49 protein-coding genes and 1 pseudogene (2 of these 50 running past the window's edge) are annotated in these 57107 nt (G+C 66.3%); 33 read left to right on the top strand and 17 right to left on the bottom strand.

What is annotated here, in order from left to right; translation table 11 throughout:
• From ACOHX0_RS12800 to ACOHX0_RS12810, 3 genes are all read left to right on the top strand, one after another.
• A protein-coding gene (locus ACOHX0_RS12800) for an aminotransferase class I/II-fold pyridoxal phosphate-dependent enzyme (RefSeq protein WP_420677224.1) crosses the window boundary here: on the top strand, positions 1-672 show its 3' portion. The gene continues 507 nt to the left of window position 1, outside the view; only the last 672 of its 1179 coding nucleotides appear in the window; its start codon lies beyond the left edge, outside the window; its stop codon occupies positions 670-672.
• A 122-nt stretch (positions 673-794) separates the two neighbouring features.
• The gene (locus ACOHX0_RS12805) at positions 795-3866 is read left to right on the top strand and encodes a DNA translocase FtsK (RefSeq protein ID WP_420677225.1); all 3072 of its coding nucleotides are present in this window, start codon (positions 795-797) and stop codon (positions 3864-3866) included.
• Positions 3867-3947: 81 nt separating this feature from the next.
• On the top strand, positions 3948-4526 hold the full coding sequence (locus tag ACOHX0_RS12810) for a LolA family protein (RefSeq protein ID WP_420677226.1): 579 nt from the start codon (positions 3948-3950) through the stop codon (positions 4524-4526).
• 212 nt (positions 4527-4738) lie between these two features.
• Here the strand turns inward: ACOHX0_RS12810 and ACOHX0_RS12815 are convergent, their stop codons facing one another.
• A complete protein-coding gene (locus ACOHX0_RS12815) occupies positions 4739-5326 on the bottom strand; it encodes a transglycosylase SLT domain-containing protein (protein WP_420677228.1) in 588 nt (195 codons plus the stop codon).
• Between the two features lie 265 nt (positions 5327-5591).
• On the opposite strand from ACOHX0_RS12815, the gene hspQ reads away from it, so the two are divergent.
• Positions 5592-5918 carry a heat shock protein HspQ gene (gene hspQ, locus ACOHX0_RS12820; protein ID WP_420677230.1) on the top strand — a complete coding sequence of 109 codons (327 nt, stop codon included), beginning with the start codon at positions 5592-5594 and terminating at the stop codon, positions 5916-5918.
• Positions 5919-6054: 136 nt separating this feature from the next.
• Here hspQ and ACOHX0_RS12825 read toward each other — a convergent pair whose 3' ends face one another.
• Complete coding sequence (locus ACOHX0_RS12825; protein WP_420677231.1) at positions 6055-7632, bottom strand: gamma-glutamyltransferase family protein; 1578 nt, start codon at positions 7630-7632, stop codon at positions 6055-6057.
• Between the two features lie 605 nt (positions 7633-8237).
• Between ACOHX0_RS12825 and ACOHX0_RS12830 the strand changes: the two genes are divergently transcribed.
• Entirely contained in the window at positions 8238-8393 is a 156-nt protein-coding gene (locus ACOHX0_RS12830) for a hypothetical protein (RefSeq protein WP_420677232.1), read from the top strand.
• A 226-nt stretch (positions 8394-8619) separates the two neighbouring features.
• On the opposite strand, the gene ACOHX0_RS12835 is transcribed toward ACOHX0_RS12830, so the two are convergent.
• Both ACOHX0_RS12835 and ACOHX0_RS12840 read right to left on the bottom strand, forming a co-directional pair.
• Complete coding sequence (locus tag ACOHX0_RS12835) at positions 8620-9075, bottom strand: ATP-binding protein (RefSeq protein WP_420677233.1); 456 nt, start codon at positions 9073-9075, stop codon at positions 8620-8622.
• 35 nt (positions 9076-9110) lie between these two features.
• Positions 9111-9455: an STAS domain-containing protein gene (locus ACOHX0_RS12840; protein ID WP_420677234.1), complete on the bottom strand. Its 345-nt coding sequence runs from the start codon at positions 9453-9455 to the stop codon at positions 9111-9113.
• A 95-nt stretch (positions 9456-9550) separates the two neighbouring features.
• Between ACOHX0_RS12840 and ACOHX0_RS12845 the strand changes: the two genes are divergently transcribed.
• The 6 genes from ACOHX0_RS12845 (at position 9551) to ACOHX0_RS12870 (ending at position 18237) form a co-directional block, all read left to right on the top strand.
• The gene (locus ACOHX0_RS12845; protein WP_420677235.1) at positions 9551-10723 is read left to right on the top strand and encodes a thiolase family protein; all 1173 of its coding nucleotides are present in this window, start codon (positions 9551-9553) and stop codon (positions 10721-10723) included.
• A gap of 105 nt (positions 10724-10828) precedes the next feature.
• Entirely contained in the window at positions 10829-11284 is a 456-nt protein-coding gene (locus tag ACOHX0_RS12850; protein ID WP_420677237.1) for a GAF domain-containing protein, read from the top strand.
• A gap of 216 nt (positions 11285-11500) precedes the next feature.
• Positions 11501-12070 carry a helix-turn-helix domain-containing protein gene (locus tag ACOHX0_RS12855; protein ID WP_420677238.1) on the top strand — a complete coding sequence of 190 codons (570 nt, stop codon included), beginning with the start codon at positions 11501-11503 and terminating at the stop codon, positions 12068-12070.
• Positions 12071-12134: 64 nt separating this feature from the next.
• Complete coding sequence (locus ACOHX0_RS12860) at positions 12135-14585, top strand: GcvT family protein (RefSeq protein WP_420677240.1); 2451 nt, start codon at positions 12135-12137, stop codon at positions 14583-14585.
• Positions 14586-14681: 96 nt separating this feature from the next.
• Positions 14682-15704 carry a GlxA family transcriptional regulator gene (locus ACOHX0_RS12865; protein WP_420677241.1) on the top strand — a complete coding sequence of 341 codons (1023 nt, stop codon included), beginning with the start codon at positions 14682-14684 and terminating at the stop codon, positions 15702-15704.
• Positions 15705-15786: 82 nt separating this feature from the next.
• Positions 15787-18237, top strand: a complete 2451-nt coding sequence (locus ACOHX0_RS12870) for a GcvT family protein (RefSeq protein WP_420677243.1) — start codon at positions 15787-15789, stop codon at positions 18235-18237.
• A gap of 65 nt (positions 18238-18302) precedes the next feature.
• On the opposite strand, the gene ACOHX0_RS12875 is transcribed toward ACOHX0_RS12870, so the two are convergent.
• Together ACOHX0_RS12875 and rbfA are read right to left on the bottom strand one after the other, a co-directional pair.
• Positions 18303-19058, bottom strand: a complete 756-nt coding sequence (locus ACOHX0_RS12875; RefSeq protein ID WP_420677245.1) for a phosphodiester glycosidase family protein — start codon at positions 19056-19058, stop codon at positions 18303-18305.
• A complete protein-coding gene (gene rbfA, locus ACOHX0_RS12880; RefSeq protein ID WP_420677247.1) occupies positions 19055-19450 on the bottom strand; it encodes a 30S ribosome-binding factor RbfA in 396 nt (131 codons plus the stop codon). The genes ACOHX0_RS12875 and rbfA overlap by 4 nt, the downstream gene beginning before the upstream one ends.
• An 88-nt stretch (positions 19451-19538) precedes the next feature.
• On the opposite strand from rbfA, the gene dapB reads away from it, so the two are divergent.
• A complete protein-coding gene (dapB, locus tag ACOHX0_RS12885) occupies positions 19539-20348 on the top strand; it encodes a 4-hydroxy-tetrahydrodipicolinate reductase (RefSeq protein ID WP_420677249.1) in 810 nt (269 codons plus the stop codon).
• Between the two features lie 151 nt (positions 20349-20499).
• On the opposite strand, the gene ACOHX0_RS12890 is transcribed toward dapB, so the two are convergent.
• Positions 20500-20691 (bottom strand): DUF1674 domain-containing protein, encoded by a 192-nt coding sequence (locus ACOHX0_RS12890; protein ID WP_420677250.1) that lies wholly within the window; start codon positions 20689-20691, stop codon positions 20500-20502.
• An 86-nt stretch (positions 20692-20777) separates the two neighbouring features.
• Here ACOHX0_RS12890 and ACOHX0_RS12895 point away from each other — a divergent pair, with 86 nt between their 5' ends.
• From ACOHX0_RS12895 to ACOHX0_RS12940, 10 genes are all read left to right on the top strand, one after another.
• Complete coding sequence (locus tag ACOHX0_RS12895) at positions 20778-22034, top strand: RsmB/NOP family class I SAM-dependent RNA methyltransferase (RefSeq protein ID WP_420677251.1); 1257 nt, start codon at positions 20778-20780, stop codon at positions 22032-22034.
• A gap of 111 nt (positions 22035-22145) precedes the next feature.
• A complete protein-coding gene (locus tag ACOHX0_RS12900) occupies positions 22146-23888 on the top strand; it encodes a heparinase II/III family protein (protein ID WP_420677252.1) in 1743 nt (580 codons plus the stop codon).
• A 22-nt stretch (positions 23889-23910) separates the two neighbouring features.
• Positions 23911-25500 carry a bifunctional phosphoribosylaminoimidazolecarboxamide formyltransferase/IMP cyclohydrolase gene (gene purH, locus ACOHX0_RS12905; protein ID WP_420677254.1) on the top strand — a complete coding sequence of 530 codons (1590 nt, stop codon included), beginning with the start codon at positions 23911-23913 and terminating at the stop codon, positions 25498-25500.
• 16 nt (positions 25501-25516) lie between these two features.
• A complete protein-coding gene (lspA, locus tag ACOHX0_RS12910; RefSeq protein ID WP_420677255.1) occupies positions 25517-25999 on the top strand; it encodes a signal peptidase II in 483 nt (160 codons plus the stop codon).
• An 81-nt stretch (positions 26000-26080) separates the two neighbouring features.
• Positions 26081-26602: a DUF3035 domain-containing protein gene (locus ACOHX0_RS12915; RefSeq protein WP_420677257.1), complete on the top strand. Its 522-nt coding sequence runs from the start codon at positions 26081-26083 to the stop codon at positions 26600-26602.
• Positions 26603-26759: 157 nt separating this feature from the next.
• The gene (locus ACOHX0_RS12920; RefSeq protein ID WP_420677259.1) at positions 26760-28148 is read left to right on the top strand and encodes a M16 family metallopeptidase; all 1389 of its coding nucleotides are present in this window, start codon (positions 26760-26762) and stop codon (positions 28146-28148) included.
• Between the two features lie 5 nt (positions 28149-28153).
• The gene (locus ACOHX0_RS12925) at positions 28154-29473 is read left to right on the top strand and encodes a M16 family metallopeptidase (RefSeq protein WP_420677318.1); all 1320 of its coding nucleotides are present in this window, start codon (positions 28154-28156) and stop codon (positions 29471-29473) included.
• 236 nt (positions 29474-29709) lie between these two features.
• The gene (gene pnp, locus ACOHX0_RS12930) at positions 29710-31851 is read left to right on the top strand and encodes a polyribonucleotide nucleotidyltransferase (protein WP_420677260.1); all 2142 of its coding nucleotides are present in this window, start codon (positions 29710-29712) and stop codon (positions 31849-31851) included.
• Between the two features lie 91 nt (positions 31852-31942).
• Positions 31943-32809: a glycosyltransferase family 2 protein gene (locus ACOHX0_RS12935; RefSeq protein ID WP_420677261.1), complete on the top strand. Its 867-nt coding sequence runs from the start codon at positions 31943-31945 to the stop codon at positions 32807-32809.
• Between the two features lie 65 nt (positions 32810-32874).
• Positions 32875-34032 (top strand): rhamnan synthesis F family protein, encoded by a 1158-nt coding sequence (locus tag ACOHX0_RS12940; protein ID WP_420677262.1) that lies wholly within the window; start codon positions 32875-32877, stop codon positions 34030-34032.
• A gap of 92 nt (positions 34033-34124) precedes the next feature.
• On the opposite strand, the gene ACOHX0_RS12945 is transcribed toward ACOHX0_RS12940, so the two are convergent.
• Positions 34125-34775, bottom strand: a complete 651-nt coding sequence (locus tag ACOHX0_RS12945; protein ID WP_420677263.1) for a peroxiredoxin — start codon at positions 34773-34775, stop codon at positions 34125-34127.
• A 279-nt stretch (positions 34776-35054) separates the two neighbouring features.
• Between ACOHX0_RS12945 and ACOHX0_RS12950 the strand changes: the two genes are divergently transcribed.
• Positions 35055-36494, top strand: a complete 1440-nt coding sequence (locus ACOHX0_RS12950; RefSeq protein ID WP_420677264.1) for an aldehyde dehydrogenase family protein — start codon at positions 35055-35057, stop codon at positions 36492-36494.
• A gap of 573 nt (positions 36495-37067) precedes the next feature.
• Here the strand turns inward: ACOHX0_RS12950 and ACOHX0_RS12955 are convergent.
• Positions 37068-37721: an RluA family pseudouridine synthase gene (locus tag ACOHX0_RS12955; protein WP_420677265.1), complete on the bottom strand. Its 654-nt coding sequence runs from the start codon at positions 37719-37721 to the stop codon at positions 37068-37070.
• Positions 37722-37867: 146 nt separating this feature from the next.
• Between ACOHX0_RS12955 and truB the strand changes: the two genes are divergently transcribed.
• A complete protein-coding gene (truB, locus tag ACOHX0_RS12960; protein ID WP_420677266.1) occupies positions 37868-38782 on the top strand; it encodes a tRNA pseudouridine(55) synthase TruB in 915 nt (304 codons plus the stop codon).
• Between the two features lie 98 nt (positions 38783-38880).
• On the opposite strand, the gene ACOHX0_RS12965 is transcribed toward truB, so the two are convergent.
• Complete coding sequence (locus tag ACOHX0_RS12965) at positions 38881-40053, bottom strand: hypothetical protein (protein ID WP_420677267.1); 1173 nt, start codon at positions 40051-40053, stop codon at positions 38881-38883.
• A 344-nt stretch (positions 40054-40397) separates the two neighbouring features.
• On the opposite strand from ACOHX0_RS12965, the gene ACOHX0_RS12970 reads away from it, so the two are divergent.
• Positions 40398-41390 (top strand): calcium-binding protein, encoded by a 993-nt coding sequence (locus ACOHX0_RS12970; RefSeq protein WP_420677268.1) that lies wholly within the window; start codon positions 40398-40400, stop codon positions 41388-41390.
• Positions 41391-41905: 515 nt separating this feature from the next.
• Positions 41906-42175, top strand: a complete 270-nt coding sequence (gene rpsO, locus ACOHX0_RS12975) for a 30S ribosomal protein S15 (RefSeq protein WP_420677269.1) — start codon at positions 41906-41908, stop codon at positions 42173-42175.
• A 176-nt stretch (positions 42176-42351) separates the two neighbouring features.
• Here the strand turns inward: rpsO and ACOHX0_RS12980 are convergent, their stop codons facing one another.
• From ACOHX0_RS12980 to deoC, 3 genes are all read right to left on the bottom strand, one after another.
• Positions 42352-42837, bottom strand: a complete 486-nt coding sequence (locus tag ACOHX0_RS12980) for a flavodoxin family protein (RefSeq protein ID WP_420677270.1) — start codon at positions 42835-42837, stop codon at positions 42352-42354.
• Between the two features lie 133 nt (positions 42838-42970).
• Positions 42971-45310, bottom strand: coding sequence for an aldehyde dehydrogenase family protein (locus ACOHX0_RS12985; RefSeq protein ID WP_420677271.1), 2340 nt, complete (start codon positions 45308-45310; stop codon positions 42971-42973).
• Between the two features lie 85 nt (positions 45311-45395).
• Positions 45396-46385 carry a deoxyribose-phosphate aldolase gene (deoC, locus tag ACOHX0_RS12990; RefSeq protein ID WP_420677272.1) on the bottom strand — a complete coding sequence of 330 codons (990 nt, stop codon included), beginning with the start codon at positions 46383-46385 and terminating at the stop codon, positions 45396-45398.
• Between the two features lie 247 nt (positions 46386-46632).
• Between deoC and mutL the strand changes: the two genes are divergently transcribed.
• The 4 genes from mutL to ACOHX0_RS13010 are packed head-to-tail and all read left to right on the top strand — an operon-like array spanning position 46633 to position 51800.
• Positions 46633-48645, top strand: coding sequence for a DNA mismatch repair endonuclease MutL (gene mutL / locus ACOHX0_RS12995; protein ID WP_420677273.1), 2013 nt, complete (start codon positions 46633-46635; stop codon positions 48643-48645).
• A complete protein-coding gene (locus tag ACOHX0_RS13000) occupies positions 48645-50066 on the top strand; it encodes a DNA recombination protein RmuC (protein ID WP_420677275.1) in 1422 nt (473 codons plus the stop codon). Before mutL ends, ACOHX0_RS13000 begins: the two co-directional genes overlap by 1 nt.
• Positions 50067-50069: 3 nt before the next feature.
• Complete coding sequence (locus tag ACOHX0_RS13005; protein ID WP_420677276.1) at positions 50070-51443, top strand: adenylate/guanylate cyclase domain-containing protein; 1374 nt, start codon at positions 50070-50072, stop codon at positions 51441-51443.
• Positions 51444-51476: 33 nt separating this feature from the next.
• The gene (locus tag ACOHX0_RS13010; RefSeq protein WP_420677277.1) at positions 51477-51800 is read left to right on the top strand and encodes a DUF3775 domain-containing protein; all 324 of its coding nucleotides are present in this window, start codon (positions 51477-51479) and stop codon (positions 51798-51800) included.
• Between the two features lie 788 nt (positions 51801-52588).
• Here the strand turns inward: ACOHX0_RS13010 and ACOHX0_RS13015 are convergent.
• Entirely contained in the window at positions 52589-52822 is a 234-nt protein-coding gene (locus ACOHX0_RS13015) for an integrase core domain-containing protein (RefSeq protein WP_420677279.1), read from the bottom strand.
• On the opposite strand from ACOHX0_RS13015, the gene ACOHX0_RS13020 reads away from it, so the two are divergent.
• The 3 genes and pseudogenes from ACOHX0_RS13020 (at position 52821) to ACOHX0_RS13030 (ending at position 54308) form a co-directional block, all read left to right on the top strand.
• A complete protein-coding gene (locus ACOHX0_RS13020) occupies positions 52821-52958 on the top strand; it encodes a hypothetical protein (RefSeq protein ID WP_420677280.1) in 138 nt (45 codons plus the stop codon). The two genes, ACOHX0_RS13015 and ACOHX0_RS13020, sit on opposite strands and share 2 nt — an antisense overlap.
• 56 nt (positions 52959-53014) lie before the next feature.
• Positions 53015-53818, top strand: a pseudogene (locus ACOHX0_RS13025) (IS5 family transposase).
• 316 nt (positions 53819-54134) lie between these two features.
• On the top strand, positions 54135-54308 hold the full coding sequence (locus ACOHX0_RS13030) for a hypothetical protein (protein WP_420677282.1): 174 nt from the start codon (positions 54135-54137) through the stop codon (positions 54306-54308).
• Positions 54309-54557: 249 nt separating this feature from the next.
• On the opposite strand, the gene ACOHX0_RS13035 is transcribed toward ACOHX0_RS13030, so the two are convergent.
• The 3 genes from ACOHX0_RS13035 to ACOHX0_RS13045 form a co-directional block, all read right to left on the bottom strand.
• Complete coding sequence (locus tag ACOHX0_RS13035) at positions 54558-55700, bottom strand: saccharopine dehydrogenase family protein (protein WP_420677283.1); 1143 nt, start codon at positions 55698-55700, stop codon at positions 54558-54560.
• 13 nt (positions 55701-55713) lie between these two features.
• A complete protein-coding gene (locus ACOHX0_RS13040; RefSeq protein WP_420677285.1) occupies positions 55714-55965 on the bottom strand; it encodes a SemiSWEET family sugar transporter in 252 nt (83 codons plus the stop codon).
• A 167-nt stretch (positions 55966-56132) separates the two neighbouring features.
• Positions 56133-57107, bottom strand: partial view of a saccharopine dehydrogenase gene (locus ACOHX0_RS13045; protein WP_420677286.1) — the 3' portion only. 75 nt of this gene lie beyond the right edge of the window; only the last 975 of its 1050 coding nucleotides appear in the window; the start codon falls outside the window, past its right edge; the stop codon is at positions 56133-56135.

Genomic DNA, 57107 nt, shown 5'->3' on the forward strand with positions numbered 1-57107 from the left:
GTCGCCTATATCTGTTCGCCTGCCAATCCGCAGGGCGCGGTTGCGTCGCGCGGCTATTGGGAGCGGCTGATCCGGCTGGCTGAAAAGCACGACTTCCGCATCTTCGCCGACGAATGCTACTCCGAGATTTACCGGGATGCGGCGCCCGTCGGCGCGCTGACCGTGGCGCAGGAACTGGGCGCGGACCCTGAGCGGGTGGTGCTGTTCAATTCGCTCTCGAAGCGCTCGAACCTGCCGGGGCTGCGCTCCGGGCTGGTGGCGGGCGGGCCGGAAAGCCTGAAGCGGATCAAGCAGCTGCGCGCCTATTCCGGCGCGCCCCTGCCCGGGCCTTTGCAGGCCGCCGCCGCGAAAGTCTGGGCGGACGAGGCGCATGTGCAGGAAAACCGCGCGCTCTACCGGGAGAAATACGCCATCGCGGATAAGGTTTTTGCCGGGCTCGACGGCTACATGGCGCCGGAGGCGGGCTTCTTCCTCTGGCTGCCGGTCGAGGACGGCGAGCGCGCGGCGCTGAAGCTCTGGCAGGAGACCGGCGTGCGGGTGCTGCCCGGCGCCTATCTGGCGCAAGGCGAACCGGGCCGGAACCCCGGCGAGAAATACATCCGGGTGGCGCTGGTCGCCCCCGCGGAACAGACCCGCGCAGCACTCACGACGCTGCGCGGCTGCCTGTACTGACCGCTGCCCGGCGGCCCGCGTGTCCGCAGGCCGTCGCGCCAAGAGCAAGAAACGGACCGGCCGCTTGAACCCCGCGGCAAACAGCGGGGCAGGGCCGGCAAGGAAACGGAACCGAGGTAGGCATGGCATTTCAATCCCGCAGCCGCGATCCGCTGCTTGACAGCAACATGCAGGCAGCCATCGAAAAGCGCGGCAAGGAGCTGATCGGGGTCGTCCTGATCGGGCTCGGCCTCGCCCTGGCGGCAATGATCGGCAGCTACACGCCGGACGATCCGAACTGGATGGTCTCCACCGATGCGCCGGTGCAGAACTGGATGGGCCGCCCCGGCGCCTCGATCTCCTTCATCCTTATCACGCTCTTCGGTCTCGCCAGCTGGGCGTTGCCGCTGTTCTTCGCGGTCTGGGGCGCGCGTTTCGTGCTGCACCGGGGCGAGGACCGCGTAATCTGGCCGCTTCTGCTGTCGGTGCCGTGGCTGCTGGTGGTTGCGCTGCACATGGAGACGCTGAACACCAGCCCCGCCTGGCAGGCGGCGCATCATTCGGGCCTTGGCGGCATGGTCGGCTATACCTTCCTCGGCGCGCTGCTGTCGCTGTTGCCGGTCAGCCTGCAGTTCATGGTGAAGCTGATGTCGCTGCTGACCGCGGCGGGGATGCTGGCGCTGGGCAGCACAGTGCTGGGCTTCACCTGGCCCGAGGTGAAATCGGGCCTGCGCCGGGTGATGGTCGGGCTGATCCTGGCCTATGACGCCGCCGCCGGTCTTCTGGGCCGCGGCGCCTCCAGCGGGCTGCAGGCCGCGATGACCTACCGGCGCACGAAGGCAGAGCGGGCGGCAGAGTTCGATGCCGGGAACGACGCCTATGACTATGACGATCCGGATTCCGACATCTTCGAGGACTACCCCGAAGAAAGCTGCGCCCCCGCCGCCCCGCCGGTCGCGGCCCCCGCGCCGGCCTCTGTGCCCGAAGCGCCCGCCAAAACCGGCCTGTTCGCCCGTGTGCCTGGCCTGATCCGCCGCGCTCCGCCCGAACCGGAGCCTGCCGGGACAGCTTATCACGCCTATGGCGAGGACATGGCGGAAGACGCCCAGCCCGGCGAGACGCGCATTTCCGAGAAGATTGCCAATGCGGTGCGCATCCGCCGCGCCGCCGAGCGCGCCCCGGCGCACGACCCGGAGCTGCCGCTGACCAAGGGGCGCGGCCGACGTCCGGCACCGCTGATCTTCAACCCCAATCCTGCGGCAGCTGGCCTCCCGCCGGAGCCGCCGCTGACCGGTGCGCCGGTGCCGCCGCTCTCCGCCGCGCGCGCGCCCGACTGGCAGCCCCCGGCGGAAGAGATCCCGTCCGAGGTTGCCTATGCCGCGGCAGAGGAGGACAGCGGGATGGACTGGCCCGAGGTGGAGCCGGACCACGTGCCGTCTGAGGCCCTGCCCAGCAGCCTGCCGGGCGGCATATCCGCTGTGCCGGAAGTAAGCCGCGTCCTGCGCCAAACGCCTGCCACCCCGGCCCCCGACGATGCTCCCGCCGCGGCCGGAGCACCCGGCCCCCGCCTGACCGTCGACCTGCCCAAGGCCGAGCCGCGCAAGGCGGTGGTCAGCAAGCCGGCGCCGAAACCGGCCCAGCCCTCGGCCCGCGCCAAGGCCGAAGCGCAGCCCAATCTCGCCTTCACCGAGGCGGAGAGCGACTTCGAGCTTCCGCCTCTCAGCCTGCTCACCAACCCGCAGGGCATCGAACGCCATCACCTCAGCGACGAGGCTCTGGAAGAAAACGCCCGGATGCTGGAATCGGTGCTCGATGACTATGGTGTGAAGGGAGAGATCGTCTCGGTCCGCCCCGGCCCCGTCGTTACCATGTACGAGCTGGAGCCGGCCCCGGGCCTCAAGGCTTCGCGCGTGATCGGCCTCTCCGACGACATCGCGCGCTCGATGTCGGCGCTGTCGGCGCGGGTCTCCACGGTGCCGGGGCGCACCGTGATCGGCATCGAACTGCCGAACGAGAACCGCGAGAAGGTGGTCCTGCGCGAAATCCTCGCCAGCCGCGACTTCGGCGACGGCAACCAGGCGCTGCCGCTCGCGCTTGGCAAGGACATCGGCGGCGACAGCATGGTCGCCAACCTCGCCAAGATGCCGCACCTCTTGATTGCGGGCACCACCGGCTCCGGTAAGTCGGTTGCAATCAACACCATGATCCTTTCGCTGCTTTACAAGCTCACGCCCGAGGAATGCCGCCTGATCATGATCGATCCCAAGATGCTGGAGCTTTCGGTCTATGACGGCATCCCGCATCTGCTTTCTCCCGTGGTCACCGACCCCAAGAAGGCCGTGGTGGCGTTGAAATGGGTGGTGGGCGAAATGGAAGACCGCTACCGCAAGATGTCCAAGATGGGCGTGCGCAACATCGCAGGCTTCAATGGCCGCGTGAAGGAAGCGCTCGCGAAGGGCGAGATGTTCTCGCGCACGGTGCAGACCGGTTTTGACGACGACACTGGCGAACCGGTGTTCGAGACCGAAGAATTCCAGCCCGTCGCGCTGCCCTATATCGTCGTCATCGTCGACGAGATGGCCGACCTGATGATGGTGGCGGGCAAGGAGATCGAGGCCTGCATCCAGCGTCTGGCGCAGATGGCGCGGGCCTCCGGCATCCACCTGATCATGGCCACCCAGCGCCCCTCGGTCGACGTGATCACCGGCACCATCAAGGCCAACTTCCCGACCCGGATCTCGTTCCAGGTGACCTCCAAGGTCGACAGCCGCACCATCCTGGGCGAGATGGGCGCCGAGCAGCTCCTCGGCATGGGCGACATGCTCTACATGGCGGGCGGTGCCAAGATCACCCGTTGCCACGGTCCCTTCGTGTCGGACGAGGAAGTCGAGGAGGTGGTCAATCACCTCAAGCAGTTCGGCCCGCCGGATTACGTTGGAAGTGTGCTGGACGGTCCCGACGAGGAAAAGGCCGACAACATCGACGCGGTGCTCGGGCTCTCCACCGGCGGCAACACCGATACCGAAGATGCGCTCTACGACACCGCGGTGGCGATTGTGGTCAAGGACCGCAAGTGCTCCACCTCCTACATCCAGCGCAAGCTGGCGATCGGTTACAACAAGGCCGCCCGCCTGGTCGAGCAGATGGAGGAGGAAGGTGTGGTCTCGCCGGCGAACCACGTGGGCAAGCGCGAAATTCTGGTGCCCGAACAGTAACCTGCACAATAATCTGCCGATGCCGGCCCCGTTGCGGGGCCGGCATCTTCACATTTGCGGACCCGCTCCTATGTTGATCCCATGAAACGGATTGCACTCACCCTTGCGCTGATCCTCGCGGCCCCCGCTTCCTGGGCCGCCGAGAAGCTCAGCCTGAACGAGATCTCGCGCTATCTGAACGGGATCTCGACCGCGTCTTCGCCGTTCACCCAGATCAACGGCGATGGCAGCCTGTCCACCGGCAAACTCTACATGCACCGGCCGGGCCGGATGCGCTTCGAGTATGACAAAAAGGGCGGCACGGTGATCGCCGGCGGCGGCGCCGTGGTGATCGAGGACCCGAAGTCGAACCAGCCGCCCGAAACCTACCCGCTCAGCCGCACGCCGCTGTCGATCATCCTGGCGCGCAACGTCGACCTCGGCCGCGCCAACATGGTGGTGGGCCACAGCTTCGACGGCACCTCCACCGTGGTGCGGGCGCAGGATCCGGCGCATCCCGAGTATGGCAGCATTGAGATGATGTTCACCGGCAATCCGGTCGAGCTGCGCAAATGGGTGGTGCATGACAGCGCGGGCAGCAGCACCACGGTGGTACTGGGCGCGCTGGAGACCGGCGGCGGCCTGCCCGGCTCGCTGTTCCGCCCCGGCCGCAACCGCTGAGCCTTATGGCCCGCCAGCGGCAGCCTGTACGCTGATCTGAACCGTCACTTGCAGGAAAGCGCCCGCAGCGCGCGCAAGCGCGCTGCCCGGCTTAACTGGCGGTGCGCGCTTTCCTTGGAAAGCGCCTGACGCCGGGCGGGAGCGCCCCGGCCTCAGAGCACGGCGGAGGCCGGTTGTGTCGCGGCCAAGCCGGGGCGCGGGCGAAGTCCGGCTCAGCGGTAGTGGCGGCAGGTTGCCAGCTGCGCCTGGTAGGTGCGCGACCGCGACTCCACGCGCGATGCCACCCGCATCAGCCAGGCTTTGTGCCGGTAGCTGCCGCGGGCATAGCCAGAGTGGCCCTCGTGATAGGCCAGATACTGGTTGCGCGCGTCATAAAGTGGAATGCCGTTCTTGGCCCGGCTGCGGGCCATGTACCAGCCCATGAAGTCGGTGGCATCCTTGATCCGGTCCCGCTTGGCCCGCCGCCGCCCGGTGTCGCGGCGGTAGTCGTCCCAAGTGCCGTCCAGCGCCTGGCTGTAGCCGTAGGCGCTCGACTGCCGCCCGACCGGGATCACCCCGAGGAGATACTGGTGCGGCGTGCGCGCATCGCCGCGGAACCGGCTCTCGTGGTAGATCGTCGCCATCTGCACATGCACAGGCACCCCCCAGCGGCGCTGGGTGGCGCGGAAGGCCTTCAGGTATTCCGGACGTTGCTTGATAATGCTGCACGCGTTGTCCAGGTTGCGCGGCGGCTCGTTGTACCCGCCCCCGCAGGACGCAAGCCCCAGCAGGAGAACCAGGGCGCTGATGATTCTGCTCATTGCCTCTGCCACTTTTTTGTTTTGCCGCGAGTCTACCGGATTGCTGCCCGTGTGAAAATCAATTTCCAAGCGCAAGGGACGCTTAGCGAGGCTGCCGCAGCGCAGCAGCCCGCGCGCGCGAACGCTGCTGTTAGTGCCCGCCCAGCGGCGGGAAACCGCCACTGTAACGGGTGTCCTCACAGACTGTTTCCCGGGAATTCTCCGTCAACGGTTGGACTTTTCCCGGCAGGAAGCGCTATTTAAAAAGAATGGGAGCTGGAGAACCATGTTGAGAACGCGCGCGAAATACAATCTGGGGCAAGTCGTCCGGCACCGCAAACACCCGTTCCGCGGAGTGGTCTTTGATGTCGATCCCGAATTTGCCAATTCCGAGGAATGGTATCAGGCGATCCCCGAGGACAGCCGCCCGCACAAGGCGCAGCCCTTCTATCACCTGCTGGCAGAGAACGAGCAGTCCTACTACGTCGCCTATGTTTCGGAGCAGAACCTTGTGGCCGATTACTCGGGCGAGCCGGTGGGCCACCCCGACGTGCCCGAGATGTTCGGCCAGTTCGACGGCGGCGCCTATTCCCTGGAGTTCCAGCTGAACTGACGCGGCCTTCGCGCGCGCGGTCCGGGCTGGCTGGGAAGAGCAGGGCAGAGCAGAGCAGGCCGGCCCCTTTCCGGACCGTGTTCAGTACCCCAGCCTTATTTGCCAGCGCCAAAAGCCCTGACGCAGAACCCCTGATTCAATACCCCAGCGCGCAGCCGTCCTTGCGCGGGTCGCTGCCGCCTTCCAGCACGCCGGAGTCATGCATGAGAATCGCCTGCGCCCCGCCGAGAGGTGTTTCCGGCATCTCGATCTTGTGGCCCATCCCGGCCAGCTCCTCCAGCACCGCCGCGCTGTAGCCGCGCTCTGCCTTCAGCACGCCGCCAACGGCAAAGCAGCGCGGTGCGTCGATCGCCGCCTGCAGGTCCATGCCGAAATCCGTCATGTTGGTCAGCAGCCGGGCATGGCCGGTGGGCTGATAGGCGCCGCCCATCACCCCGAAAGGCATCAGAACCCGCCCGTCGCGGCGCAGCATCGCGGGGATGATCGTGTGCATCGGCCGCTTGCCCCCTGCCATCTCGTTTGCATGGCCCGGCTCCAGCGTGAAGCCCGCGCCGCGGTTCTGCATCAGGATACCGAATTTCTCCGAGGCGATGCCCGAGCCGAAGCTGTGGAAGATCGAATAGATCAATGAGACCGCCATGCCGTCCTTGTCGGCCACGGTGATATAGACCGTATCCTTGTGCACCGCCTCGCTCAGCGGCGCGGCGTCAGCCATGGCGCGGCGCGGGTCGATCAGCGCGGCAAGCTGGGCCGCGGTCTCCGGTGCCAGCATGTGCTGAAGCCGCGTGGTGTGGTCCGGATCGGCGAGGAAGCGGTTGCGCGCATCATAGGCCAGCTTGCTGGCCTCGGCCTCGATATGGGCGCGTCCGGCGCCGAAGGGGTCCATACCCGCGATGTCGAAATGCTTCAGGATGTTCAGCAGCAGGATCGCCGTCGCCCCCTGGCCGTTGGGCGGATGCTCGCCCAGCTCGATGCCCTTGTAGGTGCCAAAGACCGGCTCCGCGGTGTCTGCGCGGACCGCTGCGAAATCTTCCATCGTCTGCACCCCGCCCAGGGCGGTGAGGGCGGCGGCCATGTCCTCTGCCACCTCGCCGGTATAGAAGGCATCGCGCCCGTCCCGGGCGATACGGCGCAGCACCTCGGCCTGGCCCGGCGCGCGGAACAGAACCCCTGCCGAGGGCGCCTTGCCGCCGTGCAGATAAGCCTTGCGGGCAGCGCGCTGCAGCGTCCCCGCGCTGTTCTGCCAGTCAAAGGCGGTACGCGGCGCCACCGGAACGCCTTCCTCGGCATAACGGATTGCGGGCTCCAGAAGCGCCGCCAGCCCCAGCTTGCCCTCGGTCTCAGCCAGGCGGCAGAAGGCGTCAATGGCGCCCGGCAGCGTCACCGCATGCGGGCTGCCCAGCGGCACTGCGCTCAAGCCTTCTGCGCGCAGATCCGCCGCGCTGGCCGCAGCCGCCGCCCGGCCCGAGCCATTCAGCGCTTGGATCTCCGATGAGCCTGGACGGGAAAAGAGCACAAAGCAGTCACCGCCGATGCCGGTCATCTGCGGCTCGCAGATCCCCAGCAGCACCGCGCCCGCAATGGCTGCATCCATCGCATTGCCGCCGCTCTTCAGGATGTCGACAGCAGTTGCCGCCGCCAAAGGGTGCGAGGTGGCGCATATGCCGTTCCCGGCAAAGACCGCAGACCGGCCGTTCTGATGGAAATCCCGCATGGCTCACCTCCTGTTGCTGCCGGGCATGACCCTAAGGCAAGGGGAGCCATTGGCAATCCGCAAAGCGGCCTGACGCAGCGGCGCCATCAGAGGGCTGATTGGAAGGGGCATTGGCGCGGGAGAAAATCCCCGGCACCGCCCGATGGTGGGGGCTATCTGCGCGGTGCCGGGGCAGAGCTTATTTCAGCTATGAATTTATCTTTTGCAGATATTTCGGGCGGGGCTTGGTCCGCAATGGGGCGCGATTGCGGCGGGGCGTCAAATCTGCGCAAGGGGGGCACCCCTGTTCCCGCGGCGCGGAATCCGTCGGCGGCAGCAGGCGTCTCCAGGGGTGGCCGGACACCGCGGCGGGGAGGCACGGGGAGTGCGCCGCGTGCAGGCATAGCGGGTCTCATCCAACTCGCGCGTGGCGCCGAATTGAACTGGAGGGGCTGTGCCGGCGCCGCTTGCAACCGCCAAGACCCTCCCCGCAGGCATGATCCGCGAGCAGGTGGCCAGCTGGGCATCCTGCGCGTCCAGTTTATTGAGGACGAGTAGGCGGCAGAGTGAGCTTCGCGTGCGGGGTTGGTTGAACCGCGAGCGAACTAACAGCGCGGAGTGGCAGCATGAACTTCCTGCGCATCGAGGCAACCGTGACCGAGCATTGGCCAAAACATCACCGCCAGACGGTGAGCAAGCGGCCGCCGGGTGAGGCCCAGGCCGCGGCTCAGTTGGCGGTCGCGGACCGGAAAGCGCTGGAGTTGATCGGGGTGGACCGGTGAATGGCGTGGCCGGTTGCGCGGAACGCGATGGTTCCCAAGGCCCCGCCCGGGATCACGGCCGGAAGTTCACTGCCCGGCCGGGCAATGCGCGCGCCAGTTGCCACATCCCTGCCAGCGCCGAGCCGGGCACCGCAAGCGGGAAACAGAAGTTACAGGCATATCCCGCCGCAATCCGCCTGATGCATTCCGCAGGCTTCATTGTGGCTGCAGCGTCAGCTGCCGGATATCAGTTGCGGGCGCTTGCGGGCTGGCCGCTGACTTTAATTTCGAAGCACAGCGACAGGTTGTTGCCGCCGCCGGTGCGCTCGTATTCGATCTGGCTGGCCAGCTCACGGATCAGGAACCAGCCGAAACCGCCTTCAGGCAAGTCGGTATGCGGCACATTGACGTCCGCGGCCTTGCCTTCGGGCAGCCGGCCGCCGGGGTAGGGGCCGCCGGCGTCCCGGATGCTGACGTAGAGCCGCTCGGCATGCAGCTTGCAATCGATCGTCACATCGCCCGGCGTGGTGCCGGCATAGGCATGTTCAACCACATTATTGACTGCCTCGGTCAGCGCAATCTGCACCTCGTCCGCGCGCTTCCCCGGCACACCGAGCGCGCGAAGCCGCGACACGATGCCAGCGATGCCCTCGCGGGCATCTATGTCGGTGGCCGTGAACGAGCAGGCGAAGGTCTTTACCATCAAATTCTCGCTTTGCGCCGCCAGCGCGCTTGGTGTCACGTGTTTGCCTGCGCCGGGGAGGTTGCCTCGCCGAGCGATGCATAGAGATTGAATACCGTGTCCATCCGGGTCAGCCGGAAAACCTTCTCGACCATCGGCGTAAGCCCGGCCAGGTCCAGCCTGCGTCCGCCGTCCAGCTGTTTCATCGCCGCCACAATGGCGCCGAGGCCGCTGGAATCGATGAACTGCACTTCCGACAGGTCAAGAATCACCCGCTCCGGCCCGCTTTCGGTCTCGCTGCGCATGTCTTCCTTGAACTGGATGGCCATGGCGGCATCAATGCGATCCGCGTTGACTTTGACGATCTGCGCATCGTCCGTCATTGTCGTTGTCAGGCTCATTTTTCTTCCCCGGAGTGATAGGTGGTCCCGCTGCACTCTAGACCTCAAAGCTTACCATTCTGTATGTGTAATTTTGATGATTGGAGGAAAAATCAATGAAAGATGTTGTCATCGCTGGTGCCGCGCGCACGCCGATGGGCGGCTTCCAGGGCATGTATGATGGCGTGAGCGCTGCCGACCTGGGCGGCGCGGCCATCAAGGCGGCGCTGGAAGGCGCGGGCGCCAAGTCCGTGGACGAGGTGCTGATGGGCTGCGTGCTGCCCGCAGGCCAGGGCCAGGCCCCGGCGCGCCAGGCAGGCTTTGCCGCAGGCCTCGGCGAGGAGGTCCCCGCCACCACGCTCAACAAGATGTGCGGCTCCGGCATGAAGGCGGCGATGATCGCCTTCGACCAGATCGCGCTCGGCCAGGCGGACACGATGATCGCCGGCGGCATGGAGAGCATGACCAACGCGCCCTATCTCCTGCCCAAGATGCGCGGCGGCGCCCGAATCGGCCATGGCCAGGTGGTTGACCACATGTTCCTCGACGGGCTGGAGGACGCCTACGACAAGGGCCGCCTGATGGGCACCTTCGCCGAGGACTGCGCGGAGAAGTACCAGTTCAGCCGGGAGGCCCAGGACGAATACGCCCTGAAGTCGCTGGCGAATGCTCTGGAGGCGCAGGAAAGCGGCGCCTTTGCGGATGAAATTGCCGCGGTCACCGTGAAGACCCGCAAGGGCGAACTGGTGACCGACGCCGACGAACAGCCGAAATCGGCACGCCCCGAAAAGATCCCCACCCTGAAACCGGCCTTCCGCAAGGACGGCACGGTGACGGCGGCCAACGCGTCGTCGATCTCGGACGGGGCCGCGGCGCTGGTGATGGCCTCGGCAGAAGCCGCAGAGGCGCAAGGCCTGACGGTGCGCGCCCGGGTGCTCGGCCATGCCAGCCACGCCCAGGCGCCCGGCTGGTTCACCACCGCGCCGGTGCCTGCTGCGCAGAAACTGATGGACCGGCTGGGCTGGACCGTCGCCGACGTCGACCTCTGGGAGGTGAACGAAGCCTTCGCCGTGGTGCCGATGGCCTTCATGCGCGAGATGGGCATCCCGCGCGAGAAGGTGAACGTGAACGGCGGCGCCTGCGCTTTGGGCCACCCGATCGGCGCTTCCGGCGCGCGGATCATGGTCACCCTGCTGAACGCGCTGGAAAAGCGCGGGCTGAAGCGCGGCATCGCCGCGATCTGCATCGGCGGCGGTGAAGGCACCGCGATTGCGATCGAGCGGGTCTGATCCGCCCCTTCTACTTTCTGGCCGAAAATACCCTCGGGGGTGAATTGACCGTCAGGTCAAGAGGGGGCAGACAGCCCCCTCCCCCCAGATGAAGGAGAGAGGCCCATGCGGGTAAACTACCAAACCCTGGCCAAGACCATCGCGGCGCTGTGCGAGGGCGAGACCGACGCGGTCGCGCTGATGGCAACGGTCGCCTGCGAGGTGCACCACGCCGACAACCGCTTCGACTGGACCGGCTTCTACCGCGTGACCGAGCCGGAACTGTTGAAGATCGGCCCCTACCAGGGCGGCCACGGCTGCCTGCAGATCCCCTTCTCCCGCGGCGTCTGCGGCGCGGCGGCGCGCACGGGCGAACTGCAGCTGGTGCCGGATGTGGAGGCCTTCCCGGGCCATATCGCCTGCGCCTCCTCGACCCGGTCGGAACTGGTGCTGCCGGTCCTGAACGGGGCTGGGGCGCTGATCGGGGTCTTCGACATCGACAGCGATTTGCCCGATGCCTTCACGGGCGAGGATGCAGAGCAGCTGGCGGCGATTCTCGCGAAGGTGTTTTCAGCGGTGTGAGCAGCCGGGGGAGGGGCTTTGCCCCTCGGCCTGCGGCCTCACCCCAGAGTATTTCGGGTCAGAAAGTACTGGAGCCAAAAGTACATGAGCCGGCGCAAGGGCTTGCGCCGGTTTTTTTGTGGCTGCGGTCTCCCGTGAAAAAATGCTTGGAAATTTCAGCGACTCGCTGCATCGTGAAATTTGAGAGCTGAATTTCACGAAGCTGGGAGCGCTGCTGTGAACGACCAGACCCTGCCCGCAGCAACCTTGGGTGCCGACATCCGCGCCCTGCGCAAGGCGCGCGGCCTGACGCTGGCGGAGACCGCGGCGCAGCTGAACCGCTCGGTCGGCTGGCTGAGCCAGGTGGAGCGCGACCTGTCGGAGCCCTCGATTTCGGACCTGCGCCAGATCGCACGGGCCATGGGGGTGCCGATGTCGATGCTGTTTGCCCATGCCGGCGCCCCGGCCGGGGAGCACGGCTATATCGTGCGCGCGGGCAGCCGCCGTCCGATGGGGTCTGGCGAGGAGGGGCTGATCGAGGAGCTTTTGTCCCCCGATCTGACCGATGATTTCGAGATGGTGCATTCCACCTTCCGGCCGCATTCACGGATGCAGGCGCCCGCGGACCGACCGACGCAGGAGGTGGGCTATGTGATCTCGGGGCGGCTGGATCTGGTGATCGGCGGCCGCGCCTTCACCGTCGGCCCCGGCGACAGTTTCCGCATCCGGCACGAGGCCTACCAATGGTCCAATCCCTATGAAGAACCCGCGGTGGCGGTCTGGGTGATTGCGCCGCCGGTCTACTGACGCGGGTGAGGACAACAAGCCGCGGCCGCAGCGCCGCAACTGGACTGAGAAACAGGGAGCGATCATGTCCGATTTTCCAAACAAGGCCCGTGTGGTCATCATCGGCGGCGGCGTCGTTGGCTGCTCGTCACTCTATCACCTGGCCAAGAAGGGCTGGAGCGACTGCGTGCTTCTGGAGAAGAACGAACTGACTGCAGGCTCCACCTGGCACGCGGCGGGCAATGTGCCGACCTTTTCGACCTCCTGGTCGATCATGAACATGCAGCGCTACTCCACCGGTCTTTACGAGCGGCTCGGGGAAGAGGTGGATTACCCGATGAACTACCACCAGTCCGGCTCAATCCGGCTGGCGCACACGAAGGAGCGGATGCAGGAGTTCGAGCGCGCCTGCGCCATGGGCCGCTACCAGGGCATTGAGATGGAGATCTGGAGCCCCGAGGAGGCCAAGGCGCGCTACCCCTTCCTGGAGACCCATGACCTGGAAGGCGTGCTGTTTGATCCGACCGACGGCGACATCGACCCCGCCCAGCTGACCCAGGCGCTGGCCAAGGGCGCGCGCGACATGGGTGCGCGGATTATCCGTTTCTGTCCCGCGACTGGTGTCACCCAGCAGCCGGACAAGACCTGGATCGTCCATACGGAGAAAGGCGACATCGCCTGCGACTACGTGGTGAACGCGGCCGGCTATTACGCCCAGCGTGTCGGCGAGTGGTTCAAACCCTACGGCGGGCGCAGCGTGCCGATGATGGTGATGAGCCATCAGTACCTGCTGACCGAGGAGATCCCCGAGGTCGAGGAATGGTCCAAGGCGAACGGCGGAAAGAAACTGCCGCTGCTGCGGGACGTCGATGTCTCCTACTACCTGCGGCAGGAGAAGCACGGCTACAACCTCGGCCCTTATGAGCCCAACTGCCGGGCGCATTGGGACACCGAGGCGGACCCGATGCCGGATGACTTCTCTTTCCAGCTCTGGTCCGACGATCTTGACCGGATCGAGGACATCGTGACCGACGCGATGGAGCGGGTGCCGCTGATGGCCACCTCGGGTGTTGCGCGCGTGATCAACGGGCCGATCCCCTATGCGCCCGACGGGCTGCCGCTGATCGGGCCGATGCCCGGCGTCGACAACGCGTATGAGGCCTGCGTCTTCACCTTCGGCATCGCCCAGGGCGGCGGTGCGGGCAAGGTGCTGGCGGAATGGATCGTCGATGGGCAGACCGAATGGGACATGTGGGCCGTCGATCCGCGCCGTTACACCGACTACACCGATCACGACTACTGCGTGAAAAAGGGGATGGAGGTCTACGGCAACGAATACGCCATGCATTTCCCGCATCACGAATGGCCCGCCGCGCGGGACAAGAAGATCAGCCAGGTGCATGACCGCGTGCAGGAGCTGGGCGGCCAGATGGGCGTCTACAACGGCTGGGAGCGGGCCAACTGGTTCGCCAAGCCCGGCGATGACACCTCGGAAGAAGCGACGCACACCTGGGGCCGCTCCGGCCCGTGGCAGAAGCGTATCCAGGAGGAATGCGAGGCGGTGCGCGACCATGTGGGCGTGCTCGACCTGCCGGGGTTCTCGCGCTTCAACCTCTCCGGCGAGGGCGCGGCGGAATGGCTGCGCGGCCGGGTAACCGGCGGGCTGCCCAAGGCCGGGCGGATGAACCTGATCTATTTCGCGGACCCCCGCGGCCGCATCCTGACCGAGATGTCCTGCCTCCGCCATGGCGAGGACCATTTCACCCTGATCACCGCAGGCGCCGCGCAATGGCACGATTTCGAGGTGCTGGAGAAGGCGCTGCCCAAGGGGCTGAGCCTTACCGATCACACCACTGAATTTGCCACCATGATCGTGACCGGGCCGGAATCGCGCGCGCTCCTGGCGGGGATTTCGGACGCTGACCTCAACCTCGGCTGGCTCACCCATCAGGAGGCCACGGTGGCGGGCAAGCCCGCGTTCCTCGCGCGGGTCTCCTTTGCCGGTGAGCTGGGCTGGGAAGTGCATTGCGCCAACACCCATCAGCCCGAAATCTACGAGGCGATCGTGGCGGGCGGGGCCAAGCCCTTTGGCATGTATGCGCTGAATTCTTTGCGCATCGAGAAAGGCTACCGCACCTGGAAGGGCGATCTCTCCAGCGACTATTCGCTGCTGGAGGCCGGGCTCGGCCGCTTCGTGAAGCTCGACAAGCAGCAGGACTTCCCCGGCAAGGCCGCGCTTCAGGCCGAGGCGGAGCAGGGGCCGACGAAGCGTTTTGTCGCCCTCATCGTCGAGGCCGGCGAAGCGGATGCGCCCTACATGTCGTGCATCTGGAAGGACGGGGAGATCGTGGGCGAGACCACCAGCGGCGACTGGGGTTACCGGGTCAATGCCTCCATCGCACTGGGCATGGTGCGGGCCGATCTGGCCAAGCCGGGCACCGAACTGGAAATCGACATCTACGGCGAGAAATGCCGCGCGGTGGTGCAGGAGGATGCGCCGATCTGGGATCCGGAGAACGCCCGGCTGCGCGCCTGACGCTATCCGGCGGTCCGGGGCAGGTGTTCCGGGCCGCTTTTCGAAACCGCCCGCCCGTATCGCACCGTGCGGGTCCGCGAGTGGGAGAGGCCTGCCATGACCCTGCCGGAACCGCGCAAGCCAAAGGATGCCAACGGCCCGGCCCGGGTCTGGTCCATCGACATCCTGATCTGCGAAGGCTTCGTGCTGACCGAAATCTCGGCGCTCCTGGAGGTGTTCCGGATCGCCAACCGGGTGCTGGCGCAGCCACCGTTCCGCTGGACTGTGCGTTCGGCCGCGGGCGGGCGGATAGGCTGCCGGGCGGGACTGAGCATTGAGAGCGAAACCTATGTCTCCCGGCCGGACGCAGATTTTGCCTTTGTACTCGGCAATTCCGACCCGGCGCACCCGGGGCTGTCCTGCGCCCGGGTGATCCAGAGCTACACCAGCCGCGGCGCCAAGGTGTTTCTGCTCGCCGAAGCCGCCGCGCGCTATATCAGCGAGCAGGGCAGCGGCGCCGGACGGCGCACCACTCATTGGGAGAACTCGGCGCTTCTGCGCGAGCGGCTGGGGCTGGCCGATGCGGCTCACGCACTGGCCTGCGAGGACGGCCCGATCGTGACCTGCGCGGGCATGGGGGCGACCACCGACATCGCGCTGGCCCTCGTCGGCCAGCTCACCTCCGCGGCGGCGCAGATGACCGTGGCCAACATCCTTCTGCACGAGCAGGTGCGCGATTACGGCTCCCTGCAGCCCTTTGCCGGCGCCAAGCCCACCATCACCGGCGACAGCGAGCTCGATCATTGCATCCGCATCATGCAGGCCAACATCGAGGAGCCGGTGCCGATCCGCGGGATCGTCGCCGCCCTTGGCATCTCCAACCGCTCGCTGGAGCGCAAGTTCAAGACCTACCTCGCCACCACGCCGAACGGGTTTTACCGCGAAATGCGCCTTTCGCGCGCCAACAACCTGCTTCTGAACACCACGATGAGCGTCCGTGAAATCGGTCTCGCCTGCGGTTTCCCAAATGGGTTCTCGAGCCTTTACAAGGGCTTCTTCGGCATCACCCCCTTCACGCTGCGCAAGCGGCGGCGGCTGGGCGGGCCGCTGCCGAACGAAATCCTGCAAGCCGGGGAATAGCGCCGGAAGGCTGACGTTTTTGATGCATTTTCTGCCGCCTCTCCGTGGCAGGCTGACCCCATCGAGATTCTGGAGAGATGAGATGAGCGATCTTCCCGAAAAGGCCCGCGCGGTCATCATCGGCGGCGGTGTGATCGGCTGTTCGGTGGCCTATCACCTGACCAAGCTGGGCTGGCAGGACGTGGTTCTGCTGGAACGCAAGCAGCTGACATCCGGCACCACATGGCATGCCGCCGGACTCATCGCGCAGCTGCGCGCCACCGCCAACATGACCAAGCTGGCGAAATACTCTCAGGAACTCTACGGCGCGCTGGAGGCGGAGACCGGCGTTGCCACCGGCTTCAAGCGCTGTGGGTCGATCACCGTGGCCCTCACCGAAGAGCGCAAGGAAGAGATCTTCCGCCAGGCAGCGATGGCGCGGGCCTTCGGCGTTGAGGTGGAGGAAATCTCACCTGCGGAGGTGAAGGAAAAATACGCCCATCTCAATATCGAGGACGTGACCGCCGGCGTCTGGCTGCCCAAGGACGGGCAGGGCGATCCGGCCAATATCGCGCTGGCCCTGGCCAAGGGCGCCCGCCAGCGCGGCGCGCTGGTGAAGGAGCGCATCAAGGTGACCGGCATCGCCAAGGAAGGCCGCCGCGTCACCGGTGTGGATTGGGTCAGTGACGACGGCCAGTCGCAGGGACATATCCAGGCAGACATGGTGGTGAACTGCGCCGGCATGTGGGGCCATGAAGTGGGACGTATGGCAGGCGTCAACGTGCCGCTGCACGCCTGCGAGCATTTCTACATTGTGACCGAGGGCATCAAGGGCCTCACCCAGATGCCGGTGCTGCGGGTGCCGGACGAATGCGCCTACTACAAGGAAGACGCAGGCAAAATCCTGCTCGGCGCATTCGAGCCAAACGCCAAGCCCTGGGCGACGGCCGGCATCCCGGACAGCTTCGAGTTCGACCAGCTGCCCGAGGATTTCGACCACTTCGAACCCATCCTTGAAGCCGCCTGTAACCGCATGCCGATGCTTGCGGAGGCGGGCATCCACACCTTCTTCAACGGCCCTGAGTCCTTCACCCCCGACGACGCCTACCACCTGGGCCTGGCGCCCGAGATGGACAACTTCTGGGTCGCTGCAGGCTTCAACTCGATCGGCATCCAGTCCGCGGGCGGCGCCGGCATGGCTTTGGCGCAGTGGATGGAAGACGGCCAGAAGCCCTTCGACCTCGGCGATGTCGACATCTCGCGCATGCAGCCGTTCCAGGGCAACCGTCATTACCTCTATGAGCGCTCCAAGGAGACGCTGGGCCTGCTCTACGCGGACCACTTCCCCTACCGCCAGAAAGCCACCGCCCGCGGCGTGCGCCGCACCCCGTTCCACCACCACCTGCTGGAGCAGGGCGCGGTCATGGGCGAGATCGGCGGCTGGGAACGCGCCAACTGGTTTGCAAACGAAGGCCAGGAACGCGAATACCAGTACAGCTGGAAACGCCAGAACTGGTTCGAGAACTCCGCCGCCGAACACCGCGCCGTGCGCGAAAACGTCGGCATGTACGACATGTCCTCCTTCGGCAAGATCCGCGTCGAAGGCCCGGATGCCGAAGCCTTTCTGAACCATATCTGCGGCGCGAATCTCTCGGTGCCCGCGGGCAAGATCGTCTACACCCAGTTCCTCAACCCCCGCGGCGGGATCGAGGCCGACGTGACAGTGACCCGGCTGTCTGAAACCGCCTATCTCGTGGTCACCCCCGCCGCCACCCGGCTTGCCGACCAGACCTGGATGCTGCGGCACAGGGGTGAATTCAACGTGGTGATCACCGACGTGACCGCGGGCGAAGGCGTGCTGGCGGTGATGGGGCCGAACGCGCGCAAGCTGCTGCAGATGGTCTCGCCCAATGATTTCTCCAACGAAGCCAACCCCTTCGGCACGGCGCAACAGATCGAGCTGGGCATGGGCCTCGCCCGCGTTCACCGGGTGACCTACGTGGGCGAGCTAGGCTGGGAAGTTTACGTGAGCGCGGACATGGCGGGCCATGCATTCGAGACCCTCTGGGAGGCGGGCCGGGACATGGGCCTGAAGCTCTGCGGCATGCACATGATGGACAGCTGCCGGATCGAAAAGGGCTTCCGCCACTTCGGCCACGACATCACTTGCGAGGATCATGTGATCGACGCCGGCCTCGGCTTTGCGGTGAAGACAGACAAGGACGACTTCATCGGCAAGGCGGCAGTGCTGGAACGCAAGGAAACCGGACCGAAAACCCGGATGCTGCAATTCAAGCTCACCGATCCGGAGCCGCTCCTGTTCCACAACGAGCCGATCCTGCGCGACGGCAAATACGTGGGCTACCTCAGCTCCGGCAACTATGGCCACACGCTGGGCGCCGCCATCGGCATGGGTTACGTTCCTTGCGAAGGTGAAAGCGCGGCGGATGTGCTCGGCTCAACCTACGAGATCGACGTCTGCGGCGTGAAGGTGCGGGCGGAAGCCTCGCTGAAGCCGATGTATGATCCGAAGTCGGAGCGGGTGAAGGCCTGAGGAAACACAGCAACCGGGCCGGGCCGCCAATTGGCCCCGCCCTGAATATACCCACGGAAATTACCTCAGTCGGCGTCAGGCGCGGCCTTTTTCACCACGGCCGCCACCGGCCCCATCGAGAACCCCGCATCGCTGCGCCCCAGCTGCGGCGCATGCAGGCGCGAGATGTTGCCGTCGAAATAGAGCGCGCTGGGCAGCTTGAGGTAGTCGCGGAACAGGCTGCCGAACTGGTGGAAGGTCACCGCATTGCGTGAGATCGCAAACACCACCCGGCGGCCATCGGCGCTGGTGCCGACGCCGTTGCGCACGTAGTAGCTGTCCGAATCCGGCAGGAAGCGCGGATGCAGCTCGCCGCCAATCACCAGCATCGGGCCGGACTGGGTGGCATATTTGCATTCTGGCGTGGCCTTCTCGAAAGCCAGCGTCTCGATCACGTCGGCGCGGTCCTCGCGGATGCAGAAGACGCCATTGGGCAGCAGGCCGAAGTTGCCGGGCCCCGCATTGGTTATGAGCCGCATCTCCTGCGCGCCTTCCTCAACATAAAGGCCGACGGGCGCGCGGTCGCTATGGTACATGCCGGCATTGGTCGCAAAGGCCAGTTCCTTGCCTTCAGCCGCAAGCGCCTCCTCCAGGGTGGAGAAATGGCCATACACATCGTTCTCGCCATTGCGCAGGAACAGGCGCAGCTCCTCGCGTGCAGCATCCACCTCGCAGACCGAGTAACGGTTGCCGTCATAGGAGATGTCGCTGCACTCCACCGCGCCGGCTGCCGAAGGCGCGGCCCAAAGTGCGGCCAGCAGGAGAGCCGCCCTGCGGATCACTCTTCGGTATCGCGGCGCACCGCGTCCTGGTTCAGCATCCGGCGGGTGTCGTCCATCTGGTCGAAGGTTTCGTCCAGGCGGAAGCGCAGATCGGGGGTGAACTTCAGCCCCAGTTTCTTGCCGACCATGCGGCGCAGCTCGCTCTTGTTGCGGGCCAGAAGCTTCAGCACATCCTCCTGTCCCTTGCCGCCGAGCGGCAGCACAAAGGCGGTGGCGATCTTCAGGTCGGGCGAAGTGCGCACCTCGCCCACGGTGATCGACATGCGGTTGAGGTCGGGGTCATGCACATCGCCGCGCGCCAGCACCTCGGAGAGGGTGCGGCGGATCAGTTCGCCGACGCGAAGCTGACGCTGGGAGGGGCCGGGGCCCTCGTGGAATTTGTTCTTTGCCATATCCCCGATCTAAGACGGATCGGGGGCTTTGCCAAGCGCCCGCCGGCAGGCTAGGACAAAATCAAGCTAGCGGAAAGGATCGGGGCCAATGACGGAGAAACCAGGGATCGTGATCACCGGCGCATCGGGGCGCATGGGGCAGATGCTGATGAAAACGGTGCTGGAGAGCGGTAAGGCCACGCTCGCGGGCGCGGTGGAGCGTCCGGGCCACGAATGGGTCGGCCGCGACGCGGGCGAGATGATGGGCGGCCAGCCGGTGGGCGTCACCGTGAGCGATGACGCCGCCGCGGCCTTTGCGGGCGCGCAGGCGGTGATCGACTTCACCGCGCCGGAAGCGACGCTCGCCTTCTCCAAGCTCGCGGCTAAGGCTGGCGCCGTGCATGTGATCGGCACCACCGGCATGAGCGCGGAACAGATCGCCGGGCTGGCGCCCGCCGCCAAGAAGACGGCGATCGTCCGCGCGGGCAACATGAGCCTCGGCGTGAACCTTCTGGTTCAGCTGACCAAGAAGGTCGCCGCCGCGCTGGACGAAGATTTCGACATCGAAGTGATCGAGGGGCATCACCGCCACAAGGTGGATGCCCCCTCCGGTACCGCGCTGATGCTGGGCGAAGCGGCCGCCGAGGGCCGCGGCGTCAGGCTGGAGGACGTGCGCGATTCGGGCCGCGACGGCATCACCGGCGCCCGCAAACGCGGCGATATCGGCTTCGCTGCCATCCGCGGCGGCGACATCGTGGGCGAGCATGACGTGCTGTTCGCCGCCGCGGGTGAGCGCATCGTTCTCCGCCACCTCGCCACCGACCGCGCGATCTTTGCCCGCGGCGCGCTGAAGGCCGCGCTCTGGGGCCAGGGCAAGACGCCGGGGGAATATGACATGGTGGACGTGCTGGGGCTCTGAACCCTCCCGGAAAGCGGCCCCTGGCCGCTGCCTCCGGCGGGAGTATTTTCCGGCAAGATGACAGGGAGGGTGTCCGCTCTGTCATCTTGCTTCAAGTACTCCGGGGGTGAGCAGGCGAAGCCTGCGAGGGGGCAGCGCCCCTCATCACCGTTCAAAAGTCTATGGCGATGCCCTTTTTTTCCCAGTCGCCATAACGCGCCGGGTCTGGCCCGTCGCGCCCGCCCAACTCCTTGGGCAAGGGCTGTTCCGCCTCGGCGGCCTTGCGGCGGGCCTCGGCTTCGGCCAGGGCGCGCCGCGCGGCGGGCGGCAGGTCTTTGCGGTCGGGGGCGGTCTCGTCGCTCATCACGGGTTCCTTTATGCTCGCGCCATGATATATGCGCTTGCCTGGCGGGAACAAGCCGCGCCTGCCGCGCTTGAAGGAGTAGCCCCATGACCGATCACGCCCGCCACACGGCGCTTTACCTCCTCGACCAGGTGCTGGGCGAGGGCCGGCTGCTGGCGGAATGCTACGCGGGCGGCGCGCTGGAGAAGCTGGCGCCGGAGGACCGGGCGCGGGCGCAGCGGCTGGCGGCGGACACGCTGCGCAGCCTTGAACGGGCTGACCGCGTCCTGAAGAAACACCTGAAGAAGACCCCGCCGCTACCGGTGCTGAACGCATTGCGCCTTGGCACGGTGGAGCTGTGCGCGGGCGGCGCCGCGCATGGGGTGGTGAATGCGCTGGTGGCGATTGTCTCCAGGCACCGCCATCACGGGCAGCTCAAAGGGCTGGTCAATGCGGTTCTGCGCAAGGTGGCGCAGGAGGGGCCCGCGGAATGGGCCAAGCTGCGCATCCCCCGCCTGCCGAACTGGCTGCGAAAGCCGCTGGTGCAGGCCTGGGGCGCGGAGGCGATGCTGGCGATGGAGGCCGCGCATTACGCTGGCGCGCCGCTGGATCTGACCGTGAAGCCGGGCGCGGATCTCTCCGCGCTGGGCGGGGAGGTGCTGCCGACCGGCTCCGTGCGGCTGACGGATGCCGGGCAGGTGTCGGCGCTGCCGGGCTATCACGCTGGTGACTGGTGGGTGCAGGACGCAGCGGCGGCGCTGCCCGCGGGGCTGTTAAACGCGCAGCCAAGCGAAACGGTGCTCGACCTCTGCGCCGCGCCCGGCGGCAAGACGCTGCAGATGGCGGCCGCGGGCGCCGATGTCACCGCGGTGGATATCTCGCAGGGGCGCCTCACACGGCTGGAGGAGAACCTTGCCCGCACCGGGCTGAAGGCCGCACTGGTGGCAGGGGATGCGCTGGAACAGCAGGGCCAGTATGACGCCGTGCTGCTGGACGCGCCCTGTTCCGCCACCGGCACCATCCGCCGCCACCCGGACCTGCCGCACTCCAAGGACGGCAGCGCCTTCGGTGCCCTGATCGAGCTGCAGGCGCAGATGCTCGCCCATGCCTGGAGCCTGGTGAAGCCCGGCGGGCGGCTGGTTTTCTGCACCTGCTCGCTCTTGCCGGACGAGGGCGAATGCCACATCGAGGACGCGCTGGAGATGTTTCCGGACATGCAGGCCGGCAAGGACGCGCTGCGCGTGGCCGGTATCGAAGAAACCTGGATCACGCCCGAGGGCGGCTTGCGCCTGCGTCCCGACTTCTGGCCGGAGCGCGGCGGCATGGACGGGTTCTACATGGCGCTTTTGCACAAGAACGGCTGACGCCGCGGCGGCCCCCCGCCGGAGCGCGGTCCGGTCGGCATAACCCGGTGACTTGCCGCGCGCGCCGGGCTATGCTTCCGCCAAAACGCCCCAAGGCGTGAGGCAGCGAGCATGGCCAGACCCGACAACAGGATGCCCCACGGCAGCCGGTTCTTGAACCGGCTCTATGCCTGGCGCGCGCGCCGCCGGCCGGCCGCGACCGGCTTTGTCTCCCAGCCCGAGCCGCGCACCATCGGCAGCTATGCCCGCGGCCGCCAGCTGGTGGCGGGCAACCTCCTGTTTGCGGGCTACCTTGTCGAATCCACCGACACCGGGCTTTGGGAAGTCGCCGCCCCCGACGCGGCCTTCGATGCCGAGCGGCACGGCTTTGCCTGGCTTGACGATCTGGCCGCGGTGGGGGATCCGGCAGCGCGCGCGAAGGCGCAGAAATGGGTCTGGGGCTGGATTGGCCAGCATGGCCGCGGGCCGGGGCCGGGCTGGCTGCCGGACCTGACCGGCCGCCGGCTGATCCGCTGGATCAACCACGCACTGTTCCTGCTCGGCGGCACGGAAAAGCCCGAAAGCGATACCTTCTTCCGCTCCCTCGCGCAGCAGGCCTGGTTCCTGTCGCGCCGCTGGCAGGGCGCGGCTCCCGGGCTGCCGCGGTTTGAGGCGCTGGCCGGTCTGGTCTATGCGGGCCTCTCACTGGAGGGCTGCGAGGATCTTGCCGATCCGGCGATCAAGGCGCTGGCGGCGGAATGCACAAGCCAGATCGGCAGCGAAGGCGGCCTGCCGACCCGCAATCCCGAGGAGCTGCTGGACGTCTTCATGCTGCTCACCTGGGTCTGCGCCGCCCTCCATGAGGCGGGGCGCAGCCTGCCCAAGGCGCAGGCCTCCGCCATTGCCCGTATCGCGCCCACCCTGCGCACCCTGCGCCACAGCGACGGCGGCCTCGCGCGGTTCCACGGCGGCGGCCGCGGGCTGGAGGGGCGGCTCGATCATGCGCTGGCGGCCAGCCACGTGGCCGAGCGGCAGGCGGACGGGCTGGCGATGGGCTTCGCGCGGCTCTCGGCGCGGCGCACTTCGGTGATCGTGGATGCGGCGCCGCCGCCTGCGGGCGCGGCCTCGGGCAACGGCCATGCCTCCACGCTTGCGTTCGAGCTCACCTCCGGGCGGCGGCCGCTGGTGGTGAATTGCGGCTCCGGCGCGGCATTCGGAGTCGAATGGCGCCGCGCAGGCCGTTCCACGCCGTCGCATTCGACACTGTGCCTTGAGGGACAGTCCAGCGCCCGGCTGGCGCCGCCTGCCCGCGGCACCGGCTTCGAGGCGCTGGTGGATCCCCCCCAAAACGTGCCGCTGGAGCTGAGTGACAGCCACGAGGGCTTGCGCCTGGAGGCCGCGCACGATGGCTATGCTGCGCAGTTCGGCCTGACCCATGCGCGCAAGCTGGACCTTTCCTTCGACGGGCGCAAGCTGGCGGCGGAGGACATGCTGGTGGCGCTGGACGGCGCCGCACGCCAGCGTTTTGCCAGGGTGCGGGGTGCCAATCCCGAGGGCGGTCCCGCCTTCGATATCCGCTTGCATCTGCACCCGGAGGTGGATGCAGCCCTTGACTTGGGCGGCGCGGCAGTATCCATGGCGCTCAAGAGCGGGGAGATCTGGGTGTTCCGCCACGACGGCAGCTGCGATATGCGGCTGGAGCCGGGCGTCTACCTGGAGCAGACCCGCTTGAAGCCGCGTGCGGCAAAGCAGATCGTTCTCTCCGGGCGCGCCATCGGTTATGCCACGCGCGTCCGCTGGACGCTCAGCAAAACGCAGGAGACTGCGATTGCCGTGCGAGACCTGAACCGGGACGACCCCGAGACCTATGATTGAGCCTGCAAAGGACCGCCCTGACATGACCGACCTCCACCCCGTACGCCGTGCGCTGCTTTCCGTTTCCGACAAGACCGGCCTCATAGAGCTGGGCAAGGCGCTGGCCGCGCGCGGTGTCGAACTCTTGTCGACCGGCGGTTCCGCCAAGGCGCTACGCAAGGCGGGGCTCGAGGTGAAGGACGTCGCCGAAGTGACCGGCTTCCCCGAGATGATGGACGGCCGGGTGAAGACGCTGCACCCGATGGTGCATGGCGGTCTGCTGGCGCTGCGCGATAACGAAACCCACGTGGCCGCGATGAATGAGCATGGCATCGGCGCCATCGACCTGCTTGTGGTGAACCTCTACCCGTTCGAGGCGGCGCTGGCGCGCGGGGCCGCCTATGACGAGATGATCGAGAACATCGACATCGGCGGTCCGGCGATGATCCGCGCCGCGGCCAAGAACCATGCCTTCGTGAACGTGGTGACCGACGTTCTGGACTACGAGGCGCTGCTGGCCGAGCTGGACCAGAACGAGGGCCAGACTTCCTATGGTTTCCGCCAGCGGCTGGCCCAGAACGCCTATGCCCGGACTGCCGCCTATGACGCTGCGGTCTCGAACTGGATGGCCTCGGCGCTGGAGGAGAAGACCCCGCGCCGCCGCGCCTTTGCGGGCGAGCTGAAGCAGAGCCTGCGCTATGGCGAGAACAGCCACCAGGAAGCGGCATTCTACACCGATGGCTCGGGCCGACCGGGGGTGGCCACCGCGCTGCAGCTGCAGGGCAAGGAGCTCAGCTACAACAACATCAACGACACCGACGCGGCCTATGAGCTGGTGGCGGAGTTCGATCCGGCTGAGTGCGCCGCCGTCGCCATCATCAAGCACGCCAACCCCTGCGGCGTGGCCAAGGGCGCAACCCTGGCCGAGGCCTACCAGAAGGCGTTCGACTGCGACCGCACCTCCGCCTTTGGCGGCATCGTGGCGCTGAACCAGCCGCTTGACGCGGAAACCGCCGCTAAGATCACCGAGATCTTCACCGAAGTCGTAATTGCACCTGGCGCGTCGGAAGAGGCCAAGGGCATTTTCGCCGCCAAGAAGAACCTGCGCCTGCTGTTAACCGATGGCCTGCCGGACCCGCGCCAGCCGATCACTGCCTACAAGCAAGTGGCCGGCGGCATGCTGGTGCAGGACAAGGACGTGGGTCATGCCGGCATTGATGATCTCAAGGTGGTGACCGAAAAGGCGCCATCTGACGCCCAGATGCAGGACCTTCTGTTCGCCTGGAAGGTCGCCAAGCACGTAAAATCCAACGCCATCGTCTATGTGAAGGACAGTGCCACCGTTGGCGTCGGCGCGGGCCAGATGAGCCGGCTCGACAGCGCCAATGTGGCCGCGGCCAAGGCCGGCCGCATGGCGGCCGAGCTGGGCCTCAAGGAGAGCCTTGCCAAAGGCTGTGCGGTGGCGTCGGATGCCTTCTTCCCCTTCGCGGACGGGCTGCTGGAAGCGGCCGCCGCGGGCGGCGCCTGCGTGATCCAGCCGGGCGGGTCGATGCGCGACGAGGAGGTGATCAAGGCGGCCAACGACGCAGGGCTGGCCATGGTTTTCACCGGCATGCGCCACTTCCGCCACTAGGCAGGGCAGTTAACTCATGGCAGCGCGTTTGATGGTCTGGAGTGCCCTGGCCGCCTTTGTGGCGGATCAGGCGAGCAAATATCTGGTGGTCCACGCGATGGGGCTGGACCGGCTCCATCGCATCGACGTGCTGCCGCCGCTTCTGAACTTCCGCTATGGCGAGAACACAGGCATCAACTTCGGCCTGTTCGGCGGCGGTGACGAGGCGGCACGCTGGATTCTGATCGTCCTGTCGATTGTGATCTGCGCGGTGCTTGCGGGCTGGATCATCCGCCGCCGCAAGTCCGCCCGCGGCTTGCAGATTGCCGCCGGTCTGGTGATCGGCGGCGCGCTCGGCAATGTGGCGGACCGGCTGCTTTACGGCTATGTGCTGGACTTCCTCAACATGTCCTGCTGCGGCATCGTGAATCCTTTTGTTTTCAACGTCGCCGACATCGCCATTTTTGCCGGCGCGGCGGGGCTGATCCTGTTTGACGGGCGCACTAAAAAGCCGGCGTGACCTTCTCCGGCAAATACGGTAGAAGCGGTGCCGGGACAGGCCCGGGCTGAACGCCCGGCAGCAGGCAGGAGTGATGGGGCAATGCGGATTCGGTTTGGTGTGATTGTTCTGGCCGGCGCCTTGGCGGCCTCGGGCTGCGCGCAAAAGGGGCTGCGCGACCTGCGCAAGCCGGGCACCGGGCCGGATGAGTTCCTGATCCTGCCCGCCAAGCCGCTGGACGCGCCCGCAAGCTACAACAGCCTGCCGCCGCCGACACCGGGCGGCAGCAACATCACCGACCGCAACCCGCAGGCCGATGCGGTGGCTGCGTTGGGCGGCAACCCGTCCGCGATGGTGCCCGCCAGCAGTGCTCCGGCGCGCGACGGCGCCCTGGTCACCGCGGCCAGCCGCTATGGCGTGCAGCCCGCCGTGCGCGAGACCCTCGCCAGCGAGGACGCGGAGTTCCGCAAGCGCAACCGCGTGCTCACCCGGCTGAAGCTGTTCCCGGTCGACCGTTACGAGCAGCTCTACCGCCGCCAGTCGCTGGACGCCCAGGCCGAGACCGAGCGCTTCCGCCGCGCCGGCATCGAGACCCCGGCCGCGCCGCCGCCCGGCAGCGACTGAGCTTCACATCTGCGCCAGCCCGGCTTGTGCAGCGTGATCCGCAGGTTAGGTTGACGCCAAACCGTTTCCGCCCTCCGGCCCGTCCCCGGCCCGCCGGACGGCGGGTTTTGTTTTCCGCCCCGGCCAGGCCGCGGGCAAAAAGACTGGAGGATGCCGCATGATCCGCAGGATCACCTTGGCTGCCGCGATGCTGGCCGCCGTCCTCGCCACCCCCTTCGCTGCCAGCCTGGCCACCGCGGCCCGGGCCGCGGAGGCTGCTGAGGCTTCGGCCGGGCCGGAGGTCACGGATTTCTTCCTGGACAATGGCATGCAGGTGGTGGTGATCGAGGATCACCGCGTACCGGTGGTGCAGCATATGGTCTGGTACCGCGCCGGTGCCGCCGATGAGCCGCCGGGCCAGTCCGGCGTTGCACATTATCTGGAGCATCTGCTGTTTAAGGGCACGGAAAAGCTCGCCCCGGGCGAACTGTCTGCAACGGTGCGTGCCAATGGCGGCCAGGACAACGCCTTCACCAGCTACGATTACACCGCCTATTTCCAGCGCGTCGCCGCCGACCGGCTGGAGCTGATGATGCAGATGGAAAGCGACCGCATGGTCAACCTCCAGCTGGGCGAGGAGGATATCGCGACCGAGCGCCAGGTGATCCTGGAGGAGCGCAACCAGCGCACCGACAACGACCCCGCCGCGCTGTTCCGCGAGCAGCTGAGGGCGGTGCAGTACCACAACCACCGCTACGGCCAGCCGGTGATCGGCTGGCGCCACGAAATGGAAGCGCTGGATATGGAGGACGCGCTGTCCTTCTACGGCACCTATTATGCGCCCAACAACGCGATCCTGGTGGTTGCGGGTGACGTGCAGCCGGAAGAGGTGCGCGCGCTGGCGGAAAATTACTACGGCAGCATCCCCGCCAACCCGGACCTGCCCGAACGCTTCCGCAGCCAGGAGCCGCCGCAGACTGCGGCGCGGCGGATGACCTTCAAGGACCCGCGCGTCGCACAGCCTTATGTGCAGCGCTCCTACCTTGCGCCCGAACGCGACAGCGGCGCGCAGGAGAAGGCGGCGGCGCTATACCTGCTGGCCGAGCTTCTGGGCGGCGGCAATACTTCTTACCTCGCCAATGCGCTGCAATTCGACCAGCAGACCGCGGTCTACACCGGCGCCTTCTATTCCAGCGTGTCGCTGGACGCCACCACCTTCACCTTCCTGGTGGTGCCCGCCGAAGGCGTGGAGATGGCGGAGGCCGAGGCGGCGCTGGATGCCGCCCTGGCCCGCTTCCTGGAGGGCGGCGTGGATTTGGCCCAGCTCGACCGGATCAAGCTGCAGCTGCGCGCTTCCGAGATCTACGACCGCGACAATGTGAACGGTATCGCCAACCGCTATGGCCAGGCGCTGACCTCCGGCCTCACGGTGGAGGATGTGCAGGCCTGGCCGCAGACCCTGCAATCCGTGACCGCGGACGAAATCATCGCCGCCGCCCGCGAGGTGCTGCGCCCCGAGGTTTCGGTCACGGGCTGGATGATGCGCAGCGAGGAGGTGACCCAATGACCCTGCTGAACCCGCTGAAATTTATCGCTGCGGCGCTGGCCGCCTGTTTCCTCGCGCTGCCCGCCTGGGCCGAGATCGAGATCGAGGAAGTGACCTCTCCCGGCGGCATCACCGCATGGCTGGTGGAGGATCACTCGATCCCCTTCACCGCGCTGGAAGTCCGTTTCCGCGGCGGCACGTCGCTCGATGCGCCGGACAAGCAGGGCGCAGTCTACCTGATGACCGCGCTGCTGGAAGAGGGTGCGGGCAGCCTGCGCGCGCAGGACTACGCCCGCGCGGTGGAATCGCTGGCGGCGGGTTTTGCCTTTGATGCCGACAAGGACATGGTCTCGGTCTCCGCCCGCTTTCTCAGCGAAAACCGGGACGAAGCGGTGCAGCTCCTGCGCCAGACCCTGTTCGAGCCGCGCTTTGACCAGGACGCGCTGGACCGGGTGCGGGCGCAGATCCTTGCGGGCCTGCGTTCGGACGCCAAGGATCCCAACCACATCGCCGGCCAGGCCTTCAACCGGCTTGCCTATGGCGACCACCCCTATGCCCGAGATGGCAAGGGCACGGTGGAGAGCGTCTCGAAGCTTGACCGGCAGGATGTCTTTGCCGCCCATGACGCGGTCTTTGCCCGCGACCGGCTATATGTCAGCGCAGTGGGCGACATCACCGCCGGGGAGCTCGGCACGCTGCTCGACGATCTGCTGACCGGGCTGCCCGAGGAAGGCGCGCCGATTCCGGCGCCCGCCGAGGTTACCATTCCCGGCGGTGTCACCGTGGTGGATTTCGACACGCCCCAGTCGGTTGCGGTCTTCGGCCAGGAGGGGATCGAGCGTGAGCACCCGGATTTCTTCACCGCTTACGTGATGAACCAGATCCTCGGCGGCGGCTCCTTCGACAGCCGCCTGATGAGCGAGGTGCGCGAGAAGCGCGGGCTCACTTACGGTGTCTATACCTACCTGCTGCCGCGCGATCTGGCGGCGGTCTACATGGGCTCGGTTGCCTCCGATAACACCAAGATGGCCGAGGCGGTGGAGGTGATCCGGCAGGAATGGCGGCGCATGGCGGAGGAGGGCGTCACCGGCAAGGAGCTGCTGGATGCCAAGACCTATCTGACCGGCGCCTATCCCCTGCGTTTCGACGGCAACGGCCGCATCGCCTCAATCCTGGCGGGGATGCAGATGGACGGCCTGCCGATTGACTATGTGGAGACCCGCAACGGCAAGGTCGAGGCGGTGACGCTGGAGGATGTGAACAGCTTCGCCGCCCGTTTCCTGCAGCCCGACGGGCTGCAATTCGTGGTGACGGGCCGCCCGGAGGGGCTGGCGGCCGGCAATTGACCGGGCCGCCGCTGGCGGCGGCGCCTGCCAGGCCGGGCGCTGCTGCCCGCCGCTGCGGCCTGCGCTTTCCCTTTCAATCTGACGCGAAGTGATGTATGGGCGGGCCTGTCTGAGACGATGTGCCCGGGGCCCTGGCACGCGAAAGAAAGATAGATAGGGCCGGCGGCAATGGGGCCGCCATATGCAAACGGGAGACCCGGGATCCGCCCGGGAGCGCTCCCACTTAGGATGCTGAAATGTTCAACGTTACGAAGAAATCAATGCAGTGGGGCGAAGAAACGCTCACGCTGGAGACCGGCAAGGTCGCCCGTCAGGCGGACGGCTCCGTCATCGCCACCCTCGGCGAAACCTCGGTGATGGCCAACGTCACCTTCGCGAGGGAGCAAAAGCCCGGGCAGGACTTCTTCCCCCTGACCGTGCACTACCAGGAAAAATACTATGCTGCGGGCAAGGTGCCCGGCGGCTTCTTCAAGCGTGAAGCGCGCCCGACCGAAAAAGAAACCCTGACCGCGCGCCTGATCGACCGTCCGATCCGCCCGCTGTTCGTCCCCGGCTTCAAGAACGAAGTGCTGGTGATGTGCACGGTGCTGAGCCATGACCTGGTCAACGACCCCGACATGGTTGCGATGATCGCCGCTTCGGCAGCGCTGACGCTCTCCGGCGCGCCCTTCATGGGCCCGATTGCCGGTGCGCGCGTCGGCTATGAAGGCGGCGAATACGTGCTGAACCCGACCGTCGACGACATGCAGGACCTGCGCCTCAACCCCGAGCAGCGTCTGGACCTGGTCGTGGCCGGCACCAAGAACGCCGTGATGATGGTCGAATCGGAAGCTTACGAGCTGTCCGAGGCGGAAATGCTCGGTGCCGTGAAATTTGCGCATGAGCAGATCCAGCCGGTGATCGACCTGATCATCTCGCTGGCCGAAGAAGCCGCCAAAGAGCCCTTCGACTTCACCCCGCCGGATTATTCCGCGCTGTACGAGGCCGTGAAGGCCGCCGGTGAAACCGACATGCGCGCCGCCTTCGCGATCACCGACAAGCAGGAGCGCACCGCCGCTGTTGCCTTCGCCCGCGAAACCATCAAGAACGCGCTCACCGAAGAGCAGCTGGAAGATGCGAACCTCGGCTCCGCCCTGAAGAAGCTCGAAGCCAGCATCCTGCGCGGCGACGTGGTCAAGGGCGGCAAGCGGATCGACGGCCGCGACACCGCCACCGTGCGCCCGATCGTGGCCGAAACCGGCCTTCTGCCGCGCACCCACGGCTCGGCACTGTTCACCCGCGGCGAGACCCAGGGCCTGGTCGTGACCACGCTGGGCACCGGCGATGACGAGCAGTTCATCGATGCGCTGCACGGCAACTTCAAGTCCAACTTCCTGCTGCATTACAACTTCCCGCCCTATTCGGTTGGCGAAGTGGGCCGCGTGGGCCCTCCGGGCCGCCGCGAGATCGGCCACGGCAAGCTGGCCTGGCGCGCGCTGCAGGCGGTGCTGCCGGCCCCGACCGACTTCCCTTACACCATCCGTCTGGTCTCCGAGATCACCGAATCGAACGGCTCCTCCTCGATGGCGTCGGTCTGCGGCGGCTCGCTGTCGATGATGGATGCGGGCGTGCCGCTGAAGGCGCCGGTTGCCGGCGTTGCGATGGGCCTGATCCTGGAAGATGACGGCTCCTACGCGGTGCTGACCGACATCCTGGGCGACGAGGACCACCTCGGCGACATGGACTTCAAGGTTGCGGGCACCGAAAACGGCATCACCTCGCTGCAGATGGACATCAAGGTCGCGGGCATCACCCCCGAGATCATGGAGAAAGCCCTGGCCCAGGCCAAGGACGGCCGGATGCACATCCTGGCCGAGATGGGCAAGGCGCTGTCCGAAACCGCCGAGTTCTCGGTGCACGCCCCGCGCATCGAAACCATGCAGATCCCGACCGACAAGATCCGTGAAGTGATCGGCTCGGGCGGCAAGGTGATCCGCGAGATCGTAGAAACCTCCGGCGCCAAGGTCGACATCAACGACGATGGCGTGATCAAGATCGCCTCCTCCGACGGCGAAGCCATCAAGCGCGCCTACGAGATGATCCACTCGATCGTCGCAGAACCGGAAGAGGGCCAAGTCTACACCGGCAAGGTCGTGAAGATCGTCGATTTCGGCGCCTTCGTGAACTTCTTCGGCAAGCGCGACGGCCTGGTGCACGTCTCCCAGATCGAGAACCGCCGCCTGAACCATCCTTCCGACGTGCTGAAGGAAGGCCAGGAAGTGAAGGTCAAGCTGCTCGGCTTCGACGACCGCGGCAAGGTCCGCCTGTCGATGAAAGTCGTGGATCAGGAGACCGGCGAAGAGATCGCCGCCGAGAAGAAGGAGCAGGCAGAGGGCTGAGCCCCGCCTGACCGCACATGGACAGCCCGGGGCGCGCGCAATTCGCGCCCCGGGTTCTTCAATTTCTGCCGGACCGTTTCTGGAGCCTTTAATGACGCCCCCTGTCACGATCATTACGGTGACCTACAATTCAGCCGCCGTTGCAGGGAATCTTCTGCGCTCGATCCCCTCCGGGATGCCCTGCATCCTTGTCGACAACGCCTCGGCAGACGCGGAGTCCATGCGGGCGTTGGCGCAAGAGCATGGCGCCGAATTCATTGCAAACGCGGAAAACGCCGGGTTCGGGCCGGCCTGCAACCAGGGCGCAGCGCGGGCGGATACCGAATTCCTGTTCTTCGTGAATCCCGACGCGGAGCTGTTCGAGGATACCATCGCTCGGCTGCTCGCCGCCGCCGAAGCCCATCCGGACGCATCGGCCTTCAACACCCGGGTGCTCAAGGGGGACGGCTCGCTGTTCTTCAAGCGCCGGAGCAAGCTGATTCCCAGATCGCTCTGGCTCGGCCGCGAGGCCGCGCAGCGGGATGCCGAGGTGCCGGTGCTGTCGGGCGGCGCGATGATGGTGCGCCGCGATGCCTTCAGGCAGGTAGGCGGTTTCGACCCCCGCATCTTTCTGTTTCACGAGGACGACGATCTCAGCCTGCGCCTGAAGCAGCACTGCGGCCCGCTGCGCTATGTGCATGGTGCGCGGGTGCGCCATCTGCTTGGGCATTCGACCGAGCGCTCGGCCCGGACTGCCGCGCTCAAGGCCTGGTACATGGGCCAGTCCCGCGTCTACGCCGCCCGCAAGCACGGCCAGCGCTTCGGGTTCCTGCGCGCGCTTGCCGAAGCCGTTCTGCAACTGATTTCGCCGCTCAACCTCTTCTCGGCGCGCAAGCGGGCGAAGGCCTGGTACTACCTGCGCGCGGTGCTCAGCAGCCCGGGCCGGCAGACCGCCGACCGCCCGCCGCCCTGGAGCTGAAAGCCGTTCGCTTGTCAGCGTGCGAAGATCCGGTACGCCATGGAAAGACGATCAGAGGCCCGAAAATGAAACTGCCCCCGCTTTGGAAAGTTGCCCGTGAGTTGAAACGGCCATTCACTCAGCTGCCAGCCTTGCCCGGGCGGATGGGGTCGCTATTTTTTGGAGCCAGATACTACGACATGGTGCTGGCCCGCCAAATCCGGACCACTGCCGGCCGCCTGCCCTGCGGCACCCGTGTCGCTATCTATCTGATATACCCGCAGGGCGGGCTGCTGCCTAGCCACAGGCTGGCGCTCGACTATATGCGCGAGAACGGCTACGCGCCGCTTGTGGTCTCCAACCTTCCGCTCGGTGGGGAAGACATGGCCTATCTGCAGGACAACAGCTGGCGTGTGATTGAGCGCCCCAATGTCGGCTATGACTTCGGCGGCTACCGCGACGGGTTCTTGTCGATCTCCGATGCAGTTTATGGTCTCGAACGCGTGGTTTTCCTCAACGACTCCAGCTGGTTCCCGCTGCCTGGATCCCGGAACTGGCTAAAGGAGGCCGAAGGGCTGGGTGTGGACTATGCCGCCGCTGCCACCAGTTTCGGTATTCCTCGGGTGAAGCCGGATCAATACCAGCTGGTTCAGTGGGACTACGACCCCGGTCTGCGCAATTTTCACTACGGCTCGTACGCGATTTCCGTCGGAGCTGGCATGCTGGGCGATGCGCGTTACGAGCGGTACTGGCGGAGCTACCCGCTGACAAAGGAAAAGAACAAGGTCGTGCGGCGAGGTGAGATCGGTATGACGCGCTTTGCGCTGAAACACGGCTTCAGCCATGGTGCGACCTATGACATCCGCAGTCTGCCGGGGGTGTTGCAAAATTGTTCCGACGCTGAGATCAACGCCTACGCCCGCTCGTTGAATTTCCTGGACGACTTTCCGAGCAAAGCGCTGATGGACCGGGTGCTGCCCGGGCTTGACGCCGAGCGCTCACGGCAGGATCGTGAAACTCTAATCAGTCTGATGCTTGCGACCGCCGCCCGGATCGGTGTCAGCTACGTGCTGCCGAAACTGCTCTACGACAAGCATGGGTTCCCTTTCCTCAAAAAGTCGCTGGTGTCGGTCAACAAAGAAAATTCGGACCGGATCACGGAGTTTGCTGAAGCACTGGACGGGCCTGACGGCGCGGTTATCCGCGAGGAGATCGCCCAGATCCGGCAGCGAAAGGGCTACTAGGCAGCTTGGATCCGGCGATTGCCGCGCCTTTTCCGCGTGATCTTGCAACAGTGCTGCGCCGGGGGCCCGGCGCAGCACTGCTGTTTTCCTCCTTACTCCGGCGCCTTGGTCTTGCGCAGGTAGGGGAAGATGGTCTCGAACTCGCCGAATTTTTCCTTCGCTTCCTCGTTCGACACGGAGGGCGGGATGATCACGTCCTCGCCCGGGCGCCAGTCGGCCGGGGTGGCCACGCCCTTGGCCGACATCTGCAGCCCGTCCAGCGCGCGCAGCACCTCGGCAAAATTGCGCCCTACCGTCATCGGGTAGGTCATCGACAGCTTCAACTGCTTGTCCGGCCCGATGATGAAAACCGAACGCACGGTGGCGCTGTCGGCGGGAGTGCGCCCGTCCGGCAGATAGGCTTCGGCCGGCAGCATGTCGAAGGCCTTGGAGACCGCCAGCCCGTCATCGGCGATGATCGGGAAGCCGGGTTCGGCCTTGCCGTAGGATTCGATGTCCTTCTTCCATTTGCGGTGGTCCTCGGCGCTGTCGACTGAGACGCCGATCACCTTGGTGTTGCGCTTTGCCCAATCCTCGCTCAGCTGCGCCACGGCCGAAAATTCGGTGGTGCAGACCGGAGTGAAGTCCTTGGGGTGGGAAAACAGGATCGCCCAGTTGTCGCCGATCCAGTCATGGAAGGTGATGGTGCCCTGATCGGTTTCCGCAGTGAAATCGGGAACCACGTCGTTGATCCGCAAACCCATGGCTATGTCCTCCTTGTCAGGTTGTTAAGAGCCGCCTTGGCCGCTGCTCAGGTGCTCGGCCGCAACGTTACAGCCCCGGCGCCGGGATGCCACGTAAAATTGCGCTGGCGGCTCGCTTCCGCGCTGCCCGCGGCGGCGCTCCGCCGGGCGTTCCGGACCGCCCGGGAATTTGATCAAATTCCCAGGCGATACCCCCTTGCCCCCCATCGGACCGGGTGACACAGTACCCGCGACACCGGCCGGACGGCTGGCAAGGATGTCTCATTTGGGAGAACCGGCATGATCGAGAAACGCGACTTTTACATCAACGGCCAGTGGACCGCCCCGGCCGAAGCCCGCGACCACCAGGTGATCAACCCCTCCACCGAGGAGCCCTGCGCGGTTATCTCGCTGGGCGGCGAGGCCGACACCAACGCCGCCGTGGCCGCCGCCAAAGCCGCGCTGCCGGGCTGGATGGCAACGCCTCCTGCCGAACGTATCGCGCTGGTCGAGAAGCTGATCGGAATTTACGAATCGCGCTCCGAGGATCTGGCCCAGGCGATGTCGATGGAAATGGGCGCGCCGATCGATATGGCGCGCACCTCGCAGGCGGGCGCGGGCAGCTGGCACCTGCAGAACTTCATCAAGGCCGCGAAGGAATTCCAGTTTGAGGCGCCGCTCGGCGATCACGCCCCGAACGACCGCATCATCCACGAGGCGGTGGGTGTCGCGGCGCTGATCACGCCCTGGAACTGGCCGATGAACCAGATCACCCTGAAGGTTGGCGCTGCCGCGGTGGCGGGCTGCACCATGGTGCTGAAACCGTCGGAGGAAAGCCCGCTCAACGCGATGATCTTTGCCGAGATGATGGACGAGGCGGGCTTCCCCAAGGGTGTCTTCAACCTGGTCAACGGCGACGGCCCCGGCGTCGGCACCCAGCTCTCGGGCCACCCGGACGTGGACATGGTCTCCTTCACCGGCTCGACCCGCGCAGGCACCGCGATCTCGCGCAACGCGGCGGAGACGCTGAAGAAGGTGCATCTGGAGCTTGGCGGCAAGGGCGCCAACGTGATCTTCGAGGATGCGGACGAAAAGGCGGTGAAGCGGGGCGTGCTGCACATGATGCAGAACACCGGCCAGAGCTGCAACGCGCCGAGCCGGATGCTGGTGCAGAAGGGCATCTATGACCGCGTGGTGAGCGAAGCAGCCGAGATCGCCGCCAAGGTCGAGGTCGGCCCGGCATCGAAAGAAGGCCGCCACATCGGTCCGGTGGTGAATGAGCTGCAGTGGAACAAGATCCAGGACCTGATCCAGAAGGGCATCGACGAAGGTGCGCGGCTCGTTGCGGGCGGCACCGGGCGGCCCGACGGGCTCAACAAGGGCTTCTTCGTGAAGCCCACCGTGTTTGCCGATGTGAACAACCAGATGACCGTCGCGCGCGAGGAGATCTTCGGCCCGGTGCTGGCGATCCTGCCGTTCGAGAGCGAGGAAGAGGCGGTGGAGATCGCCAATGACACGCCCTACGGGCTGACTAACTACGTGCAGACCCAGGACGGTGCCCGCGCCAACCGCATGGCCCGCGCGCTGCGCTCCGGGATGGTGGAGATGAACGGCAAATCGCGCTCGGCGGGTTCCCCCTTCGGCGGCATGAAACAGTCCGGCAATGGCCGCGAGGGCGGCAAATGGGGCATCGAGGACTTCCTCGAGGTGAAGGCTGTCGGCGGCTGGGCGGCGGAGTAAGCATTTTGAGGTGTAACCATGGTTTGAGGCCATGGGATGACGCCATGGAGAGCCGCCTTTCGGGGCGGCTTTTTTTGGCTGGCGTGTCACCGGCGGCCGGGGGGCTCCCGCGCCTGCCCGCTCCCCGGCTTTGCCGGGCCGCCCGCAGACTTGGGCCGGGCCCGGGCTGCGCCCGGGCGGGAAGACCTGCTGAGAGGCGCTTGAGCGGCAAGTCCGCCTCTCAGGCGCCTGTGCGAGCTTTGAGGCGGCCTGCCGCGCTTCAAGGGTAAACGGCGCGTGCCGCGGGGCCGCTCCGCGGCCCTTGACCCGCGGCAGGCCTTCCGGGGCGGGTGGAGGCGGCTTCGGCCTGGCAGATCGTGGTGAGTGGCAGCGGCCGGGCAAGCGATGCGGTTGCAACTCGGTAAACCGCCCGGGCGGAGCCCGAAGGGCGAAGCTTTCCCGCGCCTGCGTCGCCCGGCCCAACAGCGGCGGGCTGTTCACAGAACAGCCCGGAGTTGGCGGGAGTAGTCCCGTTCTCCCACTGCTTTTACAGGTGGTCTTTACCCCAAGGGGGCTATGTTGTGTCCGGCGCGCTCAGAAGCCGGGCCTGGCGCGGAACTTCAGAGCGGCGCCACCGTCGGGGTGCTGGATGCGCAGCTCTTCGGAATGCAGCATCAGGCGCGGATGCGCCCGGGCGGCGCCTTCGGCGTAAAGCGCATCGCCCAGGATCGGGTGGCCAAGCGCCAGCATGTGCACCCGCAGCTGGTGCGAGCGGCCGGTCTTCGGCATCAGGCGCACCCGCGTGGCACCCTCTTCGTATTTCAGCACACGCCAGTCCGTGACCGCGGGTTTGCCGGTTTCGTGGCACACCATTTGCCGCGGCCGGTTCGGCCAGTCGACGATCAGGGGCAAATCCACCGTGCCGCTGCGCGGCTCAAGCCGCCCGTTTACCCGCGCCACATAGGTCTTTTTGGTGCTGCGCTTCTCGAATTGCATCGACAGGTGCCGCTGCGCATGCGGGGTGAGCGCGAAGACCATCACGCCGGAAGTGTCGCGGTCAAGCCGGTGCACCAGAAGTGCTTCGGGGAAGACGGCCTGCACGCGGCTCAGCAGGCAATCGGCCAGGTGCTCCCCGCGCCCGGGCACCGACAACAGCCCGGCGGGCTTGTTCACCGCCAGGATTTCCGCATCATGGTGCAGGATATCGAGGGGCTCCTGCGGAGGGTTGTAATCGCTTGATACCGTCATGGCCGCCTGCCTAGCGCCTGCGCCCCGCCGGAGCAAGTTCGCGCCGTCTGCGCCGGGCCTCCCGGCCTGCCCGGTGATTTGCTAAATTGACAGCATGCCGGCGATCCGGTAACCGGCGCGCCTCACGGGATAGATGGGGACAAGGCATGGCACGCAAACGCAAGGGGCGCGACATTTCCGGCTGGCTGGTCGTGGACAAGCCCGCGGGGATGACCTCTACCGCCGTGGTGAACAAGGTGCGCTGGGCGCTGGAGGCGAAGAAGGCGGGCCACGCCGGCACGCTCGACCCCGAGGCAACCGGTGTGCTGGCGGTGGCGCTGGGCGAGGCGACCAAGACGGTTCCCTATATCACCGACGCGCTCAAGGCCTATACCTTCACCGTGCGGCTGGGCCAGGCCACCAACACCGATGATGCCGAGGGCGAGGTGATTGCACAAAGCGATTCCCGCCCCACGGACGCGCAGATCAAGGAGGCGCTGGTGCCCTTCCTGGGCGAGACCATGCAGGTGCCACCCAAATTCTCGGCGGTGAAGATCGACGGCCAGCGCGCCTACAAGCTGGCCCGCGATGGCGAAGACGTGGAAATCGCGGCGCGGCCGCTCTGGGTTGAGGAACTGATCCTGCTGGACCGCCCCGACGAAGACCACGTGGTGCTGGAGATGACCTGCGGCAAAGGCGGCTACGTGCGCTCGATTGCCCGCGATCTCGGCGCAGCGCTGGGCTGCTTTGGCCATGTGAAAGAACTGCGCCGGATCTGGTCCGGGCCTTTCGATGCCGAAGATGGGATTTCTTTCGAGGAGATCGAGCGGCTGGCGCGCACGCCCGAGCTCGACAGCCGCCTGCGGCCGCTGGAAGAAGGGCTCGCCGATCTGCCCGAGGTCAAGTGCACCCCCGAAGGCGCAGCCAGGCTGCGCAACGGCAACCCGGGCATGGTGCTGCCTGGCGGCGAGGTGGAGTACGGCGACGAGGCCTGGGCCTCGCTCGACGGCCGCGCGGTGGCGGTTGGTGTCTGGAAAGGCGGCACACTGCACCCAAGCCGGGTGTTCGTGCAGCCAGAGTGATCCGGGCGGCGTCTTGTGAGCGCCGCCGGGGCGAACTCCGTCCGCGCCAGCATCTGGGTGGCGTCTTGATCCTGGCTTTGGTCCGGCGGCCCCCTGGTTCAGGCCGGGGTGGCGGACTCGTTAGCGCCAACGACCGAGTAATATTCCTGCGCCGTCGGAATGATGCTGGCCTCCGTGCCCTCTTCGGGGCTGACCGGGTTGCCCGCGGCATCGCGCCAGCGGTCCTCGCTGGTGGAATAGTCGTTGTGGAACGCGATGCTGACCGCGGACTGGTCCCCGGGCAGTGTTGCGATGGTGATACCATCCATGGCGACCAGGGTGCTGTCCTGACTGGCGTCATAGGCAACGCTCAGCCCGGCAATCGCATCCTCAAAGCGGAAATCCGCAAGCATGCTGTGCCCGGAGACAACTGGGAATGTGACCAGCAGCTTGTCCTCTGACGGGTCGAAATCGCTGATCCCGGCCGCGGCGGTGCCTGCGTCATACACATTGGCGAAGGCGTGGAAACTGTCGGCGCCCTCGCCGCCGCCGGCACTTGTGCCCGGCCCGATCCACAGGTGATCGTCGCCGGCGCCGCCATCGAGCACGTCCCCGTCGCCGCCCACCCTCGTCAAGTCGCCAGGGTAGTGGTTGTAGCTCTCCTCATAGAAGACGGTGCCACTGCCGCTGAAGAGTGTGTCGTTCCCCGCGCCGCCCGCAAGCGTGTCGGCGCCGCTCTCGCCAAAGATAACGTCATCGCCGGTTGTGCCGTTCAAATCGTCGGCCCCGGAGGTGCCTCGGATCGCGTCGAGAGTGAAGGGCGCGCTGCGGCCGGGGTCATCAAAGGTCACTGTACGGTAGACCCCGCCGTTGCCGTCCAGAAAGTCCACTTCGATGGCTTCGCCCTCGGCGAGCGAGACGCCGGGCAGGGTCAGGACCGTATTCTGGTTCACCGTGTCGATGAAACGCAGGCCGTCTTCCGTCTGGATCATCTCGACGCCGTCGCTGTCCGGGGTCAAAGCGAGCTGATCGGAGCCCAGTTCAAAGTCCTCGATCACCGTTTCCCGGCTGTCGGCGTCGTCGAGCACAAATTGATCTGCACCAGCGCCGCCCTGACCGGAGTTGCCCGCCCCCAGATGCAGCACGTCATCGCCGTCTCCGCCTTCCAGAACATCCCGGTCGCCGGCATTCCCCATGAGCGTGTCGCTGCCGCTGCCCCCGCTCAAGATATCCTCCGTTCCGCTGTTGCCGGTAAGGTTCAGCGGCGGCGATGGCTCCTCGGTTTCGGGCAATTCGCTGTCGCCGCCATCTTCCGGGCTGGAGCTGTCATGGCTGAGCGCGGCAAAAGGGCCGGCAAGGGTGAGAAGCAGAAAAGTTCCAAATGAATGCCTCGGTGAAATCGTCTGGTGAACCGCACGCTGAGCGGTAGTAAGTCTGTAACAATTAACTTGAAGATTCAGGATTCCTGCTGGCAGGACAAGGGCTCCCGCAAGAGCGGCGCGTTTGGGAGCGCCGGGCCCCCGGAGTGCTGTTTTAGAGCGCGTTAACCGATGTTCCGCTTTTGTTTTGCCAAGCTGCGTGTGCTGTGCAACGCTGGGGTGTTTATTGGTGTCTTCTTTGGCGACGGAGAAGGAAAATGTTCTGGTTGGTGAGTATGCTAGGGCTGGCCGCCCTTAGCAGTATCGTGCTTGTCGGTGACGAGGCGGCTGAAGAAGACAGCTACGAGGATCTGAACGGGCCGGACCCTGTGACCGGCCTGGAGGAGCTGCTCGCCGAAGACGGCGATGCGGACACAGAAGTTGTGCCTGCCGGGCAGGGAGGTGCCGGGCCGGACATCCTGGTTGGCAGCCGCCGCGCCGATGTGATGGGCGGCGGCGGCGGCGCGGATGAGATCAACGGTTATGAGGGCGCCGACTGGCTGGGCGGCGATGCCGGGGACGACACGCTTTATGGTGCTGCGGGCGATGACACGCTGGCAGGCGGGGCGGGTGCGGATCTTCTGCACGGCGGTGACGGGGTTGACCTGTTGCTGGGCGGCGAAGATGGCGACGCGCTTTACGGCCATTTCGGCGATGACCAGCTCTCCGGCGGCGCCGGGGCGGACCTGCTGCACGGCGGCCAGGGCGCCGACGTGCTGGAAGGCGGCACCGGCGCGGATTCCCTGCACGGCAACGATGGCAATGACATCTTGCGCGGCGGCGCCGGGGAGGATGCGCTCTTTGGCGGCACCGGCGACGATCTGGTTTCGGGCGCCGATGACGCGGGCGAGCGGGATTACGTGAACGGCGGCGATGGGGCAGACACGCTTTTGGCAGGCGCGCGCGATGTGCTGACCGGCGGCGCCGGCGCCGATCTCTTCGTGGGCGGCAGCTGGACCGGCAGCGAAGAGGCGGTGCAGCTCGTTGATTACGATGCCGCGGAGGATCAGCTGGTGCTGGTCTGGGACGGTGCGGAAGACAGCGATCCGGAGGTCGAGGTGCAGGACGACCCGGAGGCCCCGGACAACAGGCTGATCGTGGTCAACGGCGCGGTGGCTTTGCGGATCTCGGGCGAGCCGTCATTGTCCGCGGCGGATGTCGTGGTGATGGACAGCGAGTCCGCCGCGCAATCGGGGCTGCTGCCGGCCTGACGGCGGTGCGGGACAGGCCGGCGCCAGGCCCTCTTTCAGATCTGTATCAGGGCCGGGCACGGGCCGTGCGCTGGAGGCCTCGATGCCCGGGCAGGGTGCGGCCCGCGAGGGTCAGCGGCCGGGAGGGTCCCGATGCGCAGTCAGGGGGTGCCGCTTCGGTGCTGGCAGCGGCAGCCGGCGGGCATCCCAAGGGGCTGTGTCAGAGCGGCCTCGGGCTGGAAGAGGCTGCGCAGGGCAAGTCTTGCGGGCCGGACTTGGCGGGCTGTGCCTGTGCGACAAGACGGCGGCATGATGGCGGCGGTCCCTCGGCCCGACGCCTGTGACGGCAGGCCCCAGGGCGGCGGGCTGGCGGCACCGGCCCTGCGCGCGGGCCCAGGGTGCAGGAAGTCTTTGCCTTTCACGCGGAATCATCTTATACGCCCGCATCTGCCGTCTATGCGGCAGGTTTCTCCAAGGGCCAGTGCTGGACGACATCCCGGCCTGTGCCATCCACTTCAGCATCGAAGGAGACCCCGATGTCGATCACCGTTGAAGAAAAAGCCCGCCTGATCAAGGAATTCGCGACCAAGGACGGCGACACCGGCTCGCCGGAAGTCCAGGTTGCCATCCTGACCTCGCGCATCACCACCCTGACCGAGCACTTCAAGACCCACAAGAAGGACAACCACGGCCGCCGTGGCCTTCTGAAGATGGTCGCTCAGCGCCGCAAGCTGCTGGACTACACCAAAGGCAAGGATGAGGCCCGCTACCAGGACCTGATCAAGCGCCTCGGCATCCGCCGCTAAGCGGCGCCGTCACAGGTTTCTGGAAGCGCCCGTTCCATCTGGAGCGGGCGTTTTCCTTTGTGCCCATTCTGGTGGAGCGGCACCTGCCCGGGGCGGGCGGCCAAGGCTTTTGCAAAAGCCTTGGCGCGATGCCGCGGCGGCGCATGGAGGCTGAAGCCGGGACAGATTGCGGCGGCTCAGAACACCCCCATCGCCAGTCCCGCGCCCATCGCCTGGCCCAGCTCGCGGCACGTCTCCAGCTCTGTCTCGGGGATGGTCTTTGGTGCGAGGATCGCTTCGGGTGTCTGTGCATGGGTGCAGATGATCAGCGGCGGCTGCACCTCCTTCAGGCGCCAGCCTTGCGCGATGCGCGCGGTCTGGCGGGCGGCATTGGCGCCGTCGGAGCCCGCGCAAACCATCTGCGCATAGGCGCGTCCCTCGATCCGGCCCAGCACCGGGTAGTAGCTGCGGTCGTAGAAATCCTTCATCACCCCGGCAATGGCGGCAAGGTTTTCCGGCGCGCAGAAGATGTAACCGCTGGCGCGCAGGAGATCCTCCGGGCCTGCATCGGCGGCGGTTTTCAGAGTGACCGCGATCTCGGCCCGGGCCGCCCCGGCGGCGGCTTCGGCCATCTGACGGCTGCCGCCGGTGAGGGAATGATAGACAATCAGAAGCTCCGCCATCTGCGCCGGCCTTTTTGCCTGTTTGCCGGCGCAGCATCACCGCGGTCAAAACCTGAGTAAAGGGCCGCGTCCCCGATCCGGTTATAAAAAAGCCGCCCCCGGGGGAGCGGCTTTCCCTGGTGGTTGCAGCGGTTCATTCGCCGTAGGGCACCCAGATGTTCTTTACTTCCGTGGCCTCTTGCAGGAAGCGCTTGCTGTGGTCCTGCATCCAATCCGGCGCGGTGCCATTGTTGACCCAGGTCCGCTTCAGGTTGCCGGCCGAGGCTTTCTCGATCCCGGCCGACAGATCGGTGGAGGAGAAGCTCCAGACCGCATCCACGTTCAGATGCGAGGCCAGCGGGCCTGCCAGCTCGGCGTGGCTGCCGGTCAGGATGTTGACCACGCCCGCGGGCACGTCCGAAGTCTCCAGCACCTGATAGAAATCGGTCGCCGCCAGCGGGAAGGGCTCGGAGGCGGCCAGCACCACCCGGTTGCCCATCGCAATTGCGGGCGCCATCACCGAGACGAGGCCGAGGAGCGGCGCCTCGTCCGGGCAGAGCGCGCCGATCACGCCGACCGGCTCCTTCATCGCGAGTGCGACGGCGCGGATCGGCACGCCGTGCGCCTGGCCGTCGTATTTATCGGCCCAGGCGGCCGCGGTGAACAGGCGCTGGATCGCGGCCTCGACCTCCTTGGCGCCGGTCTTCTTGCCGGTCATCGCATCGGCGCGCGCGGCAAACTCATCGGCGCGGGCGGAGAGGTTCTCGCCAATGTAGTAGAGGATCTGCGCGCGCAGGTGGCCTGTCGTTTTGGACCAGGCTTTGGCGCCCGCCGCGGCCTCGACCGCGTTGCGCACATCCTTGCGGTTGGCGATCCCCACATGGCCGAGCAGCGCGCCGCCCTTGCCCATGACGGCCTGGCTGTAGCCGCCATCGGGACGCGCCTGCTTTCCGCCGATGTACATCTTGGCGGTGCGGTCGAGCGGATCAACCGGCGCGGCGGTCTCGCCGACAGCGGGCTCGATGCGCGCCAGCGCTTTGGCTTTGGCCTTTGGGCGGGTGTAGGCCGCAAGCCCTTCCCAGCCGCCTTCGCGCCCGAAGCCGCTTTCGCGCACACCGCCAAAGCCTGCGGCCGCGTCGAACATGTTGGTGCCGTTGATCCAGACCACGCCGGCCGCCAGCTTGGGCGCGATGTCGAGGGCGAGGTTCACGTTCTCGCTCCAGAGTGTCGCCGCCAGCCCGTAGCGGGTGTTGTTGGCCAGCTCCACCGCTTCGCCCGGGGTACGGAAGGTGGTGGAGACCAGGACTGGGCCGAAGATCTCCTCCTGCATCAGCGGGTCGGAGGGTGCGAGGCCCTCGATCAGGGTCGGCGGGTAGAAGCAGCCGCCCTCGGGCATCTCCACCTTGGCCTGGTGCATCGTGCCTGCGCGGTTGGACGCGACGAGGCTCTGGATGGTGTCGAGCTGGACGGGATCGACGATGGCGCCAATGTCGATGCATTTGTCCAGCGGGTTGCCGATACGCAAGGTGTCCATGCGGGTGCGCAGCTTGGCGTGGAAGCGTTCGGCGACGCTTTCCTGCACCAGCAAGCGCGAGCCGGCGCAGCAGACTTGGCCCTGGTTGAACCAGATCGCATCGACCAGCCCTTCAACCGCGCTGTCGAGGTCGGCGTCGTCGAAGACGATGTAAGGCGATTTGCCGCCCAGCTCCAGCGTCAGCGCCTTGCCGGAGCCTGCGGTGGCCTCGCGGATGCGGCGGCCGACGGCGGTGGAGCCGGTGAAGGCGATCTTGTCCACTTCGGCGGCCACGATCATCTCGCCCACGGCGCCGTCGCCGGTGACGATGTTGACGACACCCTTCGGGAGCCCCGCCTGGCGGCAGATATCGGCAAACAGGAGCGCTGTGAGCGAGGTGTATTCCGCCGGTTTCAGCACCACGGTGTTGCCCATCGCCAGCGCGGGCGCGATCTTCCACGCCAGCATCAGGAGCGGGAAGTTCCACGGGATGATCTGGCCGCAGACGCCAAGCGCTTCGGCGTCCGGCAGCTCGCTTTCCATCAGCTGGGCCGTGCCCGCGTGGTAGTAGAAATGCCGCTGGGCGAGGGGCACGTCGATGTCGCGGCTTTCACGGATCGGCTTGCCGTTGTCCAGCGTCTCCAGCACCGCAAACAGGCGGGCGTGTTTCTGCAGCAGCCGGGCAATCGCGTAGAGGTAGGGGGCCCGGCCCGGACCGCCAAGCGCTTCCCACTTGACTTGTGCCTTGCGCGCGGCCTCCACCGCGCTGTCGACGTCGGACTGGCTCGCCTGGGTCAGCGTGGCCAGCACCTCACCATTGGCCGGGTTGCGGCTTTCGAAGCCGTCGCCGGGAGCGGTGAAGGCGCCGTTGATGAAATGGCCGAACCGGCTGCCCTGATCGACCAGCCAGGCCAGCGCCTCGGCGGCGCTTTCGGGTGCGGGTCCGTAGTCCATAGTTTCAAAAATCTCTCTGACGGTCATAGTAGAACCTCTCGTTCTGTCGCCGTTTTCCACCGGAAAACGGGCCGGAATCCGCGCCGGATTCCGGGGCGGCGGCGACCCGGCGTTATGCCATCGCGTGGCGGTGGGCGGCGGAGTAGGCGCCGGTGGCGTGATGCTCGAGCTGGCGTTCGATATCGCCGAGCAGAGACGAGGCGCCAAAGCGGAACAGGTCGGGCTGCAGCCAGCGGTCGCCGAGCTCGTCCTTGATCAGGCTGAGGTAGACAAGCGCATCCTTGGCCTTGGAAATGCCGCCTGCGGGCTTGTAGCCGACCCGGAAGCCGGTGCGCTCGTGATAGTCGCGGATGGCGCGGATCATTACCAGCGACACCGGCAGCGTCGCGTTCACGCTTTCCTTGCCGGTGGAAGTCTTGATGAAATCGGCGCCCGCCATCATGCACACGAACGAGGCGCGCGCGACATTGCGCAAGCTGCCCAGCTCGCCGGTGGCGAGGATCGCTTTCACATGGGCACTGCCGCAGGCCTCGCGGAAGGCCTTCATCTCGTCATAAAGCGCCTGCCAGTTGCCCGCGAGCACATGGCGGCGGGAGATCACGATATCGATCTCCTCCGCGCCCGCCTTCACGCTTTCGCCGATCTCGGCCACCCGCAGATGGAAGGGAGAAAGCCCGGCCGGAAATCCGGTGGAGACCGCGGCAACCGGAATGCCGGTGCCTTTCAGCGCCGCCACTGCGGTTTCGATCATGTCGTGGTAGACGCAGACCGCGCCGGTTGTGAGCCCCTCCATGCCCAGCTCCGCCAGGAGCTTGGCATTCACCGGCTGGCGCGCCTTGGCGCAGAGGCGGCGCACCCGGTCCTCGGTGTCGTCGCCCGCCAGCGTGGTGAGGTCGATGAGGCTGATCGCCTTCAGGAGCCAGGCGGCCTGGTAGTCCTTCTTCACGCTGCGGCGGCCGGGCAGGGTGGCGCAGCGGCGTTCGATGGCGGAAGTATTGGCCTGCACGGCCGCGACCCAGTCCAGGTCCAGCTCCATGCCGGGGTTGCGCGGCTCGACCGGATGCGGCGGCAGCGCGCTTTGTTCAGCGATATGGCGTTCCATTGGGGGATCCTCAGCAGAGTTCTGCGCGAAAGTCGCACGGGTGCGGCATATTGGCAAGCGAGGCGGCCCGGTGGCGGCGGTATTTTTGACCGATTGGACAAATTTCCCCGAAGTCACCTGCGTTTGCATCGGGGCCACCTTTCGCGCCGGCCCGGCCAGGATTTATGCGGCGGCAACCTCAGCGCGATCCCGCGGCAGCGCAGCGTTCACGCTGGCAGAATCGGGGCGCTCTGCTAGATTCGGGGGCATGAGCAGTGCAGATCCCAATATCCGCGACAATCCTTCCGCCGGCCCCTATCCCGGGTCCGGTGCAGGCCAGCGCCCCGTCATCCGGCAGCTGGATGACAGCGCCATCAACCGCATTGCCGCGGGCGAGGTGGTGGAGCGGCCGGCATCGGCCGTGAAGGAACTGGTGGAGAACGCGATCGACGCGGGCGCCACAAGGATCACGGTGGAGATTGCCGACGGCGGCAAGACGCTGATCCGGGTTACCGACGATGGCTGCGGCATGACGCCGGAGGACCTGCCGCTGGCGCTCAGCCGCCATGCCACCTCCAAGATCGACGGCTCGGACCTGCTCAATATCCACACCTTCGGCTTCCGCGGCGAGGCGCTGCCCTCGCTCGGCGCCGTGGGCCGGCTCACCATCACCAGCCGCGCCAAGGGTCACGAGGCGGCGCAGGTGCGGGTCTCCGGCGGAAAGATCGAGCCGGTGAAGCCTGCGGCGCTTAGGGCGGGCACCATCGTCGAACTGCGCGATCTGTTTTTTGCCACGCCGGCGCGGCTCAAGTTCATGCGCTCCGACCGGGCCGAGAGCCAGGCAATCTCGGACACGGTGAAGCGGCTGGCGATGGCCGAGCCTTCCATCGGCTTCACCCTGCGCGATGCCTCTGGCGGCGGCAAATCGGGCGGCGAGGGCCGGGTCATCTTCCGCGCCGATCCGCTTTCGGGCGATCTGTTCGACGCGCTGCACGGGCGGCTGGCGGCGGTGCTGGGGCGGGAGTTTGCCGAGAACGCGCTGAAGATCGATGCCACCCGCGAGGGTATCCGGCTGTTTGGCTATGCCGCCCTGCCGACCTATTCGCGCGGCGCGGCGGTGGCGCAGTTTCTGTTCGTGAACACCCGGCCGGTGAAGGACAAGACGCTGACCGGGGCGCTGAGGGCCGCCTATTTTGATTTCCTCAGCCGAGACCGGCACCCGGCGGCGGCGCTGTTCCTTGATTGCGACCCGCAAGCCGTGGACGTGAACGTGCATCCGGCCAAGTCGGAAGTGCGCTTCCGCGATCCCGGCGTGGCGCGCGGGCTGATCGTCTCGGCCCTGCGCCATGCGCTGGCGGAGGCCGGGCATAGGGCGTCCTCCACCGTGGCGGGGGCCACGCTGGGGGCGATGCGGCCGGAACAGCCGGGTCCTCAGCCGGGCGGTGCGGCGGGGCAGCCCGGCCCGCAGGCGGGCGCGCCGCGGATCTATCAGATGGACCGGCCTTCGCTCGGCGCGCGCTCGGCCTCTTATGCGGCGCAGCGTCCGGAGTATGCAGCGCCCGCGCAAGGCTCCTCCTTCGGCTATGAGCCCGCGCAGACGGCAGGGTTTGCCGAGCTGGCAGGCGCCTACAGCGGCCGCATGGTAGAGGCCCCGGGGCCGGCGCCGGATGCGCCCGAGGCCGCCGCGCCCGGGGCCGAGCAGCTGCCGCTCGGTGCGGCCCGCGGCCAGGTGCATGAGAATTACATCATCGCGCAGACCCGCGACGGCATGGTGATCGTCGACCAGCACGCCGCCCATGAGCGGCTGGTCTATGAGAAGCTGAAGCGGCAGATGGCGGATAACGGCGTCGCGGCGCAGGCGCTGCTGATCCCGGAAATCGTCGAACTTAGCGAGGGCGATTGCGCCCGGCTGCTGGAGGTGGCGGAGGATCTTTCCCGCTTCGGCCTCGGCATCGAGGCCTTCGGCGGCAATGCGGTGGCGGTGCGCGAGACCCCGGCGCTGCTGGGCGAAGTGAACGCCGAGGCGATGGTGCGGGACATTCTGGATGAACTGGACGACCAGGGCGAAAGCCAGCTGGTGCAGGCCCGGCTGGAGGCGATTCTGAGCCGGGTGGCCTGCCATGGCTCGATCCGCTCGGGGCGGCGGATGCGCGGCGAGGAGATGAATGCGCTGCTGCGGGAGATGGAAGCGACGCCGCATTCCGGCCAGTGCAACCATGGCCGCCCGACGTATGTGGAACTCAAACTGGCCGATATCGAGCGGCTGTTCGGACGGAGCTGATGGAAGAAATGGACATGGCCATCGAGGGGATGGCGGCGGCGGGCAGCGTGAGCCTGGCCGTGGCGGCGGCAGTGCTGCTGCTGATCGTGCTGCTCATGCTGGCGCTGCGCCGCGCGGGGCTTGCCCGGCGCGCGCTGGAGCAGGCCAATGGCGATCTGCGCAGCCACAACGCGGCGCTGCAGGCCGAGGCCGCGCGGCTGCCGGAGCTCGCCGACGAGCTGGCCACCCTGCGCCGCACCAGCGACAACGAGCGCACCGCGCGCTACCAGGCCGAAGCCCAGGTGCAGGCCTTGAAGGCGGAACACGCCGCGCGGCTGCAGGAGCTGCGGCAGGTGAACGAGCAGATGGAGCACAAGTTTGCCTCCCTTGCCTCGGGCGTGCTGAAACAGAACTCCGAAAGCTTCCTCAACCTCGTGAGCGAGCGTTTTCAGGCCCACAGCAAGAGCGCCGATGCCGATCTTGCCAAGCGGCAGGCGGCGATCGAGGGGCTGGTGAAGCCGCTGGATCACAAGCTCGGCCAGTTCGGCGAGCGCATCAAGGAAATTGAGCAAGCCCGCAACGAGGCCTATGGCGCGATCCGGGCACAGGTGAAGCATCTTGCCGAGGGGCAGGCCGCGCTGGGCGGCGAGACCCGCAAGCTGGTGCAGGCGCTGCGCGCGCCCAAGACCCGCGGGCGGTGGGGCGAGATGCAGCTGCGGCAGGTCTTCGAGATGGCTGGCATGGCCGAACATGTGGATTACGAGCTGGAGAAAAGCGTCGGCACCGACGAGGGCCTGCGCCGCCCCGATGCGGTGGTGCGCATCCCCGGCGGCAAGAGCATCGTGGTCGATGCCAAGACCCCGCTGGAGGCCTATCTGGACGCGCTGGAGGCGGAGACACCGGAGCAGCAGCAGGCGGCGCTGACCCGTCACGCGGGCCACGTGAAGACCCATGTGAAACAGCTGTCCTCGAAAGCTTACCAGAGCGCGCTGGCGGAGACGCCGGATTTTGTGGTGATGTTCATCCCGGGTGAGACCTTTGTCTCCGCCGCTGTGGAGACAGATCCGGGGCTGATCGAATATGCCTTTGAGAACAAGGTGCTGATCGCCACGCCGACAACGCTGATGGCGCTTGTGAAATCCATCGCCTACGGCTGGCAGCAGGAGAAGATGGCGGAAAACGCGGTCGCCGTGCAGAAGACCGCCAAAGAGCTTTACGACCGGCTTTCGACCTTTGCCAAGAATCTGGCAGCGGTGGGCAGGTCGCTGTCCTCCTCGGTCAGCCACTACAACAAGGCGGTGGGCTCGCTGGAAACGCGGGTGCTGCCTTCGGCGCGCAAGTTCGAGACGATGGGCGTGGTCGCCAATGGCGCCGCGCTGGAGGATCCCGGCCAGGTGGAGACCGAACCGCGCCAGATGGCGCTCCTGGCGCCGGAGGAGTAACGGGTGCGGCTGCCCCGGCTTGGCCCCCGCCGCCCGGTGCCCGCAGCGCTGCTGCGCCAGGCGGAGCTGGAGGCCGAGCGCATCGTGGCGCTGCTGCGGGTGGCGGTGGCGCTGGGGCTGATCCTGAGCCTGATGCTGGCGCTGGACCAGGTGCCGCCTTACGAGGCGGCTTATGTGAAGCGGCAGGTCGGGCTCGCCTCGGTGACGATGCTCTCCTATCTGGCCTTGGGCGTGCTGACCTACTGGGCGGTGGTGCGCGGGCTCTTCCAGCCTTGGATGATCTGGCTTGCGGCCACCGCCGACTGCGCCTTCATGCTGGTGAATACCTACCTGTCGCTGGTCAATGGCGGCGTGCCGGGGGCGATGGTCTTTGCCATGCCTTCGGTCTGGATGGTGCCGGTGGTGCTGGCCTTTGGGGTGCTGCGCTTCAATCCGCTGCTCCTGGCCTATATGGCGGGGCTGATGGCGGCCGGGCTGGTCTGGCTGGCGCTGTGGCAGCCCGGTCAGGAGCTGCCCGACGCCGGTCTGCGGCTGCAGATGACGCTGACAACGCCGCCCAACCTGATCCGCGTGGTGATGGTGGCGCTGGCCGGGCTTGTGCTGGTGGTGGCGGCGGACCGGATGCGGATGCTGCTGCACCGCTCGATCGAGGAGGCGCGTCAGAAGGCAAACCTCACCCGCTACCTGCCCGCGCAGCTGGCCGACCGGCTGGCAGGCGGCGGGCTGGAGGCGCTGCGCGAGGGCCGCCAGCAGCAGATGGCGGTTCTGTTCATCGACCTGCGCGGCTTCACCCGCTGGTGCGAGGGCCGCGCGCCGCAGGAGGTGAGCGCGCTGATCACCGGTTTCCGGACCCGGGTGCAGCGGGTGGCGGACCGCACCGGGGGGCTGATCGACAAATATATCGGTGACGCCGCGATGATCCTGTTCGAGGGCGAGGAGGCCGGCGCCGGCGCGCTCGATTGCGCCGAGGGGCTGCTGCAGGAGATCGGCGCCTGGCGCCGGGACCGCGAAGGCGCGGGCGAAAAGGTGCTGGCGGCGGGGATCGGTGTCCACTGGGGCGAGGTCTATGCCGGGGTGGCGGGCACGCCGGAGCGGCTGGAGTATTCGGTCTTCGGCGATACGGTGAACATCGCCGCCCGGCTGGAGCAACTGAGCAAGGAGCGCGGCATGGCGGCGGTGGCTTCGGCGGCGCTGTTCGAAGCGGCGGGCGCCTGTGCAGCGGAGGGAGGGGCGCCCGCGCGCGAGGGGTGGACCGAGCTGCCGCCGGAACCCCTGCGCGGGCGGCGCGAGGGGCTCGCGCTCTTCGGGCGGGCGTGTGACGCGGGCGGATCCGATTTGCCACAGATCAAAGACTTAGGTGATTGCAGCACTGTTTGATATGCTGGAGCCGCGAACAGAAGGAGTGGTGCGATGCTGGAGATCTCGGCCCGCAAAGTGGCGCAGGTGGCGATGATGGCGCGCGAGCTGCGCCGCGCCGAGGGTGAGCTGCGCGCCTTCATCAACCGGATGGGAGAGGATCAGCAGGCAGAGCTGGTGGCCATCATGTGGATCGGCCGCGGCAGCTTCGAGGCGGAGGAACTGGCGGAGGCGGTGGAGACCGCCAAGCAGGAGGCCACAACTCCGACCGCCGACTACCTGATCGGCACCCCGCATCTGGCGGACAACCTGGAAGCCGGGCTGGAGGCGCTGGGCGTCGATGTGCAGGACGTCGAGGACGACGTGATTGGCCGCTGATGGACCGTCGGCGGGCTTTGGATTCGGTTCCGGCGGGACTGCCTGTCGGCTCCCGTTGCTGCGGCCCTGCATGCAATTCTTCATTTGAATACGGGCGTTTGCGCCGCCTCAAAAAGGGGCTGCGTGAAGTCCAGGCGCATTTGCGGTTCGTGGTGCAGCGGACTGGCGGATATCTTGCGGGCCAAAGGATATGACGGTGTGAAGGCCGCGAAGAAATCTCTGCGGGATTCACATGCGGCCTGGCGGCGTCCATTTCCATGACCGCTTTGCGGGACATTTCGGACTTCTGCCCGTGCGGCTTTTGCTTGCGCAGAAAATGCTCGCGGGCGCGGCATGGTTCTCGCTGTGAAGCAGCATTCGCCGCCACGGCCAGAAAGCTCGCCGTGATCCTGGCGCGCCTCTGGCGGGACGGGACAGTGTTCGCCTGAACCAGGGAGGAGTTGCCCGCATGATTTGAGACACCGAGTTCCGCGACACTGCGGATCCAGGTCCCGTCGGGACGGAAGCCGGATGACCTCGCTGTCGAATGTCGATGCGCCCTTCGGGCGACCTCGCAGCGGACCAAAGGAGGCGTCCCGTCACCGGCGCCATTAGGGGGCGGTATGACCGACCCCGGAGAGAACCATGAGCCCGATGCGACCCAAGTCCGCCCTTGAATTCGATACCGCAGATAGAGAACACTCGCATTGGAGGTTTGCCGACCTATTGAAAGCGAGACGCCGACCATTTGAACGTTTCCAGCGGGCTGTAAAGCCTGTCTGGAGTTCACCCCGTTATTGGTCCGGGCTTCATGCGACCTTTCGGGTTTGGTTCAGTTGGGCCGCAAATGCGCTCGGCGTCAAGTTCCCGAGTGAGGAATGCGGCCTGGTTTCGTTGTATTCGGTCCTCCGATCGGTGATCCGAGTACGTGCGTCGTCCATGGACAGGAACCATGCGGCGTTCAGATGGCGTAATCGGGGCTCTGTCCCCGGGATCGCCGGTAGTCTTCCTGCCGGTAAGTCCATGACCGGGAGAACGACCATGACCAAAGTACTGTTCGGGGGACTTGATGTCTCGCTTGAATTGACCAGCGTTTGCGTTGTTGATGCTGACGGCAGATTGGTCCTTGAGGCAAAGGCGGCTTCGGACCCTGCCGACATTAGGCTCTGGACTCATTGATTTGGTTGCAGCCGCCGCGCCGGGCTGATTCAAGCTCCTGAACTTCAGGAGGCGTGATGAGCAGCTTGTTTTGGCTGACCGACGAGCAAATGGCGCGGTTGAGACCGTACTTTCCGAAAAGCCATGGTAGGCCGCGTGCGGATGACCGGCGTGTGTTGAGTGGAATTATCTTCATCAATCGCAACGGTTTGCGTTGGTCAGATCCTCCGAGAGAGTATGGCCCGCCGAAGACGCTCTACAACCGCTGGAAGCGATGGAGCGACAAGGGCGTGTTTGCGCGGATGATGGCAGGACCGGCTGCCGAGCACGCGGATTACAAGGCAGTCATGATTGACGCGACCTATCTGAAGGCCCACCGCACGGCGTCCAGCCTGGCGGTGAAAAAGGGGGGCGTGGACGCCTGATCCCTTGCCCGGCAGGGCATTGCGCAGCAATGTCCCGAGAGGGGGCGAACCAAGGGCGGCATGAATACCAAGCTGCATGCGTTACAGATGCCTCTGGCCGTCCGATCCGGTTCTTCATGACCGCCGGTCAGGTCAGTGACGACACGGGAGCCAGGGCGCTCCTGAGGAGCTTTCCCGCCGCCGATTGGATGATTGCTGACCGGGGCTACAACGCCGACTGGTTCCGGAATGCATTGAAAGACAAAGGGATACGTCCTTGCATCCCGGGCAGGAAGTCGCGTGACAAACCCGTTCGATACGACAAGCGCAGATAGCAGATACAAGCGACGCAACCGCATCGAGATCATGTTCGGCCGATTGAAGGACTGGCGGCGTGTCTCAACCCGTTACGACAGATGCCCGAAGGTCTTCCTCTCAGCCATCGCGCTCGCCGCCGCCGTCATCTTCTGGCTCTGAAATTCAATGAGTCTGGAGCCTGGACGAAGTCGGTCTTCTTGTAGATATCCCGCGGGCAGAGGCCGGTGAATTCGCTAATCTTCGAGATCGGACTGCCATTCGCGATCATGCAGAGAACGGCCCTGTTGGCGCTGCTGCGGTGCTGGCCCCTGATCCTCGAACCACTCGGGAACGATGTCAGGCAGCTCTTGCATTTCCATCGCTGGACGCCCTTTGCCGTGCGCCCGGATTTCCGATAGAGCCCCGGATTGTCCTCAAGGCGTTTCCTGTGGTTCTCGCAGCCCTCGTTCGAGCCGCAGTCCCGCGGAGCCTCCGCTTGGAACCGACTACGAAGGCGGCGATATTCGCCGACCGCGGCAGCATTGTTTTTGACGATCGAGCTTTGACCGCAAGCGCCGCAGTGAAAGGTTTCTTCGTCCCCGGAGCCGCTGACTTTACCACGAGGTTGGTTCGATTTGACTTTCCGGAAAAAATTTTCCTTTCTTCTTGAAAGGATCTGGCGGCTCCATGAAGAGACCGCACTGAGGGTTCCGGCAGAAGTTGACGTCGATCCCGTGACACCGCATCGGCGGACGACGTTCTCCCTCTAGCGAAGAAATATTCGTGAGCGGGTTCACGCGCCCTCCCTCGGAAAAACCGCATATCGCGGTTGTCGAGGGTAAGATTGGCCAAAATCAGGCCAACCTAAGTTGTTCTGCACCGCGAACCGCAAGGGGCTGGGTGTGGGGGGCTCCCAGGTTCATCCCCTGTGGTCCACCACCGCGAGATGCTGTGCCAGCTTGCCGATCTTCGCCATCCAGTCCCCAACCAGCGCCGGGTCGCTGGGGGCGGCGTGGACGCCGGGGGCAATCTTGCCGTTCATCGCCGCCTCGATCGCGAAGGACACCGGGAAGGAGACCAGCCGCGCCATCGCCGAGCCGCGCGCATCACCCCAGGCGTCCATCACGTAGGACTTGTGCCAGACCGCCTCGCCGTCCTTCTCCGCCTTCAGGCCGACGCAGAGCACCACCCGGTCCGGCTCGCCTTCGTCATAGGCGGTCTCGGCCCAGAACTGGTCCGACATCTCCTTGAGCCGCGCGTCGCCTTCGGCGCCTTCCAGCGTCTCAACCTCGCGGAACACCTCCGCCCAGGCCTCGGACCAGCCGTTGAGGCGCAGGGTGCCGCGGACGAATTCCTTCACCTTCCAGTCTTCGCCGAAATGATACTGCGCCATGAAGGGGAGCGAGTCGCGGTTCGGGTAGACCTCGAAGCTTTCGGGCTGGGGCAGCGGTGCTTCGTAGCTGGAGATCGCATCCCATGGCCGTGCCACGTCCAGCGGCTGGAAATCGCGGATGGAGCGCGAGGGCGAGCGCAGCGCTTTCAGCACGCCCAAGGGCGACCAGCTGAACTTGTAACGGAACGGGTTCGGGGTTTTCGGAATGCCGCCGCAGTAGGAGATGAAGCTGATCTCGTTTTCCGCGTCAAAGGCTGCGGAGGCCTTGTATTCATCCACCAGCGCATGCGCCATCAGGTGATCGATGCCAGGGTCGAGGCCGACCTCGTTGACCAGGCAGACGCCCGCGTCCTTCGCCTTCTGGTCCAGCGCGCGCATCTCCGGCGCGATGTAGGAAGAGGAGACGAAATGCGCGCCATGTTCGATGGCCAGCTCGGCCAGCGGCACGTGCCAGTCGCCGGGCAGCATCGAGACGACCACGTCCTTGGGGCTGAGCATCTGGCCGAGGTTGGCGAGGCTGAAGGTGTGGATGTTGGTGGTGAGATCGCCCACCGCCTCGCGCGCCTTCCCGGGTGTGCGGTTCCAGACCGCGACGTCATGGCCGGCCTCAAGCAGACGCCGCAGGCCGGGGATTGCGGAGAGGCCGGTGCCGCACCAGTGAATTGTCATGAAGTCTACTCCCTTATCCGAATTTCAGTTTGGCCGCGACGATCGCCAGAACGGCAGTCACGGCGCAGATGTTCGCCAGGATCAGCGGCCAGTCGCCGAGCATAAGCCCATAGGCCAGCCACAGGGTGACCGTGGCCAGGAACATCAGGTTAGAGGGCAATGACAGCCCGGCGGTGTCACGGCTGGCCCAGGCTTTCCAGGCCTGGGGGATCCAGCAGACCGTGCCGAGGAATGCTGCGAAGTAGCCGACGTAAGGCGCGATCATTCAGCTGTGTGCTCCAAGGTGGCGGCGCGGGCCGGGGATGCCGGAGAGGCCGGTGCCGCAGCGGTGAAGTGTCATTTTTTGTCTTCGTAAGCCGTCGTGTTTGCGGGAGCGCTGGCAGTTCAGGTGTCCCCCTGCCGGCAGGCCGGGCGGGCGCTGTCCTTACCGCGTTACGGCAGGTGCTGTTCGAATACTGTTCTGGCCCGGCCCCAGACGCCGCTCTCCAGATCGGTGAGCGTCAGCAGCGAAGGCAGGAGCTGGGCGGCGTAGTCCTCGGAGCTTTCGACCGGCAGCATCGAGGGCAGGTTGTCGATTGCCATCACGTCGAGCACCGGGTTGTCCGCGACGCGCAGGGCGGGATGCTCCCAGGTGGTGGCGCGATCGTAGACCGGCACCGGGTTGTAGTCGCTGTCGGGATCGCAGGCGACATCGCCGATCACGCTGAGCGCGCGGGGCATGGCCAGGGTTTCACGGGGAACAAATACCGGCGTGCCGGGGCGCGCGAAGATGCAGTTGAGAAACAGCCCGTGCTCTAGGATCTCCGGGAAGGGGCCGCCGCGGGCGGTCTCTGCCATGTCCCACTTGGTGGTCTGAACCCCTGTCGCTTCGCAGAGGTCGGCAGCACCCTGGCCGACCCGGCCGAGCGCGCCGATCACGATGGCGGAGGGGCGGGCCTTGTCCAGCGCGTCCAGCTCGGCGCCCAGCTCGGTCAGGAGCGCATCCTTGCCGGGGTAGATGCCGACCGGGCCGCAGATCTCGCCGCGCTGCTGGGCAGCCCAGCACTTGAGTGCGACGGCGGCCCCGGCATAGCCCGCCCAATAGCCGAAGGCAGCGACCCGGCGGCCGTCTTTGTCTACCAGGTACTCAAGATCGTAAAGCGAGCCGCCGCCCGCCTTGAACCGCTTCAGCAGCGCCTGGCCGGAGCGCTGGCCCTTGAAGGCATGGCCGAACATGATGTGGCGGTGCCTGAGCGGGGTGCCGTCTTCGGGCAGCTCCTTCAGGCCAAATATGATGGCGTCCGCCGGGGCTTCGGCCCAGGAATTCTCGGGCGCAATTTCGCAGCCTGCATCAATGTAGCCCTGCAGCGGGATCGCCCGGACCGAGCTCTCCTCCACCGTGACCTTGATGCCGCCTGACAAGAGCGC

The sequence above is a fragment of the Cribrihabitans pelagius genome (genome assembly GCF_048820915.1).
GTDB classification, from domain to species: domain Bacteria; phylum Pseudomonadota; class Alphaproteobacteria; order Rhodobacterales; family Rhodobacteraceae; genus Cribrihabitans_A; species Cribrihabitans_A pelagius.

Excerpts from the sequence above, each read along its gene's own strand:
- ACOHX0_RS12805 (WP_420677225.1), top strand. The coding sequence starts at position 795 with ATGGCATTTCAATCCCGCAGCCGCGATCCGCTGCTTGACAGCAACATG.
- ACOHX0_RS12810 (WP_420677226.1), top strand. The coding sequence starts at position 3,948 with ATGAAACGGATTGCACTCACCCTTGCGCTGATCCTCGCGGCCCCCGCT.
- ACOHX0_RS12815 (WP_420677228.1), bottom strand. The coding sequence starts at position 5,326 with ATGAGCAGAATCATCAGCGCCCTGGTTCTCCTGCTGGGGCTTGCGTCC.
- hspQ (WP_420677230.1), top strand. The coding sequence starts at position 5,592 with ATGTTGAGAACGCGCGCGAAATACAATCTGGGGCAAGTCGTCCGGCAC.
- ACOHX0_RS12825 (WP_420677231.1), bottom strand. The coding sequence starts at position 7,632 with ATGCGGGATTTCCATCAGAACGGCCGGTCTGCGGTCTTTGCCGGGAAC.
- ACOHX0_RS12830 (WP_420677232.1), top strand. The coding sequence starts at position 8,238 with ATGAACTTCCTGCGCATCGAGGCAACCGTGACCGAGCATTGGCCAAAA.
- ACOHX0_RS12835 (WP_420677233.1), bottom strand. The coding sequence starts at position 9,075 with ATGGTAAAGACCTTCGCCTGCTCGTTCACGGCCACCGACATAGATGCC.
- ACOHX0_RS12840 (WP_420677234.1), bottom strand. The coding sequence starts at position 9,455 with ATGAGCCTGACAACGACAATGACGGACGATGCGCAGATCGTCAAAGTC.
- ACOHX0_RS12845 (WP_420677235.1), top strand. The coding sequence starts at position 9,551 with ATGAAAGATGTTGTCATCGCTGGTGCCGCGCGCACGCCGATGGGCGGC.
- ACOHX0_RS12850 (WP_420677237.1), top strand. The coding sequence starts at position 10,829 with ATGCGGGTAAACTACCAAACCCTGGCCAAGACCATCGCGGCGCTGTGC.
- ACOHX0_RS12860 (WP_420677240.1), top strand. The coding sequence starts at position 12,135 with ATGTCCGATTTTCCAAACAAGGCCCGTGTGGTCATCATCGGCGGCGGC.
- ACOHX0_RS12865 (WP_420677241.1), top strand. The coding sequence starts at position 14,682 with ATGACCCTGCCGGAACCGCGCAAGCCAAAGGATGCCAACGGCCCGGCC.
- ACOHX0_RS12870 (WP_420677243.1), top strand. The coding sequence starts at position 15,787 with ATGAGCGATCTTCCCGAAAAGGCCCGCGCGGTCATCATCGGCGGCGGT.
- rbfA (WP_420677247.1), bottom strand. The coding sequence starts at position 19,450 with ATGGCAAAGAACAAATTCCACGAGGGCCCCGGCCCCTCCCAGCGTCAG.
- dapB (WP_420677249.1), top strand. The coding sequence starts at position 19,539 with ATGACGGAGAAACCAGGGATCGTGATCACCGGCGCATCGGGGCGCATG.
- ACOHX0_RS12890 (WP_420677250.1), bottom strand. The coding sequence starts at position 20,691 with ATGAGCGACGAGACCGCCCCCGACCGCAAAGACCTGCCGCCCGCCGCG.
- ACOHX0_RS12895 (WP_420677251.1), top strand. The coding sequence starts at position 20,778 with ATGACCGATCACGCCCGCCACACGGCGCTTTACCTCCTCGACCAGGTG.
- ACOHX0_RS12900 (WP_420677252.1), top strand. The coding sequence starts at position 22,146 with ATGGCCAGACCCGACAACAGGATGCCCCACGGCAGCCGGTTCTTGAAC.
- purH (WP_420677254.1), top strand. The coding sequence starts at position 23,911 with ATGACCGACCTCCACCCCGTACGCCGTGCGCTGCTTTCCGTTTCCGAC.
- lspA (WP_420677255.1), top strand. The coding sequence starts at position 25,517 with ATGGCAGCGCGTTTGATGGTCTGGAGTGCCCTGGCCGCCTTTGTGGCG.
- ACOHX0_RS12915 (WP_420677257.1), top strand. The coding sequence starts at position 26,081 with ATGCGGATTCGGTTTGGTGTGATTGTTCTGGCCGGCGCCTTGGCGGCC.
- ACOHX0_RS12920 (WP_420677259.1), top strand. The coding sequence starts at position 26,760 with ATGATCCGCAGGATCACCTTGGCTGCCGCGATGCTGGCCGCCGTCCTC.
- pnp (WP_420677260.1), top strand. The coding sequence starts at position 29,710 with ATGTTCAACGTTACGAAGAAATCAATGCAGTGGGGCGAAGAAACGCTC.
- ACOHX0_RS12935 (WP_420677261.1), top strand. The coding sequence starts at position 31,943 with ATGACGCCCCCTGTCACGATCATTACGGTGACCTACAATTCAGCCGCC.
- ACOHX0_RS12940 (WP_420677262.1), top strand. The coding sequence starts at position 32,875 with ATGAAACTGCCCCCGCTTTGGAAAGTTGCCCGTGAGTTGAAACGGCCA.
- ACOHX0_RS12945 (WP_420677263.1), bottom strand. The coding sequence starts at position 34,775 with ATGGGTTTGCGGATCAACGACGTGGTTCCCGATTTCACTGCGGAAACC.
- ACOHX0_RS12950 (WP_420677264.1), top strand. The coding sequence starts at position 35,055 with ATGATCGAGAAACGCGACTTTTACATCAACGGCCAGTGGACCGCCCCG.
- ACOHX0_RS12955 (WP_420677265.1), bottom strand. The coding sequence starts at position 37,721 with ATGACGGTATCAAGCGATTACAACCCTCCGCAGGAGCCCCTCGATATC.
- truB (WP_420677266.1), top strand. The coding sequence starts at position 37,868 with ATGGCACGCAAACGCAAGGGGCGCGACATTTCCGGCTGGCTGGTCGTG.
- ACOHX0_RS12970 (WP_420677268.1), top strand. The coding sequence starts at position 40,398 with ATGTTCTGGTTGGTGAGTATGCTAGGGCTGGCCGCCCTTAGCAGTATC.
- rpsO (WP_420677269.1), top strand. The coding sequence starts at position 41,906 with ATGTCGATCACCGTTGAAGAAAAAGCCCGCCTGATCAAGGAATTCGCG.
- ACOHX0_RS12980 (WP_420677270.1), bottom strand. The coding sequence starts at position 42,837 with ATGGCGGAGCTTCTGATTGTCTATCATTCCCTCACCGGCGGCAGCCGT.
- ACOHX0_RS12985 (WP_420677271.1), bottom strand. The coding sequence starts at position 45,310 with ATGACCGTCAGAGAGATTTTTGAAACTATGGACTACGGACCCGCACCC.
- deoC (WP_420677272.1), bottom strand. The coding sequence starts at position 46,385 with ATGGAACGCCATATCGCTGAACAAAGCGCGCTGCCGCCGCATCCGGTC.
- mutL (WP_420677273.1), top strand. The coding sequence starts at position 46,633 with ATGAGCAGTGCAGATCCCAATATCCGCGACAATCCTTCCGCCGGCCCC.
- ACOHX0_RS13000 (WP_420677275.1), top strand. The coding sequence starts at position 48,645 with ATGGAAGAAATGGACATGGCCATCGAGGGGATGGCGGCGGCGGGCAGC.
- ACOHX0_RS13010 (WP_420677277.1), top strand. The coding sequence starts at position 51,477 with ATGCTGGAGATCTCGGCCCGCAAAGTGGCGCAGGTGGCGATGATGGCG.
- ACOHX0_RS13020 (WP_420677280.1), top strand. The coding sequence starts at position 52,821 with ATGACCAAAGTACTGTTCGGGGGACTTGATGTCTCGCTTGAATTGACC.
- ACOHX0_RS13015 (WP_420677279.1), bottom strand. The coding sequence starts at position 52,822 with ATGGTCGTTCTCCCGGTCATGGACTTACCGGCAGGAAGACTACCGGCG.
- ACOHX0_RS13035 (WP_420677283.1), bottom strand. The coding sequence starts at position 55,700 with ATGACAATTCACTGGTGCGGCACCGGCCTCTCCGCAATCCCCGGCCTG.
- ACOHX0_RS13040 (WP_420677285.1), bottom strand. The coding sequence starts at position 55,965 with ATGATCGCGCCTTACGTCGGCTACTTCGCAGCATTCCTCGGCACGGTC.